Origin of the sequence: Aeromonas sp. ASNIH8, from assembly GCF_002919855.1 — a bacterium.
In the GTDB taxonomy this organism is placed as follows: Bacteria; Pseudomonadota; Gammaproteobacteria; order Enterobacterales; family Aeromonadaceae; genus Aeromonas; species Aeromonas caviae.
Genome location: NZ_PQLN01000029.1, coordinates 1 through 45,792 on the forward strand (window position 1 = coordinate 1; position 45,792 = coordinate 45,792).

63 protein-coding genes and 1 pseudogene are annotated in these 45,792 nt (G+C 60.1%); 40 read left to right on the forward strand and 24 right to left on the reverse strand.

Annotation, left to right across the window (positions count from 1 at the left end; translation table 11 throughout):
• Positions 1-220 (reverse strand): IS5/IS1182 family transposase (locus C3418_RS09675; RefSeq protein WP_024176516.1); only part of this gene is annotated, 220 nt, incomplete at its 3' end.
• Between the two features lie 582 nt (positions 221-802).
• Here C3418_RS09675 and C3418_RS09685 point away from each other — a divergent pair.
• Complete coding sequence (locus tag C3418_RS09685) at positions 803-1,207, forward strand: H-NS family nucleoid-associated regulatory protein (RefSeq protein ID WP_010673971.1); 405 nt, start codon at positions 803-805, stop codon at positions 1,205-1,207.
• Positions 1,208-1,269: 62 nt separating this feature from the next.
• Here C3418_RS09685 and C3418_RS09690 read toward each other — a convergent pair whose 3' ends face one another.
• The 23 genes from C3418_RS09690 to C3418_RS09800 all read right to left on the reverse strand — a co-directional run bounded on the left by C3418_RS09690 (position 1,270) and on the right by C3418_RS09800 (position 16,641).
• On the reverse strand, positions 1,270-2,508 hold the full coding sequence (locus C3418_RS09690; RefSeq protein ID WP_010673972.1) for an integrase domain-containing protein: 1,239 nt from the start codon (positions 2,506-2,508) through the stop codon (positions 1,270-1,272).
• A gap of 230 nt (positions 2,509-2,738) precedes the next feature.
• A complete protein-coding gene (locus C3418_RS09695; protein WP_258039934.1) occupies positions 2,739-3,914 on the reverse strand; it encodes a site-specific integrase in 1,176 nt (391 codons plus the stop codon).
• Positions 3,881-4,084 (reverse strand): excisionase, encoded by a 204-nt coding sequence (locus C3418_RS09700; RefSeq protein WP_234917510.1) that lies wholly within the window; start codon positions 4,082-4,084, stop codon positions 3,881-3,883. The genes C3418_RS09695 and C3418_RS09700 overlap by 34 nt, the downstream gene beginning before the upstream one ends.
• Positions 4,071-4,508 (reverse strand): hypothetical protein, encoded by a 438-nt coding sequence (locus tag C3418_RS09705; RefSeq protein ID WP_103858364.1) that lies wholly within the window; start codon positions 4,506-4,508, stop codon positions 4,071-4,073. Before C3418_RS09705 ends, C3418_RS09700 begins: the two co-directional genes overlap by 14 nt.
• Before the next feature lie 65 nt (positions 4,509-4,573).
• On the reverse strand, positions 4,574-4,834 hold the full coding sequence (locus C3418_RS09710; protein WP_146054100.1) for a hypothetical protein: 261 nt from the start codon (positions 4,832-4,834) through the stop codon (positions 4,574-4,576).
• Positions 4,835-4,916: 82 nt separating this feature from the next.
• Entirely contained in the window at positions 4,917-5,222 is a 306-nt protein-coding gene (locus C3418_RS09715) for a DUF4406 domain-containing protein (protein WP_103858366.1), read from the reverse strand.
• A 47-nt stretch (positions 5,223-5,269) separates the two neighbouring features.
• Positions 5,270-5,617 (reverse strand): hypothetical protein, encoded by a 348-nt coding sequence (locus C3418_RS09720; protein WP_103858367.1) that lies wholly within the window; start codon positions 5,615-5,617, stop codon positions 5,270-5,272.
• A 28-nt stretch (positions 5,618-5,645) separates the two neighbouring features.
• Positions 5,646-5,864, reverse strand: coding sequence for a hypothetical protein (locus tag C3418_RS09725; protein WP_103858368.1), 219 nt, complete (start codon positions 5,862-5,864; stop codon positions 5,646-5,648).
• Entirely contained in the window at positions 5,828-6,181 is a 354-nt protein-coding gene (locus tag C3418_RS09730) for a hypothetical protein (RefSeq protein ID WP_103858369.1), read from the reverse strand. Before C3418_RS09730 ends, C3418_RS09725 begins: the two co-directional genes overlap by 37 nt.
• Entirely contained in the window at positions 6,178-6,522 is a 345-nt protein-coding gene (locus C3418_RS09735; RefSeq protein ID WP_103858370.1) for a hypothetical protein, read from the reverse strand. Before C3418_RS09735 ends, C3418_RS09730 begins: the two co-directional genes overlap by 4 nt.
• Positions 6,519-7,430, reverse strand: coding sequence for a recombination-associated protein RdgC (gene rdgC / locus C3418_RS09740; RefSeq protein ID WP_103858371.1), 912 nt, complete (start codon positions 7,428-7,430; stop codon positions 6,519-6,521). The genes C3418_RS09735 and rdgC overlap by 4 nt, the downstream gene beginning before the upstream one ends.
• A gap of 20 nt (positions 7,431-7,450) precedes the next feature.
• A complete protein-coding gene (locus C3418_RS09745) occupies positions 7,451-7,630 on the reverse strand; it encodes a hypothetical protein (protein WP_053288688.1) in 180 nt (59 codons plus the stop codon).
• Between the two features lie 58 nt (positions 7,631-7,688).
• On the reverse strand, positions 7,689-8,273 hold the full coding sequence (locus tag C3418_RS09750; protein ID WP_103858372.1) for an MT-A70 family methyltransferase: 585 nt from the start codon (positions 8,271-8,273) through the stop codon (positions 7,689-7,691).
• On the reverse strand, positions 8,270-9,487 hold the full coding sequence (locus C3418_RS09755) for a hypothetical protein (RefSeq protein ID WP_103858373.1): 1,218 nt from the start codon (positions 9,485-9,487) through the stop codon (positions 8,270-8,272). The genes C3418_RS09750 and C3418_RS09755 overlap by 4 nt, the downstream gene beginning before the upstream one ends.
• A gap of 49 nt (positions 9,488-9,536) precedes the next feature.
• Positions 9,537-10,625: a hypothetical protein gene (locus C3418_RS09760; RefSeq protein ID WP_103858374.1), complete on the reverse strand. Its 1,089-nt coding sequence runs from the start codon at positions 10,623-10,625 to the stop codon at positions 9,537-9,539.
• Positions 10,626-10,673: 48 nt separating this feature from the next.
• The gene (gene bet, locus C3418_RS09765; protein WP_103858375.1) at positions 10,674-11,651 is read right to left on the reverse strand and encodes a phage recombination protein Bet; all 978 of its coding nucleotides are present in this window, start codon (positions 11,649-11,651) and stop codon (positions 10,674-10,676) included.
• Positions 11,648-12,493: a PD-(D/E)XK nuclease-like domain-containing protein gene (locus C3418_RS09770; protein ID WP_103858376.1), complete on the reverse strand. Its 846-nt coding sequence runs from the start codon at positions 12,491-12,493 to the stop codon at positions 11,648-11,650. Before C3418_RS09770 ends, bet begins: the two co-directional genes overlap by 4 nt.
• Complete coding sequence (locus C3418_RS09775) at positions 12,490-12,855, reverse strand: hypothetical protein (protein ID WP_103858377.1); 366 nt, start codon at positions 12,853-12,855, stop codon at positions 12,490-12,492. The genes C3418_RS09770 and C3418_RS09775 overlap by 4 nt, the downstream gene beginning before the upstream one ends.
• A 2-nt stretch (positions 12,856-12,857) precedes the next feature.
• Positions 12,858-13,049 (reverse strand): PA3496 family putative envelope integrity protein, encoded by a 192-nt coding sequence (locus C3418_RS09780; protein ID WP_103858378.1) that lies wholly within the window; start codon positions 13,047-13,049, stop codon positions 12,858-12,860.
• A 75-nt stretch (positions 13,050-13,124) separates the two neighbouring features.
• On the reverse strand, positions 13,125-13,811 hold the full coding sequence (locus C3418_RS09785) for a Rha family transcriptional regulator (protein WP_103858379.1): 687 nt from the start codon (positions 13,809-13,811) through the stop codon (positions 13,125-13,127).
• 321 nt (positions 13,812-14,132) lie between these two features.
• Complete coding sequence (locus C3418_RS09790; protein ID WP_103858380.1) at positions 14,133-14,651, reverse strand: hypothetical protein; 519 nt, start codon at positions 14,649-14,651, stop codon at positions 14,133-14,135.
• A gap of 315 nt (positions 14,652-14,966) precedes the next feature.
• Entirely contained in the window at positions 14,967-15,212 is a 246-nt protein-coding gene (locus C3418_RS09795; RefSeq protein ID WP_103858381.1) for a hypothetical protein, read from the reverse strand.
• 730 nt (positions 15,213-15,942) lie between these two features.
• Complete coding sequence (locus C3418_RS09800) at positions 15,943-16,641, reverse strand: helix-turn-helix domain-containing protein (protein ID WP_235680071.1); 699 nt, start codon at positions 16,639-16,641, stop codon at positions 15,943-15,945.
• A gap of 53 nt (positions 16,642-16,694) precedes the next feature.
• On the opposite strand from C3418_RS09800, the gene C3418_RS09805 reads away from it, so the two are divergent.
• From C3418_RS09805 to C3418_RS24370, 39 genes and pseudogenes are all read left to right on the forward strand, one after another.
• Entirely contained in the window at positions 16,695-16,910 is a 216-nt protein-coding gene (locus C3418_RS09805; protein WP_005310214.1) for a Cro/CI family transcriptional regulator, read from the forward strand.
• A gap of 41 nt (positions 16,911-16,951) precedes the next feature.
• The gene (locus C3418_RS09810) at positions 16,952-17,341 is read left to right on the forward strand and encodes a hypothetical protein (RefSeq protein ID WP_103858382.1); all 390 of its coding nucleotides are present in this window, start codon (positions 16,952-16,954) and stop codon (positions 17,339-17,341) included.
• 4 nt (positions 17,342-17,345) lie between these two features.
• Entirely contained in the window at positions 17,346-17,564 is a 219-nt protein-coding gene (locus C3418_RS09815) for a hypothetical protein (RefSeq protein ID WP_005310218.1), read from the forward strand.
• 50 nt (positions 17,565-17,614) lie between these two features.
• Positions 17,615-17,770: a hypothetical protein gene (locus C3418_RS24360; protein WP_005310221.1), complete on the forward strand. Its 156-nt coding sequence runs from the start codon at positions 17,615-17,617 to the stop codon at positions 17,768-17,770.
• Positions 17,763-19,367, forward strand: coding sequence for a DNA cytosine methyltransferase (locus C3418_RS09820; RefSeq protein ID WP_103858383.1), 1,605 nt, complete (start codon positions 17,763-17,765; stop codon positions 19,365-19,367). Before C3418_RS24360 ends, C3418_RS09820 begins: the two co-directional genes overlap by 8 nt.
• Positions 19,364-20,398 (forward strand): conserved phage C-terminal domain-containing protein, encoded by a 1,035-nt coding sequence (locus C3418_RS09825; RefSeq protein WP_103858384.1) that lies wholly within the window; start codon positions 19,364-19,366, stop codon positions 20,396-20,398. Before C3418_RS09820 ends, C3418_RS09825 begins: the two co-directional genes overlap by 4 nt.
• Before the next feature lie 37 nt (positions 20,399-20,435).
• Positions 20,436-20,864, forward strand: a complete 429-nt coding sequence (locus C3418_RS09830) for a hypothetical protein (RefSeq protein WP_103858385.1) — start codon at positions 20,436-20,438, stop codon at positions 20,862-20,864.
• A gap of 2 nt (positions 20,865-20,866) precedes the next feature.
• Complete coding sequence (locus C3418_RS09835) at positions 20,867-21,169, forward strand: hypothetical protein (protein ID WP_103858386.1); 303 nt, start codon at positions 20,867-20,869, stop codon at positions 21,167-21,169.
• A gap of 75 nt (positions 21,170-21,244) precedes the next feature.
• Positions 21,245-21,538, forward strand: coding sequence for a hypothetical protein (locus tag C3418_RS09840; RefSeq protein WP_103858411.1), 294 nt, complete (start codon positions 21,245-21,247; stop codon positions 21,536-21,538).
• On the forward strand, positions 21,535-21,732 hold the full coding sequence (locus tag C3418_RS09845; protein ID WP_043163252.1) for a hypothetical protein: 198 nt from the start codon (positions 21,535-21,537) through the stop codon (positions 21,730-21,732). Before C3418_RS09840 ends, C3418_RS09845 begins: the two co-directional genes overlap by 4 nt.
• 2 nt (positions 21,733-21,734) lie before the next feature.
• On the forward strand, positions 21,735-22,175 hold the full coding sequence (locus C3418_RS09850) for a recombination protein NinB (protein ID WP_103858387.1): 441 nt from the start codon (positions 21,735-21,737) through the stop codon (positions 22,173-22,175).
• Positions 22,172-22,489, forward strand: coding sequence for a Ref family recombination enhancement nuclease (locus tag C3418_RS09855; RefSeq protein WP_103858388.1), 318 nt, complete (start codon positions 22,172-22,174; stop codon positions 22,487-22,489). Before C3418_RS09850 ends, C3418_RS09855 begins: the two co-directional genes overlap by 4 nt.
• On the forward strand, positions 22,486-22,908 hold the full coding sequence (locus C3418_RS09860) for a hypothetical protein (RefSeq protein ID WP_103858389.1): 423 nt from the start codon (positions 22,486-22,488) through the stop codon (positions 22,906-22,908). The genes C3418_RS09855 and C3418_RS09860 overlap by 4 nt, the downstream gene beginning before the upstream one ends.
• Positions 22,905-23,603 (forward strand): TIGR02642 family protein, encoded by a 699-nt coding sequence (locus tag C3418_RS09865; protein ID WP_103858390.1) that lies wholly within the window; start codon positions 22,905-22,907, stop codon positions 23,601-23,603. The genes C3418_RS09860 and C3418_RS09865 overlap by 4 nt, the downstream gene beginning before the upstream one ends.
• Positions 23,604-23,771: 168 nt before the next feature.
• Positions 23,772-24,086 carry a phage holin family protein gene (locus C3418_RS09870; RefSeq protein ID WP_103858391.1) on the forward strand — a complete coding sequence of 105 codons (315 nt, stop codon included), beginning with the start codon at positions 23,772-23,774 and terminating at the stop codon, positions 24,084-24,086.
• Positions 24,086-24,568, forward strand: coding sequence for a TIGR02594 family protein (locus C3418_RS09875; RefSeq protein WP_042880549.1), 483 nt, complete (start codon positions 24,086-24,088; stop codon positions 24,566-24,568). Before C3418_RS09870 ends, C3418_RS09875 begins: the two co-directional genes overlap by 1 nt.
• A 53-nt stretch (positions 24,569-24,621) precedes the next feature.
• A complete protein-coding gene (locus C3418_RS09880) occupies positions 24,622-24,846 on the forward strand; it encodes a hypothetical protein (protein ID WP_042880547.1) in 225 nt (74 codons plus the stop codon).
• A gap of 1 nt (position 24,847) precedes the next feature.
• Positions 24,848-25,078 carry a hypothetical protein gene (locus C3418_RS09885; RefSeq protein ID WP_103858392.1) on the forward strand — a complete coding sequence of 77 codons (231 nt, stop codon included), beginning with the start codon at positions 24,848-24,850 and terminating at the stop codon, positions 25,076-25,078.
• Positions 25,079-25,131: 53 nt separating this feature from the next.
• Entirely contained in the window at positions 25,132-25,311 is a 180-nt protein-coding gene (locus C3418_RS09890) for a hypothetical protein (RefSeq protein WP_223918042.1), read from the forward strand.
• Positions 25,312-26,181, forward strand: a complete 870-nt coding sequence (locus C3418_RS09895; RefSeq protein WP_103858393.1) for a terminase — start codon at positions 25,312-25,314, stop codon at positions 26,179-26,181. It begins immediately after the preceding gene.
• Positions 26,182-26,217: 36 nt separating this feature from the next.
• Complete coding sequence (locus C3418_RS24365; protein ID WP_143237287.1) at positions 26,218-26,511, forward strand: hypothetical protein; 294 nt, start codon at positions 26,218-26,220, stop codon at positions 26,509-26,511.
• A 68-nt stretch (positions 26,512-26,579) separates the two neighbouring features.
• Positions 26,580-28,277, forward strand: coding sequence for a terminase (locus C3418_RS09900; RefSeq protein WP_103858394.1), 1,698 nt, complete (start codon positions 26,580-26,582; stop codon positions 28,275-28,277).
• Positions 28,277-30,403, forward strand: coding sequence for a portal protein (locus C3418_RS09905; RefSeq protein ID WP_103858395.1), 2,127 nt, complete (start codon positions 28,277-28,279; stop codon positions 30,401-30,403). Before C3418_RS09900 ends, C3418_RS09905 begins: the two co-directional genes overlap by 1 nt.
• A 120-nt stretch (positions 30,404-30,523) precedes the next feature.
• Positions 30,524-30,859, forward strand: coding sequence for a Gp49 family protein (locus tag C3418_RS09910; protein WP_103858396.1), 336 nt, complete (start codon positions 30,524-30,526; stop codon positions 30,857-30,859).
• 131 nt (positions 30,860-30,990) lie between these two features.
• Positions 30,991-31,908, forward strand: a complete 918-nt coding sequence (locus tag C3418_RS09915; protein WP_103858397.1) for a hypothetical protein — start codon at positions 30,991-30,993, stop codon at positions 31,906-31,908.
• Between the two features lie 71 nt (positions 31,909-31,979).
• On the forward strand, positions 31,980-33,197 hold the full coding sequence (locus C3418_RS09920) for a DUF4043 family protein (protein ID WP_103858398.1): 1,218 nt from the start codon (positions 31,980-31,982) through the stop codon (positions 33,195-33,197).
• Between the two features lie 65 nt (positions 33,198-33,262).
• The gene (locus C3418_RS09925) at positions 33,263-33,652 is read left to right on the forward strand and encodes a hypothetical protein (protein ID WP_103858399.1); all 390 of its coding nucleotides are present in this window, start codon (positions 33,263-33,265) and stop codon (positions 33,650-33,652) included.
• A gap of 66 nt (positions 33,653-33,718) precedes the next feature.
• Complete coding sequence (locus C3418_RS09930; RefSeq protein WP_103858400.1) at positions 33,719-34,156, forward strand: hypothetical protein; 438 nt, start codon at positions 33,719-33,721, stop codon at positions 34,154-34,156.
• 1 nt (position 34,157) lies between these two features.
• A complete protein-coding gene (locus tag C3418_RS09935) occupies positions 34,158-34,739 on the forward strand; it encodes a hypothetical protein (protein ID WP_103858401.1) in 582 nt (193 codons plus the stop codon).
• Positions 34,740-34,751: 12 nt separating this feature from the next.
• Positions 34,752-35,429, forward strand: a complete 678-nt coding sequence (locus C3418_RS09940; protein WP_103858402.1) for a DUF6682 family protein — start codon at positions 34,752-34,754, stop codon at positions 35,427-35,429.
• A 9-nt stretch (positions 35,430-35,438) separates the two neighbouring features.
• A complete protein-coding gene (locus C3418_RS09945) occupies positions 35,439-37,004 on the forward strand; it encodes a hypothetical protein (RefSeq protein WP_103858403.1) in 1,566 nt (521 codons plus the stop codon).
• Positions 37,005-37,191: 187 nt separating this feature from the next.
• Positions 37,192-37,473 carry a hypothetical protein gene (locus C3418_RS09950; RefSeq protein ID WP_103858404.1) on the forward strand — a complete coding sequence of 94 codons (282 nt, stop codon included), beginning with the start codon at positions 37,192-37,194 and terminating at the stop codon, positions 37,471-37,473.
• Between the two features lie 103 nt (positions 37,474-37,576).
• Entirely contained in the window at positions 37,577-39,238 is a 1,662-nt protein-coding gene (locus tag C3418_RS09955; protein WP_103858405.1) for a hypothetical protein, read from the forward strand.
• Complete coding sequence (locus C3418_RS09960) at positions 39,238-43,227, forward strand: DUF1983 domain-containing protein (protein ID WP_103858406.1); 3,990 nt, start codon at positions 39,238-39,240, stop codon at positions 43,225-43,227. Before C3418_RS09955 ends, C3418_RS09960 begins: the two co-directional genes overlap by 1 nt.
• 80 nt (positions 43,228-43,307) lie before the next feature.
• The gene (locus C3418_RS09965; protein ID WP_258039951.1) at positions 43,308-43,583 is read left to right on the forward strand and encodes a hypothetical protein; all 276 of its coding nucleotides are present in this window, start codon (positions 43,308-43,310) and stop codon (positions 43,581-43,583) included.
• A 10-nt stretch (positions 43,584-43,593) separates the two neighbouring features.
• Positions 43,594-44,226: a hypothetical protein gene (locus C3418_RS09970; protein ID WP_103858408.1), complete on the forward strand. Its 633-nt coding sequence runs from the start codon at positions 43,594-43,596 to the stop codon at positions 44,224-44,226.
• Between the two features lie 9 nt (positions 44,227-44,235).
• Positions 44,236-44,616 (forward strand): hypothetical protein, encoded by a 381-nt coding sequence (locus C3418_RS09975; RefSeq protein ID WP_103858409.1) that lies wholly within the window; start codon positions 44,236-44,238, stop codon positions 44,614-44,616.
• Positions 44,616-44,873, forward strand: coding sequence for a hypothetical protein (locus tag C3418_RS09980; RefSeq protein ID WP_053288653.1), 258 nt, complete (start codon positions 44,616-44,618; stop codon positions 44,871-44,873). Before C3418_RS09975 ends, C3418_RS09980 begins: the two co-directional genes overlap by 1 nt.
• A 9-nt stretch (positions 44,874-44,882) precedes the next feature.
• Positions 44,883-45,792: pseudogene (locus C3418_RS24370) on the forward strand (hypothetical protein); the annotation flags it as partial.

Sequence of the window (45,792 nt, forward strand, 5' to 3'; positions counted from 1 at the left end):
CGCTCAGGTTGTACCAATGCTGCATGCAGTGAATGCGTAGCATGGTTTCCAGCGGATAAGGTCGCCGGCCATTACCAGCCTTGGGATAAAACGGCTCGATGACTTCCACCATGTTTTGCCATGGCAGAATCTGCTCCATGCGGGACAAGAAAATCTCTTTTCTGGTCTGACGGCGCTTACTGCTGAATTCACTGTCGGCGAAGGTGAGCTGATGACTCATGATGAACCCTTTTTCATGGCTCCAGATGACAAACATGATCTCATATCAGGGACTTGTTCGCACCTTCCCTAGGAAGGTGAGTGTTAATTAAATTAATAAAGAGATAGCTATGTTGAACCACTTACAACGTTCGGTATTCAAGATGAAGCAGTTTATTAGGGAAGGTGCGAATAAGTCATATGGCACGAGAGCATTTACTGGTAACCCATTGATATTAAATGACTAAAATTTTCATTTATTGTTCTTGGGATACTTGTTCGCACTTTCCCTAGTAGCATTTACGGAGATGACTAGTCTGTTAAGCACAGCGAGGGGACCAATCCCCTCGTTTTTATGTGTTGCGTATAAATACAACAAATTCAAATGGACACTGATGACGACAGAATGCTAAAACGATAATTAATGGCATTTGCATCGATGAGGTGTAATAGCGTAAAATTCAACACTGTTATTACTACCTGAATCGTGCTGTTCACTATTCAGACCAGTCACCAGAACGATCCAGATTGAAAGACCTATATCACCAGAGTCAGTAGCTATCCATGTGGCTGACGGTGTGCCCCTTATTGAGAGATCTTAATCATGACTGAATTTCTGAAAGTGTTGCTGAATATTCGTAGCTTGCGGGCTGCATTGCGTGAGCTCTCCTTTGAACAGTTGCAAGAAGCGAATGAGAAGTTCTCCTCGATTTATAACGAGCGGGTTGCTGAGATAGAAAAGACCCGCGCAGCCGATGCCGAGCGTTTGGCCAAGCTGGCCGAATTCCAAGCAATGCTGGCTGATGCTGGCATTGACCCTACTGAGCTCGTACAGGGCGTTCCAGCCGGGAAAGCTCAACGTGATGGCACGAAACGTGCTCCGCGTCCGCCGAAGTATCGTTATATGGCAAATGGTGAAGAGCGCACCTGGACCGGCCAGGGACGCACTCCTAAAGCGTTGGCCGCCATGCTGGAGCAAGGCAGGCAGTTGGAAGAATTCCTGATTTGATGTCAAAAGGACTGGCTAACCAGTCCTTTTTCTATTGCGTTGTTGAGTTATTGAAACTTAGCTCAGCTGACATTTGACGATGGCAACCACGTCAGTGCTGAACCGACTCTGGATGCTGCATCGATATATTCTGACCACCAGACCATCATTTCTCGGCGACGTTCCAGATAATCCGTGCGGTTGTATGCGCTACGGACTTCATCTTTGTCAGAGTGCGCCAAGGCAGCTTCTATAACGTCTCGATCAAATCCTCTCTCGTTCAGGGTGGTGCTGCCCAAGGCTCGCAGGCCGTGAGCGACCAAGGTCCCTTCATATCCCATTCTTTTCAAGGCCGCATTGGCTGTTTGCTCGTTGGTGTGCGTTTTAGGATTACGGATACCAGGGAAGATAAATTCACGATGGCCGCTGATCGGTCGCATGAGGTCCAGGTAGGCAAGTGTCTGCGGCGTCAAGGGCACGTCATGACCTCTGCGCTTCTTCATTCTCTCTGGTGGGATCCGCCAGAGTTTCTTTTCCATATCGATCTCTGCCCACCTTGCTCCGGCCGCCTCGCTGGGGCGAGCCAAGGTATGCAGGCTCCATTCGATGAGGCAGCGGGTCTGCAAATTGATGCTGGCCTTCGATAGCCTGTTCATCAGTTCTGGTAACTGGTTGGGGTTAATGCTGGGCATGTGCTGTTTGGCTGGCCGCTGAAACACCTTGCTGATCCCCGAGCAAGGGTTGGCGTCGATCAGACCAGAGTTAACAGCAAAGGTCATGATCTCGTTCACCCGTTGCGTGAGGCGACGCACGGTTTCGAGTTTTCCAGCAGCAGCGATGGGCTCGATGATCTTGATGGCTCGCTGTGCCTTTATTTCCATAACGGGCACTGTGCCTATCTCGGGGAACAGGTACATTTCGAGAGAACGCCAGAGATCCTCGGCATATGCCGGGGTGACGGAAGGGCGCTTAACATCAAACCAGCGCTTGGCGACGGCTTCAAAGGTGTGCTCGCTCTGTGATAACGCAGCGGATGCCTGCTCATCACGATGGTGTTGGGGATCGATGTTTTGTTGCAGCAACGTTTTGGCTTCGGAGCGTTTCTCTCTCGCTTCAGCCAACGACATCTCCGGCCAGGAGCCAAAGCTGATCATGTTTCTCTGTTTAGTTAGGGGGCGGTAGTAACGCAGGCGCCACAACTTGGAGCCATTGGGCTTGATGACGAGCTCCAGACCAGCCCCGTCGCAGAGGGTGTATTCCTTCTCTTTGGGCTTGGCTGCTTTGATCTCGGTTGGGGATAAGGGACGGGTGATACGAGGCATAGGCATACGCTCCGGAAGGCATACAAAACGATATGCCTAACGATATGCCTAAAAGGGCTGGATGGCAACGCACCCCATTGGACAGCATAAGACAACAAAAAACCCGCAAAGCCTTATGCTATGCGGGTTTCTTGGACTTCGTTGGTCACTGTTGGACCGGTATTTGGTGGAGCTGGGGGGATTTGAACCCCCGGACTGTGCAGCTTTACCAATTGAACTATAAGGGTTTTTTATTTTCCAGTTGGATTTTGGATCAGGATTGGCGCTTTTGCTGTCTGGCCGTCGTACTCGGCAAGGTAGGATCCGTAGTGCCGAAACAGCATTTCTGGCCCCTTGTGTCCCATCTGGGTGGAGAGCCAAAACAGGTTGCAGCCGCGGCTGATGTTGGCGGTGGCGAAGGTGTGACGGGTTTGGTAGAGGTGGCGGTAGCGAACGCCGGATCGTTTGAGGGTGTAGAGCCAGGCTTTCTTCCTAATGGCGTCGGCCCCGGCCCATGGCTGGTTGAGCTTGGGGTCGTCAAAAACATACTCCCCCCGCATGAAGGTGAAGCGCTTCTGGCTGGTCAGCGCCGCCAGCGCCTCGCCGGTCAGCTCGATGGTGCGAGTTCCGGCCCGGGTCTTGGTGGTCTTGATGACCCCGACCACTTTGGCGCGCGACACCTGCACGGTGTTACCGACCCAGTCGATCTCCTCCCAGCGCAGGGCGCACAGCTCTGACGGCCGCATCCCGGTTGCGAAAGCGAAGGAGAACAGGTTGGCCCACTGCTCATTGATGCCGTGGGCTGTCGAGATGATGGCGGCCACTTCCTCCGGGGTGAAGGGGTCCACGTCCTTGGCTCCCTGCTCGGGAACTGAATTCCCGTCCAAATATCGGGAAACGGTCACCAGCGAAACAGGGTTTGATGCCAGCAAACCATCCGTGACCGCCTCGTCGATGGCGCTGCGCAGGAACGACAGCCGATTGCGGGCCGTCTTCGCGGTAGTGCCTCCCCTGATCAGCCAGTTTTTCACCTGGGCTGGGGTCAGCTCCGAGACGGTGATCCCGTGCAGATCGGCCAGCGCCTTGTGGCATTTGCGGTACCCAACCATGGTGGATGGGCTCAGCCCCCGGCGCTCGCAGCGGTGCAGGTACTCGTCCAGGTAATCGGCCACCTTGGCGGCGATCGAGGCACCGCCGAACATCCGCAACTTCTTGGACTTCGGGAAGTAGTCGGCATAGGCGAATTGGCCCCGCTCTATCTTGCCCTGGATCTCCCCGAGCAGGCGGGAGGCGTAGCGCACGTTGGCGGTGGTGTTCGGCAAGTTGGACAGGGGCTCACGACAGCGAACCCCCTTGAAGGTAAAGGTGATGTTGATGGTCTCACCGCGCAGGCTCACGCCGCGTGGGAGCTGTTTTTCATTGCCCACTTGGTTACCTCCGCGATGTTGACCCAACGTTCCTTCACCCCGTCCACGTTGACGATGTGCACCCCCAGTTGCCAGATGCCACGCTGTATCCGCTTGTTGATGGTGTCCCGGTCGGTGAGCTCGATGGTGCTCAGGTAGGTGCTTAGCGGGATGGCGTCAGGCATTTTCATTATGATGAGCTGACCCTGAATTTGGCTTTGTGCCGGATCTGTTGCTGTTCCCATGTTGGTTGGTCCTCGTCAGTCTGGTTATTTCATCCCGGCCTGCTCGGTTGTAGAGGAAGCATTCCACCTGCTTCCTGCTGCTGACCGCCTGGTCAAGGCGGTACTCCCCGAACGCCGGGCGTTTGAGTTGGTGCTGGTTAGCCAGCCGGCCAATGGCCTGGGCACTTACCCCCAGCTCCCTGCCCAGTTCGGTGGCGCTCCAGAGCTGGCCAGCAACCCGGGGCGCTTCGATAGGCAGGTCGAAGTGCGCCAGGATACGGCCGATCTCGGCGAGCTTGGCCGATCGGGAAAGGGTGGGGGAGCGCACGGTGCTGACCAGCTCGTTGAGTAGCTGGCTGTCCTGGTCGATGGTCAATTGAAGCTGTTGCATTGGCGTGGCCCTCCTGTCCCAGAGGATGGGGCGCCGGGGGGATTGAAGGAAGGGCCGTTATTCGGTCACCCCTCCCACTCAGGCAGTTTGTCGAACTGGTCCTGGGTGAGCATCACGGTTTCAACCTGGCTCGGCCCGTCGATGTTCTCGAGCACCCCGTCCCGCTCATCTGCCGGCACGATAAAGCTGGCGTTGTCGAACTTGATGCTGGCAAATTCAAGCGGTTTGAAGTCCTCGCAGTTCGGCGCGTGGGTGCTTGGCGGGAAGCGCCCGCCCTGCGTTTCTGATAGGTCGCGCGCCATGGTCTGGCAGTTGCACATACTCATCCCTTCACAAATAGAACGGCCGCCACGATGACGGCCAGTACATTGAGAGCCAGGATTGCGATCCCGACCGCCCGTTGTTTGGTCATGCCGCCTCCTCGTGTTGGATTGAAGTGAGGATCACCGGCTTGCCGAGCTTGATGGCCAGGGCGTGCTCTGCCCGGGCGCCGGCACTGCGCTCCCAGCCCGGCAGCATGACCAACTGATCGGCCATCTTGACCATTTCGATGCAGATGGCCATGTACTCGTGTTGCTCCAGCCCATCCGGCAGGATCGCCGGGTTGAGCGCGACATGCCCGAGGGCATGCAGGCGTTCGGCCTCTAGGTTGAAGGCGTCGCGGTTGAAGTTCGGCAGGCCTGACATAGGCCCGGCGATGTAGATTTTCGCCATGGTGAGTCCTTAAATAGAAAGCCCCGGGCTGGCCGGGGCTTGATTGGTCAGCGGCGGTTGATGTCGCCGGACATTGTGGAAGCGGAGCCGCCAATGGTGCCGCATGTGACATCACCGGACATGGTGGATACTGATCCGGACACATCCTTGCAGTGCACATCACCGGACATGGTTTTGACGGCGCCCACTGAGCCGGTTACCGATACTGTGCCAGTTGGGTTATCCAGTACTTCGACATCGCCGTTGACGGTGACCGATACAGGGCCAACCAGCTGGCCGTCCTGTTCTTTGCCATCGACGATAACCTTGCCATTGACGATGGAGACGCTGCGCCCAGTGAATGTCCTGCCGTCGATAGTTACTTGCGTCCGGCTTCCCTTCAGGTTGATGTTCATGTTTTATTCGAATCCTTTGTGTGATTGATTAGCAACGCCAGCCCCGGTACCCGATAAAGCCGGGCTCCATGACTTGCCTGAACGGCAGGACGGGGAGGTGGGCTATCAGGGTCTTGAGCTGGGGGTTATCGGGTTGGCTGTCGATGGTGACCCGGGCGCCGGGGTTGATGCGGAGGTATCTGGCGCGGGTCTCTTCTGCTTCGGTGCGGGTCAGGCCGGGCTGAATGATAGGCTCGCGGAATCGCACGGCTCACCTCCTTGGTGCTTTGGTGCGGCTGCGAGCATGGCATCCCATTGTGCGCGGGTGCCAAACCCGGTAGTCGCCGCTGTTGCTGCACTGATCATTGCCATGGTCGCCTCCACCGGCACCAACTGCCAGCCTTCCGGCGCGACCATATTGCTGACGTCAGCAATATGGTCTGGCAGCTTGCCCGCCAACACAGCATCGATACGATCAAGCAGGTCGCAACCCCGGTAGTGTTCGGAAATGGTCTGCGGTATCGAGGCGCCGATGTATCCGTGTAGATCTCGCAGTAGCTCTGTTATGCGTTGTTGTTCGCTCATACATCCCCCAGCATTCTGATTTCGTCGTTCGTCAGGCCGGCGGCCCGGGCCTTGTCCATCACCCGCAGGCGCTCTGCATTGAGCGCATCAGCGCGGCGATCTGCATCGTTTGGCTCAATGATGTTCACCGGCGCCAGCCAACTTCCGCGCACCTTCACGGCGATCTCCTTGCTGACGTTGGCGTCGCTCCCCTGGACGCCCTTGCGTGTCGCCATGCGTGCGGCGGTGGATGCTGATCCGCAGACGTGGATCGGGTACTGATGCCCACGCCCCTCGGTGAGGTCGGAGTTGGTGTAAACCACCCAGACCTCTTTGGTGTCGGTAATGGTGATGTCGGTCATAGCGGCGCCTCCTCACCACCCAGGGCATTGAACAGGGCCGGGATGAACTGGGAGAGCTCGCCGGTCACTAGTGCAAAGTCGGCGTCCAGGCGGGCGGCCGGATCTTCGCTGGTAATGTCGTCGTTCTGCTCGCGCAGCTCCTCGCTGAACTTGAGGCGCTTGATGGAGAGGTCATCACCCAGCACGAAGCTGAGGCGCTCACCCCAGTTCAGGGCCAACTTGGTGACCAGCTTGTCGTTGGCGAGGTGGTTTTTCACCTCGTCGGTCATCAGGTCCTGCTGCTTGCAGCGGATGATCCCGCCGTGCTCCATGGCGCTGCGCAGCTCGGATTCATCCTCCAGGGTGAAAGCTGCTGGCAGATTTCCCTCTTGCAGCCATGCGGTCATGGTGATCTCGGGTGGGTTCTTGAGCGCCACCGGCACCACCGGCAGGCTGCCAATGGACTTGCGAAGCAGAGCCAGCACATCGTCCGCCTTCTTGGCGGAGGAGGCATCGACCATCAGCAGGCCGTCGGCCGGGTTGATCCAGGCGAAGGTGTTGGCGGTACGGCTGAACGCCCGGGGCAGCAGGGTGTGCAGCAGCTCCTCCTTGAGCGCTTCCTTCTCTTTCTTCTTGAGGGGGCGGCCCTGCTCGTACTCGATGGCCTCCACCTTCTCTGCCAGCGCCTCCTTGATGACGGTTGCCGGCAGGATCTTGTCCTCGCGGCGGGCACACAGCAGGATCTGGCCGGCGGCGGCATGGGTCAGGGTGCTGCCGAACTTGCCGAGTGGGCGGGTCCAGCCGAAGCGGGAAATATCCTGGCTGCCGCAGGGGGTGAAGGCGCACGCCTCCAGTTGGGTTTCCAGTTGTTCGGCGGTCAACTCGAACGGGCGGGTGAAGCGGTAAACTTGAAGGTTTTTAAACCACATGGTCTGGGTCCTTTGGTCGGTTAGTTGCGGGCTTTCTTGGCCTGCAGGTCGTGGATCTTCTTGGCTGCGGCCTCGGCGGTTTGCCGATCGCAGGTGATGCCGCCGGGCAGGATGAACTTGCCGGGCTGCTTGGGATGGGGCATGACGACGCCCAACCCGATGACTACTGCGCCGCAGTAGGGGTTTTCCGTGGCTTTCATGGGGGTCCTCGACATACCCACCGTTCCTGTGGGGATAGCGTTGGATGGGTTGGGGGTATCAGGCTGCGGACTGCTCTGGTAGTGATGGGGCTTCGTTGCCCCAGCAGTCCCAGCCTGGGGCGGCTGCTCTGGCAAAGAGCTCGATGCGTGGGACATCACCGCACAGTTTCTCGATCGCCTCTCGGCACTCGTGCGGCTTTTCGCTGTGGCGCCCCACCTTGGCTCGAATGACCGAGCGCACAGCCTTGTCTACTACCAGGTTGCTGACTTTGCCCTTGATGCCGATCAGGGCGCACTCCGCACCGGCCCGGGTTGCCCACCCCATACCGAAGTGGGGGTTGTCGTTTACGGTGCGCTTCTCCCACACCAAGCCGGTCATGGTCATGATCCGGAATCCCCAGGCTTGGCACAGGTCGATGGCCTCTTGTGGCATGCTGCCTACCCACCACATGACCAGCATGCAGTTGTCGTCTGCCAGCCTCGCCACTGGCAGCGCCTTCATGTCCTCTATCGATGTGACGCTGTACACCTGCGCAGCCCCGCTTTTCATTGAGCCGCCTGACTTCTTCGATTTGAATTGCCAGGCTGGGTCCGCGTAGATCACTCGGTACTTGTGGTTTGTGCTGTGGATGTCGATCTTCATGCAGCCTCCTTGTGCTGCTCAGCGTGCTGGCCAGCTGCGAACTTCTCCTCCCACAGCTTCACCTTGAGCTCGCAGGCATAGACGATCTGGCCGACCAGCTTCGCGCCGATCCCCTTCACCTTGTCCAGCTTGTTCCCCTGGTGGCTCATCACCTTGTAGAGGGTGTCGATCCCGGCCTCTTCCAGCGGCTTGATGGTGCGCGGCGGTAGGCCGCATTCATGGATGCTGACTGCCTTGGCCCATTCGGTGCGGGGTTGCAGGTGGGGGTGACTCTGCTCCAGTGCCTCCTGCATGAAGGCGAAGATGTCCTGCGTCATGGCATCAGGGGCCCCGGCACCATATGGCGTCGGGTAGATGGGGTTCATCCACTGGCTCAGCATGACCGAACAACCGGAGCCATCGGATTTCATGGCGTGCAGCTTCCAGTTGAGGTCATTGATGAGGTAGGGGAGGTTTGACTGCAGGCCGTGATCCACCAGGTAGACATTCCAGAGCGTGCCGTCCTCGCCCTTGTAGGTCTTGGCAAGGTGCTTGAACCAGACCAGCTTGGCATCACGGCAGCTCTCGAGCTCCATGATGACGCCGTGGCGGCTTTCCAGCTCACGATCCTGCTCGTTGATGACATCCAGCAGGTCTTTGATGCGGCGCTCGAGTTTCAGCACCTCGGCGCGGTAGGCGGCCTCATTGCTCTTGTGCTTGGCGATCGCGGTGCGCTGCAGCTCCAGCTGGTCGTTTTTCTCCTTGATGCGGCGCTTCATTCCTGCCGGGTCCATGGCCTTGAGGTCAGCCAGCTGGCGATCGGTCTGGCGGGAGGTGAATTGCAGGGCGCTGAATTTGGCCTCAATCTCGTTCAGGGCGCGCTGCGCCTTGTAGAGCTCGTCTGCCATGGCCTCCAGCTCGGCGGCGCCTTCTTGCCGTGCTGCTGCAATGCGCTGCTCGGCTTCGGCTACCTGCTGGCGCAGCTGGCTGACCAGGGCAGCCTGGGTGAGCAGCTCGCCATCCCGGCCTTCCAGCTCGCCGATCAGGGTGTTGAACTCGTCGATGTGGGCGTTGGCCGCCTCGCTGATCATGGTCAGGTTGGCGTTGAGCAGGGTTTCGAAGCTGCCGATGGCGGCCTTGGCCGGGGCGTCCGGCATCAGCAGGATGTTGCGGATCTGGCTGGTGAGGGTGTTCAGGGCGAGGCTGGTCGCCTCGCTGGGGTTCAGCGTGGTCATGGTTGGTCCTCTGGGATTGCAAAAGCCCCGTTGGCGGCGGGGCGGGTGATCAGTAGTTGATGGTCAGGTGGTCGATCTTGTTGCTGGCGATGTGCTTGATGAGGTTGATGGCTTTCCCCTCATCGATCCCCAAGCCCATCAGGTCCATCAGGATGGCGTTGTTGATGGTGCGGCGGTGCTCCATATCGGCGGCGCGCGCAGCATCCTCTGCGGCTTTCTGGCGCTGCTCGTCGGCGATGCGCTGACGCTCTTGTTCTGCGGCGCGGGCGGCAGCCTCTTCCGCCTGGTGTGCGGCGTTGGCTTCGGCCTGCTGGCGGGCCAGCTCGGCGGCTTCGGCATCGCGCCGGGCTTGTTCTTCACGTTCACGGGCGGCCTGGGCTTGGCGCTGTGCCTCCTGCTCGCGGTGCTGGGCGGCTTCACGCTCCAAGCGCTGGCGATTCTCTTCCTGAAGGCGGGCTTGCTCCGCCGCCTGCTCGGCTATCAGGCGCTCGCGGTCTATGCGATCCTGTTCGGCCTGCTTCTGGCGCAGCTGCTCCAGCTCTGCCTGCTCGGCTTCGTACTTCTGGCGGGCTGCCAGGGCCTCGCCGAGGCGCTTGGCGGCGAGCTCCTTGGCTACGGTCGCCTGGGGCAGCAGCTCTTGCCAGGTGTCGTCCAGGGGGTTCTGCTCGGCCTCCTGCAGCATGGCCTGCAGGTTGGCGGCGGCGATCTCGATGCTGGCAGAGGATCCCAGTTCATTGAGGCGGGCCAGTCGGGATTGCAGTGCTGCCACCCGGGCCTCCTCTGCCGCTTCGTACTGGGTGAGCGGGGCGCGCACCTCGTCTTTCAAGGTGTCCAGGGTGTCGCGCAGGGTTTTGCGGTTGGCGTCGATGCGCTTGGGGATCTCCTTGTACTGGTCGGTCAGCTCTTTGCCGAGCCCGTCCAGGTAGGTCTTGGTGCGGGCGACAGCATGGGCGACGCTGGCGATCTCCTTGCGGCCCTTGGCGGTGGTGATGTCGGGTACCAGGCTGGTTGCCTTCTGGCGAATGTCGGCCAGCAGTTCAGCCACGCCCTGGCCCTCGGTGAACAGGGCGACGGCGGTAGTGGGTTCGATGACAACCAGTTGGGCCTGGGTGTTGTCGGTCTTGGCTTGTTCGGTCATGACGGGTCCTTAGGATTGAAAAGGCCCGCAGTGAGCGGGCCTGATGAGTTATTGCTGGGCGCCGTTCCCGGCACTGAGTTGCTTCTTGCGCTCGCCGGCGATCTGCTTGATACCTGCGATGATGTTCTGGTCGCCGGTTTCGTTGGCCCAGGTCCAGGCGGTGGTGTAGGCCTGCTGCCACTCGGCGGCGTCGCCGGATCCCTCGATGGCGGCGCAGTGGTCGGCGTAGGCGTTGGCGTGGTCGGCCTGGGCGGGTTCGGCCACCTGCTCGTGCTCCAGGGTGACCGGTTCAGTGCTCTGGCCACGGATGGCATCCAGGGCGCGGCTCTTTGCGGGTACCCCCTGTTGCGGTTGGTTGCCGGGGATCTCGTTGATGATGATCTCCTTGCCCTCCATCTCCTCGGCGGTGGGCTCGCTACCGATCTCCGGCCAGGCCTTGCGCAGCGCCTGCGCCTCTGTGCACTTGGCGAGCTGGGCATAGGGCCGCTTGCGCCACATGGCGTTGGGGCACTCGGTCTTGCCGCTCTGGGTGGCGTAGTTCTCCTTCCAGCGCTCCAGGGCGTGGAAGGCAACCCGCTGGCCGTTGACCATCTTATAGACGGTGTACTTGCACCACTGCGGGTAGGTGACCTTGATCTTGGCGCTCTGGTTGTAGGGGTCTTGGAACTCTTCGGTGACATCCGGCCCGAACACGGGTTCATCGGCCCCCGCGTAGTTGCCGGAGCGATCGGCCTGGATCCGGTACATGCCGATCCCGGGCATAGGTACATCCCGCCAGACTTTCTCCTTGGAGCGGGCATCAGTCACCTGCATGGGGACGAGGTGGACCGGCTTGAGCAGAATGTCCAGGCCGCGAGCCTTGCAGTAGTCGATAGCCATGACCACCGAATCGGGGTTGGCTCCCGGGTAGATGGTGTTACACAGGGCGTTCCAGGTCGGTTCGTCGATGCCTCGCTGGACGAGAATGGGGAACTGGGCGGCGAAGTTATCGGCCGCCTGCTGCTTGATACTGGTGATGTTGCTCATGCTGCTTTCCTTGTCGCCCAGGCTGGGCGCTGGAGGGGTTTGAAGTCGTGCCAGTCGTTGTTGACCCGGCAGTCGTGGAAGCGATGGAGGTCGCGGCGGAACAGGTCCTTGCCTGCATCCTTCCAGTCATCCGTAAGGGGGCGCACCCGCACCGGGTAGCGGCCACAGTTCACGCTGGTGCTGACAGCCAGAAAGACGAATTCCGGCTCCTCGCCCATCACCCGGTGGAAGCCTTCGGAGTACATGGCATCCTGCACGTGGTAGCGGAAGTCCTCGACATGGCGCTCGAAGCGCCCCATATCGTCCACCGACTTCACGTCGATCATGATGGGGTGATTGCTCAGGTGGCGGTCGGGGCGGATCCGGCACAGCTCCTGGGTCTGGGGGTCAATCCAGTAGAAGGAGGCCTCGCTGTGCCCTTCCTGCTCCAGCAGCCAGCGTGCGTCCGGGTGGGCCATCACGCTGTCACGCATCAAGTAGAGCTTGCGGCCTTCTTCGGCATCCATCACCGTCTTGCCCAGCTCTGCGCAGCTTGCCAGGAACTCGGCCTCTTCTGCCTTGCCAGCGTTGGTGCGGCGGTTGAACGGTGGGGCGATGATGAAGCGGTCTTTGAACTCGTCGGGCTCCAGCAGCAGGCAGTGGATGGCGCTGCCCATGTCGAAGGCCTTGAGCTTCTCCTGGTCGAGCGGGGCATTCTTGGCCCAGATATAGGTGGCCGGGCTCTCGGCTATCTGGTCGAGCTGACTTTTGCTGACCCCGGGGCCGGCGTGGTACTCCTCGTTGGAGAGGCCGAACACCCTGCCAAGCGGGTGTGCGGCGGAGGTGTCGGCGATGGCATTCATGCTGCGCTCCTTTGCTGGTACTGCTCCCATTGCTGGTCGCTCATGGCGTCGTGCAGGGCGGCGAGGTGACTACGCCAGGCGGCCTGGGCGAGCTCTGCCAACCCGGCATCGACCACCTGGTCAATGAACTGCATCAGCGGTGCTTGCCGGCCTTCATGCATCAGCAGCCAGATGGCCTGGTTGTAGTGGCGGTACTGGTCGGCGTTGAGCTCGCCCAGCAGGGTGGCCGGGTCAGTTTCGAGCATGCCGGCCAGCAGCAAAGGGCGGTTTGTCGCGGTCCACTCGGCGATCCACTCAGCCTTGGCGTTGGCCTCGGCTTCGCGGCTCTCCAGCAGGGCGAGCAGGGTGGTTTCATTGGTCATGGCTACATCTCCATTTCCAGTCGCAGGGCGCGCTGCTCTTGATACACCTCGATGGCGCGGCGGGCAGAGGCTTTGTTGCGGGCCACCCGCGCCTGTTCGGCGGATGGGGCGGCGTCTACGTGGTACTTGCGGCGGGTGGGTGGCACCATCGCGCCGCGAAAGCCCATCAGCTGGGCCTCGGTCAGATTTTTCATGGTCTGGGTCCTGTGGTGGTTAAAAACAAAAACCCCAGCACGAGGGCTGGGGTTGTTGGTTGAAACTGGCGCTGGTTAGCGTGGCTGCATCAGCGATTTGGTGCGCCGAGTGACGGAAGCCAGGGTTAGCTTCATCAGATCGGCTAGGTCGTCATTGCTCATCAGGTCGAGCATGCGTTGCATGTCGCGCGGGTCGGTGGGGTCAATGACGTGGGCACAGTCGGCAACCGGCCAGAGGGTGAGGCTATCCCCGCCGTGGCGGCCGCTCATGCTGCCGCTGTCTGGCTCGATGCTGAGCATGTAGCGGGTGGCGCCCAGCTTGTGGCAGAGGGCCTTGGCCAGTTGCTGCCCGCTGCATTTGTGTAGTTCGCTGGCAACGGGCGGGAAGGGGATGTCGTCTACCAGTGTCGCCAACTCGCGGCGATGGATCTCATCGGCCATGCGGTTGAATTCGGCGATGTAGGCTTCTTTGATGGTGGCCGCTTTGGTGCCGGTGAAGCCCATGACCAGAAACATGAAGCCGTCTTTGGTCATGTTCCACGCCTTACGGGTTTCACCTTTCAGATCAAGATATTCAACCGCCTCAAAATTGAGGGCGTTGAATTCTGTCGAGCATCCGAGAGTTTCGATCTTGCGTAACAGGTTGTCGTGGCGCTTGCCGAAGGCATCGGCGACTTTGAGCGAGGTGGTCATCAGGGCGCCGCTTTCGACAACGGCGACGAGGTTCTGCATGATAGCGGGGGCAATGGCTTGAGTATTCATGGTCAATTCCTCTTGTAGAGTGAATCGCCACCAATGACGCCAATCATCTGGTGGCGAACTGAGCAGGGTTGGCGTACCGGCTACAAGAGACCCGGCGCCCCGAAGGGCCCCCGCCCAGCCCGCCATAACTGACAGGTACTGCTGGGCCGCGCATAAAAAAACACGCTAGCGCGTGTCGATGCGCTCTTGTAGGTTCAGGACGCCAATCCCGGCAACGGATTTTGCCGTTGCTTTTATAGTATCTAGAAACATTGGCATGGTTGTCAATCCATGAAAAAGCCCAGCAGTGGCTGGGCTTGGTATAAATGTTATGCGTTAAGGTTAAATCGGCGGCTTGCAGGAGGAGAGCTCATCGATCCCAGACTGGGGATTCGAAGGAAATTTGGCTTTCGCGCTGATCCCCTGAAATAAGATATCCATGTCTTTTGGCGACAAGCCTGCCCCACCATCTGGACCGTAAGCTGCATTCAGCAAAAAAGCCTGCCCTTTATCTGTGTCTGGCTTTACAAGCACAACCTTAATGCTCGGGGCGCTATAAACCACGGTAGATTTTAGCTTTACGCCATTTATCGTCACCGCAACGTCAGTAAAAGTTTCGCTTTTACTGCGAATTCCAGAATAAAACCTACTTGGCAGAGACAGAGCCATACTGCCTTGCCTGTTTATAACAAGCCCGATTATGTCATCCTCTGCCCTGGCTGACACGGTGCTTACCCCGGTAAGGTAATCGCAGTTATCGTCAACAATCCAGCCATTCCACTTGTTTTCTGGCTCTCCAGCCATAGCTTGTGCCGCGAGAAGCAATAGCATTGGCATTAAAATCTTCCCAGGTCGATTCATAACCCCTCCTTGTTTCGAAGGGGGTATTATGGATCTGTTTGGGGCGGCTGTCAGCCTGCAACCCCCTGATGCAAGGGGCTCCAGGCTGGCCACTGTTGCCAGTGGCTAGCTGTCACCTTCCAGCGCCATGTTCCGGTTTGACGGGTTAATGGCGATCTGCCGGGCCAGCAGATTGCGAGCGGTGACTGCCCAATCCGAATTGTTAAAGAGCGGTGCAATCCTGAATTCAGGCTGCAAGAAGCCAAGACACACTCGCGGTGTCTATTAAATGCGTCTTGGCTTGAGCCCTATGCGGGGGAGGGCTCGACCCTGTTATCAAACTGCGGCGCGGTGAAGCTCAGCGCGCCATTTGAGAAGGTTGTTACTCGTGGTGAGGCCGGTGGTGCGCTTCTGGGCTGCACGGGCGGCAACAATCTGGTGCCGCTCGGTGGCCATCATGGCAACCGCCAAGCGCTGCTTGATGGTTCGGCGGCGGGCGGCGTTGCCGTTCAGGCGGTCGGCGATGGCGGCAACGATCTGGTCGGCGCGTTTCGCGGCCCTGGAAAAAATGCGCTTGGTCATGGTACATTCACTCCTGTTGGCGAGTTGGTCCTCGCTAATACCCACCTGACTATTCATATTCATGCTGGGTCCTGTTGCTGGGGTTGGTCCCCCGGCGCAATGACTGGGGGTGGTTCCCTGGTCCGTCAAAGCCCCGCCCTGTGCGGGGCTTTGTCGTTCTTACGCGCTGGTGAGGCGCTTCACTGCTGCCCTGGCTGGGGCTGGGTCCTGTTGCCGGGTGTCTAAGTTCTGTGTGGTGGCCGGAGCTGATCCCGGCACATTCTGTTTTCGAGGAAGACCCTCATGGACTTGAACCGCACCGATGGGCGTAGCATCAGCCTGCACATTCACCACAACTGTCATTGGCACTGATTGAGAAGCAGGCTCCGATATTCATTCGGGCTTGGTGTCGTACGGCGTACCAACTCCACGAGAGCCTCGGTCACTTGAGCTTCCTTTCGCCTATACACTCCGTGCCAGTTTCGCGTCTGGTCGCGCAGTGCCAATGCAGTTGTGTTCTGGCCTTTTACTCCGCCAGAGCGGGAGTTTTCCCAAGACCTTCACCACGATTGGCCGCCTTCCACGCTGCCCCTTGTTGCTCCCGGCCTTGGTCGTTCTCTCAAGAGGACGATGTGCAAACTGTATTCTTTAGAGAACGATTGGTCAACACCGATCTCTAAAATAAACGATATTTTTTTTGAACAACAAAAAACCCGCCGAAGCGGGTTAAGGGGAGGGAGAGGAGAGGGGGTTACTTGATCTCGTTGCGCCTCAGTTCTGACAACTTGCCAAGCACGATAGCCTCACTGGATGTGACCGTGCCAAGCCTTGGATCGTCTACACCGTAAACCCATCCATCAATCCCCGACATTGCCCTTAGCAGCCGCGCTTGATCATTCTTTTCGAGCCTGATCAGCATTACAGCACCCTCCTCTGGAGTGCGGTCAGCCAAGCTGAAGATGCAGATGTCACCGGCCACAATGCCTGATTTTGATAGGTGATCGTTTGTGGCCTCGATGGCAATGCTGTGGCTTTGGTTCTCTGCCACCACATACCGCCCGCTATTCATGTTCGGCAGCATATCTGTTGCCAGGTTCCCCACGTCATCCAAGGTCCAGACCGGCACTTTATCCGAATTGAACTGAATGTCGTTCAGCAGATCACCACTGCTGCGGCCGGTGTATAGCCATATGGGATCAACCTTCAGCACCCTGGCAATGGAAATCAGGGATGACACTCGCATTTCACGATTCGGGTTATTGATGGTGTTGCTAATCACGCTCTTGGATAAGCCGGTACGGCGCGCAAGCTCAGACATGCTGATGCCCAACTCTTGCAGCTTTTCCTCAAGGCGTTGCCCGAAAGTTTTCATCAATAACCTCTTGTTCTCTTTAGAGACTAAATTGTAATTCCTTGACTGATCACTTTGGGAGACGTTGAAGATTGACATCGTTCTCTATAGAGGACATCATTTGCATGTCACCATGCACAGGACCCAGACCAATGAAGAAACATGAAGTAATCGGCTATTTCGGCAATATGGCCCGCGCCATGAAAGCGATCGGTATTTCCCGCAGTCTTGCCGTGAAGTGGGGGGAGGTGATCCCAGCCCAGCATGCAGTCAGCTTTGTCATCGCCAGCAATGGCGAGCTGCGGCTGGGACTGGAGGATTACCCCCTGATCAAGGAGCAAGACCACCCTACCCAGCAGGCTGCCTGACCAGCGGCCAACTCTACCACCCAACACAGAGGACCAACCCCATGGGAAGAGTATCGCTCCCCGATCATGAAAATATGAGCACCCGCTCCCCGCTGCGGGTGCGCGGTACCCCGGCCCAGCGCCAGGTATGGCAGGAAGTCGGCGCCGAGTGTGGCATGACCGAAACCGCATTTGCCCGCACCTCGCTGCTGATCCTGCTCAAGGCCATATCTCAGCATGAGCCGCAAATCCTGGCGAGAGCCGTCAAACGGGCCAATCGGAGCCTGCTCGAGCAGGGATTTCCGCCCGTCACCGTTGAGGAGATCCTGGATGGCTCCGGTCTGCCCGAGCGCGGCCTGCTCCAGTTCAGCCAGGAAGACGAGGCCGCCTACAACGAGGAGCGCCCACTGCGCCCCCTGCAAAAACTCATCAACTTCGTCCTCGGGAGGTAACCCCATGACTATGCAACTCCGTCCGCCGCGCCCTGCATCCCAACATGTCAGTGATCGGGACAACATCATCCTGAAATCGGTCATGCATGAGCTGGCCCTGGCCCTCGATGAGCCGCTGATTTCGACTGCCCACGCCGCCGGCACTGATCGTCAGGCCGTTCGTCTGGCACGCGAGCTCGAAGCCCGCACCCTTGAACGTGCCGAGGCACAACCCAGCGCATAGGCAGCACCTGCCCGGCTCACCACCGGGCAGCAATACAACAGGACCCAGCAATGACCAATTCAACCATGGCCCATGGGGGCCACCCCTTGCCCCATGACCTCAACCACTGCCCTCTGTGCGGCTGTGAGCTGCAATCTGGTACCAATGACCTCGCCTACGAGTGCCCCACCTGTGAGTACACCGAGCAGGAGGTGACCAATGCGTAAGTCTCCAGTCGCGGCGGTATGCCGCAACACCTTCAACCTGTTTGATGAAATCGTCGTGGACAACTTTGCCGGTGGCGGCGGCGCCTCTACAGGGATCGAAATGGCGCTAGGCCGTAGCCCCGAAATCGCCATCAATCACGACCCTGATGCGATAGCCATGCACACCGTCAACCACCCCAGCACTGAGCACTATTGCGAATCGGTGTGGGACATAGTGCCGCGTGACGTGGTAGCTGGTCGCCCTGTCGGGCTGGTCTGGCTGTCGCCTGACTGCAAGCACTTCTCCAAGGCCAAGGGCTCAACCCCGGTCAGCAAGAAGATCCGGGGCTTGGCATGGGTTGCCCTGCGCTGGGCTGCCCAGGTTCGCCCCCGGGTGATCATGCTGGAGAACGTCGAGGAGTTTCAGACATGGGGGCCGCTGATTATCGATAAGGAAGGCAATTCCCGCCCAGATCCAGCCAAGAAGGGGCGCACCTTCAACAGTTTCGTCAATGCCTTTCGCCGCCAAGGCTACAAGGTGGAATGGCGCGAGCTGCGCGCCTGTGACTACGGCACACCGACCATCCGCAAACGCCTGTTTCTTATTGCCCGCCGCGATGGCGCACCCATCGTTTGGCCAAAGCCAACCCATGGAGCACCAGATAGCGCTGAGGTGAAAGCTGGCAAGTTGCTGCCGTGGCCAACTGCTGCAGACATCATCGACTGGTCGATCCCTTGCCCGTCGATTTTCGAACGTAAGCGCCCACTGGCCGAGAATACCCTGCGCCGGATCGCCAAGGGGCTGGATCGCTTCGTTATCAACGCTGAACAGCCATTCATTGTGCCGATAGATGGCAAGTCGGCTTTTGCTCCATTCATCACAGAGCACGCCAACGCCAGCCATCAGCGCAACATGCCTGCAGATGAGCCACTGCGCACCATCTGCGCCCAAGTCAAGGGGGGGCATTTTGCGCTGGTGTCGCCTGTCATCGCCCGCCAGTTCGGTCGTTCTGTAGGCCAATCGGTGGAGGAGCCGCTGGGGACGGTGATGGCAAAGGCAGACAAGAGCCAGCTGGTAACCGCCTTTCTGGCCAAGCATTACACCGGAGTGGTAGGGGCTGAACTGACCAAGCCGCTGCCAACAGTGACCACCGTTGACCATAACGCACTGGTAACCAGTCATCTGGTAAAGCTACGGGGCACCTGCCAAGACGGCCAACCAGTAACCTACCCCATGCCTACCGTCACTGCTGGCGGGCTGCATGTTGGAGAGGTGCGAGCATTCCTGCTCAAGTATTACGGCAACGACTCAACCACCCCCTGCTCCGAGCCCCTGCATACAGTTACGACTCGGGACCGGTTCGGTCTGGTCACTGTACGCGGTGAGGATTATCAGATCGTCGATATCGGCATGCGGATGCTGGAACCCCATGAGCTGTTCGCTGCTCAGGGTTTCCCGGCTGACTACGTGTTCGCCAACGATGCCAACGGCAAGAAGTTCACCAAAACCGCGCAGGTGGCCCGCTGTGGCAATGCCGTATGCCCGCCGCTTGCTGCGGCTCTAGTGCGCGCCAACCTGCCTGAGATGTGCGCAGATGCGCAGGTGGAGGCAGCATGAACACCGTTATCAAATTCCCGGGGGCAGGCGCCCCCATTTCCAAACCTATCAGCAGAGGTAGCAACGTGAGCGAAAATGCCCGCAATGGCTTCCGCCTCGCTTACTCGTCGATGCTGAATGCCCCCTGGTACAAGGATGTTGCCAAGAAGTCCGTGTGGCTGCATTTGCTGCTGGATGCGGCCTACGAGAGCCGTGAAGTCACCTTCAATGGCAACCGCCTCACCATTCATCGTGGTCAGCTGGCTTGCTCTGCTCGTTCGCTCGGGAAAGCGTGTGGCGTATCTGAGGATCAGGCTCGCCGGGCGCTGGACTATTTCGAGGAGGAGGGAGCGATCAGCAGGACGACCAAGCAGGGCAAGAGTGGTTACACCATCATCAGCCTGCTGAATTTCGACGCTTATCAGCGCGGAGTTTCGCAACACTTTAGCGCGGAGTATGGTGCGGAGTTTGATGGCGCGCCAGATATGGGGTTAGAGGGTGATCGCCAACTCAGCGGCGCGGAGTTAGGTGCGGAGTATCATGCCGAAGATCTTATCATTAATAACAATATAAACTCTGAAGATAATAAACAGATCTCTTGTTCTGTTTCTGACGAAACAAAACCGGCTAAAAAAACGGCAGAGCCATCAGCGGATTCTCTGGCTGTGCTGAACCACCTCAACGCCGCATGCAATCGCCGCTATCAGGCCAAGCCAACCACCCTGCAGAACATCAACGCCAGACTGGCGGAGGGCTACTCCGTGGCCGATCTGCAACTGGTGATCGACTTCAAGCGCGAGCACTGGTCCGCAAACCTGAAAATGGCCGAATACCTGCGGCCAATGACCCTGTTTGCGCCGCAGAAGTTCGCCGGGTACCTGGCTGGCGCCCAACGCTGGGTTCAGATCGGTCGCCCGCGCTGTCTGAACGGCGAGTGGGAGGGCTTCGAGGGTAAGCGCAAGCCGATGTCCAACATTGCCGCCGCCCAGCAGCAGGCGCGCAGTCTCATCGAATCGGGAGCTGTCAGCTATGACGACGACACTCCCCTCTAACGTGACCGCACTGCCAGCCAACCAGGATGCACCCGCCATGAGCGCCCGCATGGCCGCATTCATCGCTGAGGAGCTGCTGCCGCTGATGGCCGGGAGTTGGCCTGCCAGCGCCAACCAGCTGGATGCCAATGCCCGCGGTGTGGCGTTGGCTTGGGGTGGCGTGCTGCGCGGGTTCACTCCAGCCCAGATCCGGGAGGTGGTGCAGGACATGGCGGCCGATGTGGAGCGCCAGTTCGCCCCGCGTCCGGCAGAAGTGCGGGCAGAGATACTGCGCCGGCAGCCAGCCACGGCCGCACCAACCAGGGCACCGCGGCTGGAGATGTCCATCAGGGCATGCGAGATGGAGGCGACCGTGATTGTGTTGCAGCGTGACGGCGACGTGACGAGCGAGGCGGTGCAGGTTGAGCTGGACAGGATACTCACCGAACGCCGCCAGCGCGGTTACACCATCACAGGGAGGATTTAGGGATGTTCAACCAAGACGTGATCGCCGCGGTCAAGGCCGCGAAATTCTGCCGGGTGGTGATCTATCCGCCCGTTCGGGGTTGGTGCGGGGAGCGTGTGCAGCTCGAGGTGGCCGACGAGATCGATGCGCTGGGATACACCGATCAGCAGCGTGGCGCAGGGCATTGGTTGGTGCAGAGCACGACGCCGGAGCGAGTGGCGGAGGAAGCCGCACGGCTGAGAGCCGCGCCAGTGCTGGCGTTGCGAGGCGGTGACTCATTTGGGGTTGTGGATAACTTCGAAGGGGAGGGCCTTGCCAACCAGTGACAATCGGTATATCGCGCCGTAACATGTTTCAGGCCGGACCTAGACCACCCGGCCGTTGACCAAAGGACCCAGACCATGACCAAACCGCATACCCGAGATCTATCCATCGCGACCCAGTTGGGGCGCGTGATATCCATCATGAGCGACGGCAAGGCCCGCACCCTGCGCGACATCGAGCGCGAGTGCTGGAGCCGCTACGGCCACGCCGACACCCAGGCCGCCATCAGCGCCAGACTGCGTGAAGTTTGCTGCTACGGCTGGGCGAAGCACTCCAGCAACCAGAATATCGACGGCAAGCAGGTGTGGCATTACCACCTGACCCCGCTCCCCACTACCGAGGCTGTTGCGGCCAAGGCGGTGGCAGCATGACAAACTTCCTCGGATTCAAACTATCCACCTCGGATGTTGTGCGCACCGTGAGCCTTGGTGATGAAATCCTATGCGATAACTTCCCGGTATTTCGCGCCGGTTACTCATTCTGCCACCCCAACCCGCGCAATGACAGGGCCGCCAAACGCCAGCGTGCCGCCGCCAAGCGCCGCAACAAAGCCAAGCGGGGGTGAGCATGAGCTACCCCAAGTATTTTCTGCGCAGCCCAGATATCCGGGTCCGCGCCAGCCAACTGGTCGCCAGCCTGCCGGTTGACCAGGACAAGCCGCTGGTTATCGAAATCAAGGAGCTGACCCGCTCCCTGGCCCAGAACTCAATGCTCTGGGCATGCCTCACCGACATCGCCGAGCAGGTGGTCTGGCACGGCCGCAAGCTCGCCAAGGAAGACTGGAAGCATGTGCTCAGCGCTGCACTGTACCAGCAGGACGTAGTGCCGAACATCGACGGCAACGGGTTCGTGGTGCTGGGCAAGTCCACCTCCAAGATGACCGTGCGCGAGATGCGCGATCTCATCGAGCTGGCCCAATCCTTCGGCGCCCAGCAGGGCGTGAAGTTCGGGGATGAATCCCGCCGCGGCTTCGACTGGGTGGCGGCATACGGGAGGGCGGCAGCATGAGCAAGACCAAGGCTGACAAGCAGCATCTCTCCGACGTCGCCTCCCTTGGTTGCATTGCCTGCCGCAATGCAGGGCATGGCACCACACCAGCGGAAATCCACCATGTGCGCTCTGGATCTGGCATGGCCCAGCGCGCCGAGCACACACGGGTGCTACCGCTTTGCCCGCGACATCATCGTGCCTGCTACCCCACAGGGTTCCACGCTGCCCCGCGTTCCTGGCAACAAGATCACGGCAGCGAGGAGACCCTGCTGGAGCAGGTGGCCAGAGAAGTCACCGAACTGCGCAAGAACACCATCGGGAGGGCGGCATGATCCACCTCACCGCCCTCGATGCGGCCCGGTTACTGGGTAGCAGCCCGAAGGTCAGGACCGCAGCCAACCAGGTGCGCAAGGCCCAGCAGGTCATGTCCCTGCACGACAAGGTGCTGACCCAGCTGGTCGGCCTACCTGACCCCGCCACCGAGCTGTTGTTTCACCCCAAGCGCAAATGGCGCTTCGACTACGCCTGGGAGGAGCAGAAGCTCGCCCTCGAAATCCATGGCGGGATCCACTCCGGCGGCCGGCACACCCGGGGGAGGGGGTTCGTAGAGGATCGGGCCAAGATGAACGAGGCCTCCCTGCTCGGGTGGACCGTGCTGGAAGTTACCCCGGAACACATCAAATCCGGCCAGTTGCGCGCTTGGCTGCTCGCCGCCTTCAATCAGGACCCAGACCAGAGGACCAAACCATGACCCACGCTATCGAAATGGCACTGCGCCTGTTCTCACCAAAGGGGGCGCTGCATGAGCCGACATCCAGCAACTTCAATGCCCTTGGGTGGGATGATTTTATCGGCGCCCTGCAGGTGGCCGCAAAGAACAACCCCCAGGGGCTACAGTTCCTGATGGCCGATCACCTGGGGGACGAGCAGGCCCTGGCGTCATTGCTGGCGTACTTCAGCACCACGCTGGACAGCGACGAGGCCGGTGGCATGGCCATGGCTATCCTGCTACGCCGCCCCCTGCCTGAGCAGCTGGAACACTTGGTGCTGTCTCACCCGCACTATGACAAGGAGCGCCGCCGTGCCGCCGTGGTGATGGAGAAGGCCAAACGAGCTCACCGCGCAGGCAATGACCTCGAGTACCAGCGTCTGCTGGCCGAGCGGAACGGGATCCTGCAGTTGGCTCGCGACCACTGTGTCGCCGAGATGCTTCGGTCAGGGCGTTGCCCTCACTGCAGGGGAACCGGATTGCGGCCACGCCGGGGGGACGAGTGCCCGAAGTGCCACGGTACCGGACGAGTAGTGCCCGATGCTGAGTTGGTGTCGCGCCGGTTCGGCCAAGAGATGCGGCAGGCCGTAGAGCGTGCTGTTGATGAGGTGATCCACCAGGCGTCAGATCTGGCCAAAGTCATGGGCCGACAAGTGAGGGAGATGCGGGCGGATTAGGCGCGGAGCGTTCGCCGCCGAGCAGGCGCAACCCCATGAATAGACGCAGTGATTGAATCTACCCATCCCCGGCGTTAGTATTGCTCAAAGATGGCCAGAGTCCCCGTGACCCTGGCCTTTTTCATTTCTGGCCCGCCTTGTGCGGGCTTTGTCGTTTCTGGAGGGGCGATGACGCCTGACAAGGATCCACAGAACTACAGCGTGCTCGCCTATCTGGCATTCGGCGGGCTGAGCGTATGGGGAGGGCTTGTGACCTACATACAGACGGTGAAACGCGAGGGAAGGCAGTTCCGATGGGTCGAGGCGCTGCTGCAGGTGGTGGTGTCAGGGTTCGCCGGGATGTTGACCATGCTGCTGAGCTGGTACATCGCAGCCCCGCTCCCGTTGTGCGGCTTCATGGCTGGCCTGGCTGGCTTGATGGGGTCGAAAGCACTGGAGCTGTACGAACGCCGGGCAACCGGCTGGATGGGAGGGAAGGAGTGATGGTGAAAATGCGCTGGGTAGATGAAGCCCGTAGGCATATCGGGTTGACGGAGATTAAGGGGCCCCAACACAACCCCGAGATCGTGGCGATGTGGAAGGCCATCAAGCGGGGTGGCATCCGTGATGATGAAACCCCGTGGTGTGCCGCCTTTGTTGGAGCGTGCCTAGAGCGGGTCGGTATTCAGTCCACCCGGTTCGAGGGTGCGCGTTCCTATGCCTCCTGGGGGGAGAAGCTGGAAAAGCCGGTGGCAGGCTGCGTAGTGGTGTTTTCCCGGGATGGTGGCGGACACGTTGGGTTCGTAGTGGGGCAGGACAAGGCTGGCAATCTGCTGGTATTGGGCGGCAACCAAGCGGACGCGGTGAACGTGAAGGCGTTTCCTCGCTCTCGGGTAACCGCATACCGCTGGCCCGCCGGTGAGCCGAAGCCTGTGGGGGAATTGCCTGTGATGGCTGCGGCAGAGTTCTCGAAGTCCGAGGCATAGGCGCAAGCCTTGCCAATATCGCCGGATAACCGGTAACAGCAGAGGAGAGTGCGATGGAACACATCGTTGAGGTGGTCATCAACTGGATTGTCATCCTGATGGCTGTAGTGGGCGGCGCGTCCATGGTGGTGCAGGGGCTGGCCAAGATCGCGGCCGTCACCCCTTCCACCCGGGACGATGAGGTGATCGGGAAGGTGCAGGCCTTCTTGGTTGGCCTGACCAAGGTGCTGGACAAGCTGGCTATGAACCTGCCGGCTGAGAAAGCCAGGAAGCAATAACATGAACAGCTTGCTCCAACTGCTCGACATTCTAACGGCCCTTCTGGGCCGCTGGCTTAAGCAGGAGAGGGCAAGGGAGGTGCAGGAACGCTATGACAAGAATCATGCGGACCCACAGGGGTGTTTTGCTGAGCGTTTCGGTGCTGCTTCTGGTCAGTTGCCAGACAGCTCCAAGCCAAACAGCGAACTGCCCGCCACCCACACCCAGGCTGACATGGAACCCCGCCGCTAATGGCGGGGTTTGTCTTTCTGGGGAATCCACAGCCGACCTACTGGACTATCTCGATGCACTGGAGCGATGCGGTGGTTAATGGCATTACCGTGACCGGGGTTGTTACTCAGGTGAGGGAGTATGACGGGAGTCAGGCCCTGGTCACCCTGAATACTGGCGTCTCCGTCGTGGTACCGGCTACCCATGAGCCTGTACCTGGTGATGCCATCGTAGAAGGCGAGCTATCCCTCTAAATGGCAAAGACCGACTGGGCACAGCTCAATGCAGAGTTCCTGCAGGAGCATGAAGCGACAGGCATCAGTGCGAAAGACTGGTGTGACAGCCGCGGCCTGAACTACAACTCGGCGCGTCGCTATTTGAAATCTCGGGGGCAATCCCCTGCGCAACCTGATAAATCTCGCGTAGCTGCGCAATCTGCGCATTCCGAAGTGCGCAAAACTGCGCAATCTGCGCAAAGTGCGCAAACCAAGGGGAATGAGGCCAAGGCCAAAGGGGGAGAGCGAAGAGGGGAGAAGTCCTCCGCATCCACTCACACCCCGGCAGACTCAGCCCAGAACCCGAAAACAAACGGCCGGGACAGCAGCGGCCGCTTCACCGAGGGCAACCCTGGCAACCCGAACCCGGTCACGAAGTGGAAGCCCGGCGACCGTCCGGCGCTGACCCATGGCGGCTATGCCAAGTTCCTCGATGCCGAGGAGCTGTTCGACCAGGCCCGCGAGCTGCAACTGCGCGACGAGCTGGACTTCACCCGGGCTCGCGTCATCTCCGTCACAAAGCTGCTCAAGGGGCTGCAGCAGGACCTGGTCACGGCCAGCGAGATGACCGACCGGATCGCGCTCTATGACAAGATCCTGAAAGCAGAGCAGGCCCTCGACCGCAACATCCAGCGGATTGAGTCCATCGAGCGGACCCTGAGCGCCCTTCGCATCGACGAGGTGAGCGTGCCCAAGATTGAGGAGGACACTCGCCGGATCCGGGCTGCGGCCCGCAAGCTGACCGCCGAAGCCGATCGGCTCGAGAAGGATGGCGGTAGCGAGGCCACCCCTGTCAGCGAGATGGTGACTGAGCTGCAGGGGATGGGGACTGGTGGGCTGATGTCGTGATAGTATTTACAAATGTCATTAGCGCGGGTTGGTGAGATGAAAATTTACAGCGTGGGAGAATCAGGAGCTTTGGTGAGCATTGGTGATGATAGCGTGCTGCCAAAGGATGTAAGTCACGCCCTACGCCGTGGTGAGAGGCTAACCTATTGTCTGACGGATGCGATGGATGGCTTTGATGGTGGCTCTGTTACGTTTGAGCCGACATTGATATATCAAGATGGCAAACTTCATGAGTGTGGGTCTGTAATCCGGGATGCCAGAGAAGCTCAGGCATTCGCAGAGTATTACGAGCGTTACACAGAGCTCACCCCATGCAGGAGCCAGCCATGAAACAAGTAGCCACAGCTTCAACAACACCAACCCGCCTCGGCGGGTTTTTTATTGCCTGAGATCCCACGATGACCGAACTCGACACCTCCGCCATGACTGAGCAGGAGCAGATGGCCTACATCCGCTCGAAGCTCAGCGATAAGTGGTGGCGGATGAACAACCTCTACATGATCGAGAACGAGCAGGGCCAACTGGTGCGCTTCCGGCTGCGCCCGGCGCAGGAGCTGCTGTTCCGGACCATGTGGTACCTGAACATCATCCTCAAGGCGCGTCAGCTCGGATTCTCCACGGCCATCGACATCTATCTGCTGGACGAGGCGCTGTTCAACAAGAACCTCAAGTGCGGGATCATCGCCCAGGACCTGACGGCCGCCGGCGAGATATACCGCACCAAGATTGAAGTGCCGTTCGATAACCTGCCTGGCTGGCTCAAGGCCCAGTTCAAGGTGGTGACCCGGCGGGGTGGGGCGAATGGCGGCCACATCCTGTTCCGGCACGGCTCCAGCATCCAGGTGGCCACCTCATTCCGCTCCGGTACCGTCCAGCGCCTGCATGTCTCCGAGCACGGGAAGATCTGCGCCAAGTATCCCGAGAAGGCCAAGGAGGTTCGAACCGGTACCCTCAACGCAATCCACCCAGGCGCTATCGCCTTTATCGAGAGCACTGCGGAAGGTGTTGGTGGTGACTTCCACGCCATGAGCATGAAGTCGCTGGAGCTGTCTCGCTCAACCGGCGAGCTGACCCAGCTGGATTGGAAGTTCCACTTCTTCGCCTGGTGGCAGGATCCGAAGTATCGCGCCGACGTCCCCGCTTCCGGTGTGGTGATGAGCAAGGCACAAGCGGAATACTTCGCCGCGGTGGAGAAGGCAATGAGCTGCACCATCAGCGACGAGCAGCGCCAGTGGTACGTGCTGAAAGAGGGCACGCAGCGTGGGGAGATGAAGCAGGAGTATCCCAGCACGCCGCTGGAGGCGTTCCTCACCTCCGGGCGCCGGGTGTTCGACCCCATCGCCACGATGGAAGCAGAGGGCGATTGCATGGCCCCGCTCATCGTTTATGACATCGACCCGGTCACCGGCAGGCGCGAAAAGGCCCGCAAACCGGAGAAGCTGGACGAGCAGGGACAGCGCTCGCTCGAGAACATGCTGCTGGTCTGGGAGCTGCCAGATCCCGACGAGGATTACGCCATCGGCGCTGACGTAGCGGAAGGGCTGGAGCACGGCGACCGTTCAAGCCTAGATGTCACGGCCAAGAGCGACGGCCGGCAGGTGGCCCACTGGTTTGGGCATCTGGACCCGGGGCTGTTTGCCCAACTGCTTGCCCACGTTGGCCGCTTCTATGGCACCGCAGAGCATGGCCCGGCCTACATCGGCCCAGAGCGCAACAACCACGGCCACGCTGTGCTGCTCAAGCTCCGTGAAATCTACCCGACCCGGCGCATCTACACCCAGGAGCACATCGACCGGGACCGCGACGACGAGACGCCGCGCCTCGGCTGGCTCACCACCCGGCAGTCCAAGCCGATCCTGGTTGATGGCCTCAAGGCCCTGCTGCGTGCCGGGCAGTCCGGGATCCGCTGGATCGGTACCATTTCCGAAGCCACCACCTACGTCTACGACAAGAGCGGCAGCATGAACGCCCAGGACGGCTGCTACGACGACCAGCTCATGAGCTACATGATTGCCCAAGAGATGCGTGCCCGGATGCCGGCCCGCATCGTCAAACCTGAATCCTTCCGCAAACCCAAGCACTGGATGGCCAACTGATGATCAACGCCCAACCCAAGGCCCCTGAAAAAGGCGGCCTCGATACCCCGCGCCTGCTCAAACTGATGAGCGATATCAACGGCCAGCCGGACTGGCGCTCTATCGCCAATCGGGCGTGTGCCTACTACGACGGCGATCAACTGCCGCCCGAGGTGGTGAGTGTGCTCAAGGCGCGGGGCCAGCCCATCACCATTCACAACCTGGTTGCGCCGACCATTGACGGTGTGCTGGGGATGGAGGCCAAGAGCCGCACCGATCTGATGGTGATCGCCGATGACCACGACGACGAGCTGGAGCAACTGGCCGAGGCCGTCAACGCCGAATACGCCGACATGTGCCGCCTTGGCGGACTGGACCGCGCCCGGGGCGAGGCCTATGGCGGCCAAATCAAGACTGGCCTGGGCTGGGTTGAGGTGTGTCGCCGCGACGACCCCTTCGGCCCGCGCTACAAGTTCAGCAACGTCCACCGCGACGAGGTGTACTGGGATTGGCATAGCCGGGAGCCAGACCTGAGCGACTGCCGCTGGGTGATGCGCCGCCGCTGGGTCGATCTGGATGAGGCCAAGACCATGTTTCCGAGCAAGGCCAAGGCGCTGGAGTGGGGCGTGAACGACTGGGAGGGCATCGTGAGCCTGACCGCCATCGAGGGGCTGGACCCCAACCTGGTCAGCGCCTATGACGAGTGGAGCCAGTTCAGCGGTAAGGAGGTGGAGTGGTGCAGCAGGGAGCGAGACCGGGTGCTGCTGCAGGTGGTCTACTACCGCACCTACACCATGCGTCAGGTGCTGATGCTGGACTCCGGTCGGGCACTGGAGTACGACAAGACCAATCAACTGCACCTGGCTGCTGTGGCCATGGGGCGCGCCAAGCTGGAGCGCTGCCCGGTGGCCGTGATCCGGGAATCCTGGTTCGTCGGCCCTCATCATCTGGTTGATCGACCCTGCTCTGCTCCCCACAACATGTACCCGCTGGTGCCGTTCTGGGGGTATCGCAAAGACCGCACCGGCGAACCCTATGGGTTGATTGTTCGCGCCATGCCGGCACAGGACGAGGTGAACCTGCGGCGCATCAAGCTGACGTTCCTGCTGCAGGCCAAGCGGGTCATCACGGACAAGGACGCCACCAACATGAGCCGGGATCAGGTGCTGGAGCAAGTCGAGCGCCCCGATGGCTATATCGAGCTCAACCCTGACCGAGCCAACAAGACCAGCGTGAGCGATGCCTTCAAGGTAGAGCAGGACTTCAACGTGGCGGCCCAGCAGTTTCAGGTGATGCAGGACTCGGTGAAGCTGATCCAGGACACCATGGGGGTTTATGCCGCCTTCCTGGGCCAGGGCTCCACCGGACAATCTGGTGTGGCCATCAGCAACCTGGTGGAGCAGGGGGCAACCACGCTTTCCGAGATCAACGACAACTACCGGATGGGCTGCCAGCAAGTGGGGCAGTTGGCACTGGCATACCTGCTGGAAGACATGGCCAGCAAGCGCAACTACAAGGTGACAGTGAACCGGGATGACCCCCGCCGCCGCAAGGCCGTGGTGGTCAATGTGGAGCAGGAGGATGGCAAGCTCACCAATGATGTGACCCGGCTGCGGGCCCATATCGCACTGGCGCCGATCCAGCAAACCGCCGCCTATAAGCAGCAGTTGGCTGAGCGGATGACCCAGGCCATGTCACAACTCCCGCCAGAGGCTGCGGGTGCCTGCTTTGACCTGCTGGTCGAGCTAATGGATGTGCCGCGCAAGGCCGAGTTCGTGGAGCGGATCCGCAACGCCCTGAACATCCCGAAAGACCCGGACGAGATGAGCGATGAGGAGCGCGCCGCCGCCGACCAGCAAGCCCAGGTTGCCCAGATGCAGCAGGAGCTGGCCATGCGCGAGATGCAGGCCAAGCTGGCTGAGTTGGAAGGCAAGGCCGCCAAGTGGCAGGCAGAGGCTCAGCGCATCGCCAAGCTGACCGACTCCATCCGGTTTGAGGATGCTCTCAAGCAGGCCCAGACCGGCAAGACGTTGCAGGAGATGGAGCAACTGGCAGCCCAGCAGCAGGCGATGCAGACCGAGCAGGCAGCCCTGCAGGCCCAGCTGTTGGACACCATTCAGCAGCAGATAGACGCGATCGCGCTCTGATAGTTGCTTTCCTGACCTGCCAGCGTTACGATTTCCCCAACATGGCCCAGTCTCTCGAGATTGGGCCTTTTTCATTTCCAGACCCGGCCATTGTGCCGGGTTTTTTATTTGGAACGGGCCATGACCGACCAGCAACACCTTGATGCCGAGATGGAACGAGATATTCAGGCGCTCGAACTGACCGCCCCGCGCGTTACCCCTGAACAGATCGATGCGCTGATGCGTGGCGTTCGCTATGAGGTTCAGGTTGTTCCCGGTACCACAACCACGCTGGCTACCGCCATTGCTGCCAACGGCTTCACCCTGGCCATCGGCATGACCGCCTGTGCGGACCCGGCCAACTTCAACGCCGAGTTTGGCGCCAAGTACGCCATCAAGGATGCCGAAGCCAAGGCCCGCCAAGAGCTGTGGAAGCTGGAAGGCTGGCGGCTCAAGTGCCATTTAGCGAATCTTTAGCGATAGACGGCAACCCTTGCCCGCGTTGTGCGGGCTTTTTTATGCCCAGCCCCAGCCGGGGAGCGCTTTTACCGAGAGCCTTCCCCCGCTTGGGCAGCGATACCACCCACTGAAAACCCACGAGGACAACCATGGATAAGAACATCGACAACCTGACCGGCACTGAGAGCCTGGACGAACTGGAAGCCATGCTGGAAGCGATCGAGCGTGAGCCCGATAGCGAGCTGGATGATGGCACTGGCACCGAGCAAACGGACGTACAACCCGCGCCGTCGGCGGGCGAGGTGGCAGCCGGTAACGAACAGGGCAGTACCGAGCAGGGCGGTGAAGGGGTCGCGGAGCCTGAGAAGGTGATCCTGGCCAAGAGCGGTCAACACACCATCCCGTATGAAGTGCTGGAGCAGGCACGCAATGAAGCCAAGCAACTGCGTGTGCAGCTGGCTCAGTCGCAGCAGGCCCAAGCCGAACGGGACAAGCTGGCCGCCGTGTTAGAGCAGAACGGCATTGAGCTGGACACCAGCGATCCCGATAGCATCGATGTCGCTGCTATTGAGGAACTGGCCCAGGACTACCCCGACCTTGGCAAACCGCTGGCGGCCATCGCCCGCAAGTTGCAGAAGTTGGAGCAGCCCGCCCAACCCGCTATCAACCCGGTACAGGCCGCACTGCAGGCGGTACCTGATCTGGTGAGCTGGCGGGAAAAGGACCAGGACCGTTTCGACTTCGCCATCATCGTCGATGAGAAGCTCCAGGCTGATCCCGCGTGGCAAGGCAAGTCGCTGGATGAGCGATTCGCAGAGGCGGCGCGCCGCACCAAGCTGGCCTTTGGTGATGAGGTTCAAGCGCCTCCCGCCAAGGTACCCGGCAAGGGTGCAGAGAAGCCCGCTGATTTCATCCCGTCCAGCCCTTCGGCGCTCGGCCAGACCCATCATGCAGCACCCACCGGAGTGGAGCGCTATGGCGCCATGTCTCAGGCCGAGCTTATCGGCGAGATGGGCGCCATGACGGACGCCCAGATGGAGGCGCTGCTGGAGCAGGCCGGGTACTAACCCACCACCCATTTCAATAAGCCAACCCCGACCACTGTGTCGGGGTTTTTGTTTTCATGTAGGAGAGGACCATGACCCAAGTCACCTCGGCGCAAGCCAACAAGATTTTGCAGGCCGCACTGTTCACGGCGGCCAACCGTTCTCATTCGCTGGTGAACATGCTGACCGAAGAGGCCCCCAAGGGCGCCAAGGTCAACGGCGGCAAACAGACCAGCGCCGGCGCCCCCGTGGTGCGCATCACCGACCTTGGCAAAGGCGCCGGGGATGAAGTGGACATGCAGCTGTTCCACCAACTGTCTGGCCGCCCGACCATGGGTGACAAGAAGCTGGCAGGGCGCCTCGAGAGCATGTCCTTCGCGGACTTCTCGCTCAAGATCAACCAGACCCGCCACGGTGTGGACGCGGGCGGCAAGATGAGCCAGAAGCGCACCAAGCACGACCTGATCAAGACGGCTCGCGTGCTGCTGGGTGATGGCTACTACGGCCGCCTTGTTGACCAGCGCGGCTTTGCTCAGCTGGCCGGTGCCCGCGGCGATTACTCGGCCACCGATATCATCCTGCCGCTGGCGGATGATCCCGAGTTTGCCGACATCATGATCAACAAGCTGACCGCGCCGACCTACGAGCGCCACTTCTTCGGTGGTGATGCGACCAACTTCGAAGCCCTCGATGCGGCGGATCGCTTCAACCTCGGCTGCGTTGATAACATGGCGCTCTACCTGTCCGAGATGGCTAACCCCATCCAGCCGATCCGCATGGTGGCTGACCCGTCCGGTGGTGAGCCTCTCTACGTGCTCTACGTGACCCCGCGCCAGTGGCACGACTTCTACACTTCCAGCTCCGGCAAGGACTGGCAGGCGATGCTGGCTTCCGCGATGGAGCGTAGCAAGGGCTGGAATCACCCCATCTTCCGCGGGGAGGGCGCCATGTGGCGCGGCATCCTGGTCAAGCCCTACAAGGGCATGCCGATCCGCTTCAACCAGGGCAGCATCGTCAAGGTGTGTGCGTCCAACTCCGCGACTGGGGCGGAAGTGGACAAGGTTGCCGGCACCCTGATCGATCGCGCCGTGCTGCTTGGCGGCCAGGCGCTGGCCAATGCCTTCGGCTCTGGCGAGCAGGGCGGCTCCTTCGGCATGCACCAAGAACCGACCGACCACGGCAACAGCACCGAGATCTCCATCAGCTGGGTCTCCGGCCTGCAGAAGATCCGCTTCAAGCAGCGCAACGGCAACATTCAGGACCATGGCTGCATGGTGCTGGATACCGCGGTGAGCGCCATCGCCCGCTAAGCCGCTGACCCATGGGGCTTCAGGGCCCCATCCAAACACTATCTGACAAGACAAGGAGCCATATCATGGCCAAGACTACTCTGCTCGCCCGAGCGTACCGCTGGTTTGTCGGCGCGTTCGGCAACCTCTCTATCTCCCCGACCCTGGTGGCCAAGCTGGCGGCTGTGCCGTCTGGCGATGTTGTCGCATACGGTGACAAGGTGGAGCCCAACCTGAAAGTGGTGGGTGTGACGATGTTCAGCACTGCGCTGGGCGCGAGTACCACCATCACCGCCAAGGTCGGCGACACCACCATCATCAACGCCGAGAGTACGGTGGGGACGGTGGCAAAGTATTACCCGGTCGATGACTTGCTGACCGAGCCTGACCAGGAGCTCACCCTCACGGTTGGCGGCGGCGCTGCGACGGGCACCGTCAAGCTCAAACTGCATTACGAGGTAGTCGGCAACCTGTAAGGCTGCCGATCACTGTCCGCCCGGCCCTGTGCCGGGCTTTTTCGTTTCTGAATAGGAGTCATCGCCATGAGCGACAAGATTGCCGTGGTTTACATCGGCGACAAGCCGAGCAAGAAAGACACGGTCACCGGCAGCCGCCTGGTCTTCCCGCGCCATACCGCAGTGGATGTGGAGAGTCACATCGCCATGCAATTGCTGGAGTTCCCGACCGTCTGGATCCGCCATGAGGCACTGGCTGGCGAGCTGGAGCGGCAGGAGACCACTGCCCAGGCTGCCGCCAAAGAGAAGGAGCGCCTCGCCGCCGAGCAGGCCCGCCTGGCGGAAGAGCAGAGCATGGTGGTTGGTGAGCGCGATCTGGCCAAGATGACCTCTGCCCAACTGGCCACCCTGGTGGAAGGGGAAGATCTGGATATCGAGCCGCAGGGCCCGCAAGAGAAAGTGCCCGATTACCGGGTGCGCGTGCGTGATGCCCTGAAGGCCAAGCTGGCAGAGCAGGGGGAATAGCATGCAGATGGTGTCGCGTGAGCAGTTCCTGCCCACTGTCAGGCTGCACATCACCGGCCCGCTCGAAGTCATGCTGAGTGAGGCCGTCACAGAGGCGGCCATCACGTTCTGCCGGGAGTCGGCCTTGCTGACCCTTGACCGACTGCTGCCCAGCGCGTCAGCCGGCAGCCTGGTGGAGGTCTGCAACATCAGCGGGATGACATCGTGCAATATGCTGCACCTGACTGGTGAAGGGGGCGCGCCATTTGTCAGTGGGCGTGACTACTTCGCCATGTCGGCCAATGAGCTGAGCATCCTGACTGATCTCAGCGATGCGCGGATCTGGTATGTGGCTGCTCCGGTCAAAGGCGCCACCGATCTCCCAGCCCAGCTCTACAACGATCACGCCGATGCCATTGCCCATGGCGTCGCAGCCTTGCTCTATGCCCAGCCAGACCGCCCTTGGTCTGACCCTAAGCGAGCAGGATACCACCGGGCTGAGTTTGTCGAGGGATGGCGCCGCGCCGGCCGGTTCCGCAAAGAGCACAGCGCCCCGACCCAAGTTGAATTCCACAACCCGCCCCGCAAACACTCTTTTTTCTAAAGGACTCCACACATGGCAACCGTTACCGTTGACTCGATCTTGAAGCGGGTAAATACCCTGCTCAACGATCGCACCTGGGTTCGCTGGCCCAAGCAGGAGCTGCTGGACTACTACAACGATGCTGCCAAAGCGATCGTGTTGATGCGTCCTGACGCCCACACCAAGAACGTGCAGTTCAACTGCGCAGCCGGCACCAAGCAGAGCCTGCCTGCAGATGCCCTGCGGCTGATCGAGGTGCTGCGCAATGCCGACGGCAAAGTGATCCGCTTCGTGCCGCGGCGCGCCCTCGATGACAGTTACCCGGACTGGCATGCTGGCAAGGATGGCACCAGCGTGGCCGCCTACACCTATGACGATCGGGACCCCAAGAACTTCTATCTCTACCCGGGCCCCGCCGCCGCAGTGAAGGTGGATGTGATCTACTCCGTAGCGCCGCAATCCAAGGTGCTGGCGGACGTGGAAAACGTGGGCACGCCGGCGCTGGCCGATCTGGATGACATCTACATCAACCCGCTTATCGACTTCATCATGTACCGGGCCTTCTCGAAGGACTCCGAATACAGCGCCAACTCCAATCGGGCTGTCGGCCACTACAACGCCTACCTGCAGCAGTTGGGTGAAAAGACCCAGGTTGATGCCAGCCTGGAGCAGCGCAAGACCGAAGGATTCTCCCGCGTGACCGGGCAGTAAGGGGGCAGCATGGCAGGAGTGTGGAAGCGTGACGGTACGGTGGCCGTCACCAATGGCAACAAGAAGGTGACCGGTACCGGGACAACCTTCGCAGACACCAAGAACGGGGTGGCCAAGGGCCACCTTTTTTGTATCACCAGTGGCACCTCGGTGGATTTCTACGAGGTGGACTACGTGGTGTCCAACACGGAGCTGTATCTGGTGCAGTCATACCGTGGCTCCACTGCCACGGGCAAAGCCTACGAGATCATCACGACTTTCTCGGATTCCGTCCCTGAGTTCGCCCGCCGCCTGACCGCCACACTGAGTGCCTATCAGCAGCAGAGCGATGCTTTTCAGGCGCTGCTGACGAGCACTGCCACCACTGTTGAGGTGACTGCACCGGATGGAACCAAGCAAACACTGATCCCGTGGAAGCGTGTGACCAGCGAGGGCGAGGGGCAGACGGCCCGCGCCAAGGTCGAAGCCGACCGAGCCAAGACAGAGGCGGATCGCGCCGCTGCGGCCGCCAATGCCACGGCCGAAGCCGGGACCGGCTCGCTGATGCGCGTGGGCGGCGCCACCATCCTCGATGCGGAGCGCTACGCCCTGGAGCGGGCAACCGGCGGCAGACAGACCATCATTCGCGACAGCGCTGGCAACGCCAATGCTATGTTCGTGCTGCCGCGCTTCAGCTACGCCGACCTGGGCATGACTGCCGATATGGGCACTGGCGATGTGACGGCGTTCGATTTTGGCAGCGGCAGCATCAAGAGCGAGATATTCATCGGCGCCTATCTTGCGTCCGGCTCCGGCGCTGTCAGCGCGCCGCGGCAAGATCCCCGCGCCTCGCTCGATCACACCGCCGCCCGCAACGCCTGTAGTGCAAAAGGCGCAGGCTGGCATCTGATGACGGCGCACGAATGGGCGGCAATCGCCCTGTGGTGCATGGCCAACGGCTACGAGCCGATTGGCAATACCAACCATGGGCGCAGTCACGCCAAGACTTGGCTGGTAGGAGATCGAGCTGACAATAGAGCGCCGGGTGATGCAGCCGGCACGGGGCGAACCCAGACCGGCTCGATGGGGTCCGATGCGACGCATACTCGCACGCTGGGCGGGATTGCGGATCTGGTCGGCAACGTCTGGGAGTGGCAGGACGGATTGCTGCTGCAAGATGGGCGCTTTAAGATTTCTGCCTACAACACCCAAGCCGAAGTTGACTGGGCGTTTGTCGATGCTTATCTAGATGCCTCCTCTCCGACCGGCGGCAGCTCGATCCTCTCTAACACCGTCATAAACCGGCTCGGCCCGCTGGGCGACAACGGCAATACTGGCAGCGTAGCTAACAGTGAGTGGCGCTCGACGGCCAAGGCCAGCGGTTACGTCAGCCTGCAGTCGCTCAGGAGACTGCTCATCGAGCCGGCCAGTGTGCTGCCGCAGGGGCGCATGTATGTACGCAATTTCGGCGAGCGGCTCCCGTATCGTGGCGGCGGTTTTGTCGGCGGGTCCGACGCTGGCCTGGCTGCGCTCTATCTGAGCTCTTCGCGCGTGCGCACGCTCACGGACGTCGGGTTTCGCCCCGCCTTTGCCTGAGCCTTGCGCCAGTTTCGGGGGTCCGATGTCGAACTGGCGGTGTTGCAAAATCAGATCAGGCTGACCAAAGACCTGGCCTGTCAACCCATCAACAAATATCAGCACTGGAGCGGTCTCAATCTCGAGACCGTCAGGGTGATCGGCGGCTGCGATGCAGTCTGTTTAACATTTCGAGCGGGGCAAATAGATGAGCTACTTATATGACGGCGAAACGCATGACAACTACGATCCCGCCTTTATGGCGGAGCTGGGCATGAGTGAGGAGGTCATAGCCTCCGTGCTCGCCCAGCACAACTATGAGCTGACAGAGGGGCAACTGGCGCGCCGCCAGCGCGCCTACGTGGCGGAGTCCGACCCCCTTTTCTTGGAGTGGCAATACGACAAGACAGCAGCGGCCGAGCAGACATGGCGCGACAAGGTGGCGGAGATCAAGCTGCGCTACCCGGTGGCCCGTGGGGCGGAAGAGTGATCGTCCGTCTCGAGCCCATCACGGCGAGCGTGGTCGCCGTGCTGCTGCAACCAGCCAAGTGAGCCTTGCCTCCTGGCGCTGTCAGCGTTAGGATTTACCCATCATGGCCCCGCTCTCCCGAGTGGGGCTTTTTCGTTTCTGCCTCTCCGAGATCCCCATGCCCGTACTCGATATCGTCACCATGCGAGGGACTATGCCGCGCGTGGAGCCACACCTCTTGTCTGATGAAGTCGCGGTGATTGCGCGTGACTGCCATTTTGACCATGGCGTTATCTCCCCGCTGGAGGATTACGCCAGTGCTGGTGTGGAATTGCCCATCGTGCCTACCACCCTTTTTCACTATGGCCAGCACTGGTTTGCCTGGAACAAGGTGGTGGAGGCTATTCGCTCCCCAATTGCCCAGGACCCATACGGCCGGGTTTACTACACGGACGGTGAATACCCCAAGGTGACTCATGCCCAGATCGCTACTGGCGGAGCCAACAAGCCGACAGCGTGGTACCGGCTTGGCATTCCCGCCCCAGGCGTTCCTGTTGGAGTGGGCGCAATTACGCCGCCATCCGGTGGTGTCGATGACGACCTCATTGATGACGAAACCCGCTTCTATGTGGACACCTTCGTGACTGCGATGGGAGAGGAGGGGCCACCCGGCCCAGCCAGCGGAAAAGTCACCATCACGATCCCTGGGTCGTCGGTTGCTTTGGTGCTGACTCAGCCGACATCCCAGAACAGCAATATCACCAAGCGTCGGGTCTACCGGTCTGTGTCCGGTGGTGGCATTGCCGACTACCTGTTGGTGGCCGAGCTGCCGATTGCTCAGACGTCGTTTGTCGATAACCAAGCGGATGGGGATTTGGGCGCCGTGCTGGAGACTTACGGCTACACCATGCCACCCGATGGCTTGCGTGGGCTTTGCCAAATGGCCAACGGCATGTGCGCCGGGTTTGCTGGCAACTCCCTCTACCTGTGCGAGCCTTACCTTCCCTATGCCTGGCCGGAGAAGTACCGGCTGACCACTGAGCACGACATTGTGGCGATCGCTGCCATCGACACCACCTTGGTGATCGGGACCAAGGGGTACCCCTATCTTGCCCAGGGTGTGAGCCCGGCATCGGTGACCACCCAGAAGCTGAGTCAACTGCCGCAGTCCTGTGTCAGTGGTCGCTCTATGGTCGCCATGGATGGCGTCGTGCTCTATGCCTCCCCGGACGGGCTGGTCGGCATCGGCGCCAACGGTGGGCAGGTGGTGACCGAGCAGGTCATCACCAGCAAGCAGTGGCGCGCCATGAAGCCCGAGACCATGCGGGCATGGCACCACGAGGGAAAATATGTGGCCATGACCGACACCCACGCATTCATCTTTGACCCGAAAAGTGGCGACTTGCGTGAGCTGACGAACCGGTGGGATGCAGCTGTCTCCGATATGGAGAGCGATTCCCTCTACATTGCTAAGGGGCGCAGCTTGCAGATTTGGCGCGGCGGGAGCCCCAGCAATGGTCAGTTCGTCTGGCGGTCCAAGCCATTTATGGAGCCAGAGGGTTCGTCTTTCAGCTGCTGCCGGGTGTTGGCTCAGGATGTTGGCTTGGTCGGGATCAAGTTGTTCGTTGACGGGGAGCAGGTGATGGAGCTGTCCCCTGGCAACCTGGTGCCCGGGGCGTTCAGGTTGCCGCCAGTGCGGGGCCGGTTCTGGCAGATAGAGGTCTTCGGTACCTCGGTGGTGAGCCGCATCACTCTGGCGAGCAGCATGGCGGAGATGGTGAACTGATGGCCAAGAAACCCGCATATCGCGCCGGCCGTGACCAGGCCGCAACAGCCGAGAACGTGGAGCTGCTCACCGGACAGCGTGGCGATCGCCTTGATAAGGCAGTCACTTTCCGGGAGCTGGCGGCATTGGGGCTGTCTACGTTGCGTCCTGGTGCTGGCGGTGTTTATGTCCCGGGCAAGAACCCAGACCTTTTCCCGCCGGGCCAGATGGAGTTCCCCCACGCTCCGGTCAATGTGATCGCCAATGGCGCATTTCACACGGTCCTTGTTGAGTGGGATCCGCCGCAGTACCGGGGGCATGCTCACGCCGAGATATGGCGAGCTGAGAGTGACAACCAAGCCGAGGCCACCCTGGTGGGGACCTCTTCGGCCAATCTCTTCTCTGACGCCATTGGCAAGGGCGCCGCGTTTTACTACTGGGTGCGCTTCGTCAACGGCAAGGATGACAAGGGTCCCTTTCAGGGTATGCAGGGCGTTAAGGCTGAAACCAGCCGGGATGTGCAGGACATTCTCGACGAACTGCAGGGGAAGATAGAGGAGAGCCACCTGGCCCAGGCGCTGCTGGGGCCCATAGAGCAAGTTCCCCAACTGCAGCTGGATATTACGATCCTGAAGCCAAAGGTTGATGAGATCGAGGTCATTCGTCCCAAGGTCGCCGCCATCGAGGACAAGATCCCCAGTATTGAGCAGGAGCTGGCCGGGCTGGATGAGCGCCAGAAGGTAGCGCAAGATCTGCTGGATGACGCCCAGCAGCAGCTGGGGATGTCGAGCATTGAGATCGGCCTGGTGCAGGATCGCCTGAATGCGAAGCTCGACAAGTACAAGGGGGATTTCGACTCGTTCCGCGATGCGGTGTTTGTCGTCGATCCAGAAAACGGCAGCATCACCATGGATGCCGTCAATGCGGTGCGAGATGAGCTTCACACTTCGATTACTGAAGTGCAGCAAGATCTTGATGCCGTCGCCGGCCAGATCAGCAGCAAGGCAGACAATGTCACCGTTGACGGCCAAGGCTCGCGGATTACAGAGGCAGAGCAGCGCATCAACGGCTTGGACGCCAGCCTGAGCCAAACCGTCACCCGGGGGGAGTTCACAGGCGAACAGCAGCGGGTCACCCAGATCGGTCAAGAGCTTGATGCGACAAAAGGGGTGCTGGCCCAGAAGGCGACACAGCAAGAGGTTGACGAGCAGGGCGAGCGGCTGGCCAACGCGGAAAGCAAGCTGACGGTACACACCGATGAGCTGAGTTCACAGGCGCAGCGCCTTGATGGGCTGGCGGCCCAGATCACCCAGGGTGACGAGACTCTTCGGGCCAGTATCACTGAGCTGGCGCGCGTTTCGGCGGAAAGCGATCAGGTGACCACGCAGCGGGTCAGCGGGCTCGAAGTGAGGGCGGGGGCATCAGAGGCCAAGATCCAGGCGCTCGAAGAAATCTTCGCGGATGACGGTGGTATTACTGCTGGCCGATTCGACGCCATCACGGCAGAACTCGAGCTGCAGCGAGGGAATGATGACGACAACGCATCTGCTGCGATCGATGGTGCCCTGGCCGTGGATGAGCGGGATCGGGAGACGCGGAAGGCGTTCGGGGCCATCCGTACAGAGCAGAGGGTAATCCTGACGGAGCAGCAGGCCCAGGCTCAGCGCACAGCAGACATGGAAGTGAAGTTTGAAGCGAAGGACGCTGCTACCCAAGCCAGGATCTCGTCGGTTGAGAAGGTGACCTCTGATGCAGACTCGGCGCTGGCACAGCGCATTGATAACGTCACGGCGGAGTTCCAGGCAGCTGACACCCAGGCGAATGCTGATATCAGGGCGCTGGAGCAATCGAGCGCATCGGCGGACGAGGCGCTATCTTTGCGCCAGGATGAGCTGGCAGCTGCGCTTTCGGATGCGACGACAGATATTGCGGCGAACATCACGCGGGAAGAATCAGCAAGGGTTACTGCCGATGAGGCCATCTCGAGGCGGGTGTCTGAGGTCGAGGCGCAGTTCAGCGGCGGCCTTGATGAGGTGAATGCGAGGGTTGCTGCCGAGGAGTCCGCTAGGGCGAACCAAGACGAGGCGCTTGCCCAGCAGATCCGCACTGTAGATGCTGCGTTCAAGGCCGCCGATACGGCGCTGTCTGCCTCCCTCTCCGAGTCGAGCAAGGCCCTCTCAGATGCCGACCGAGCGCTGGGGGAGCGGATCAGCACCCTTGATGTGACGGTCGGAGAGAACTCAGCCAGCATCACTGAGCTGCAGCAGGCCGTGGTGAGCAATGAGGCCTCGCTCAGTCAACGCCAGGACAAGATGGAGTCGGAGATCGTTGTCGGTGCCGTCAGTCAGGTTGAAGGTGCCTTGGCCGGGGATGAACGTGACCGAGAGAACCGAAAGGCTCGCGGTGTCATTCTCCAACAGCAGAGCACGCTGACGAATCAACAGGAGGCGCAGGCCAGGACCGTTGAGCAACTGACCGCAGAGTTTGATGCTGAGAATGCGGAGATCAGGGCGCAGATCACCAATGAGCAGTTGGTTAGATCAACGGCAGATGAAGCCCTGGCACAGAAGACATCTGTGCTTGAAGCGCAAATCGAGGGGGTGGATCAGTCCCTCTCAGCCAGTATTGCCGAGGTGGCCAGGGTCAGCGCTGATGCTGATGCCGTCATGACCGAGAAGCTGAATCAGCAACAGTCCACAATGCAAACGGCGGATGCTGAGCTTTCTAGTCGCATCAATGAAGAGGCAACCACCCGGGCTGATGCCGTCGAGTCGCTGGCCAGTCAGATCCAGCAGGTAACGGCAAACTATCAGCAGGGAGATCAGCAACTCCAAGGCCAGATCACGGCAGAGTCAGTCGCCCGTGCCGATGCGATGCAAGCCCTCGGCAGCCAGATTGATACGGTGTCTGCTGTTGCAGGTAGCAAGAATAAAACGTTCTTCCAAGCCACTGCCCCAGGGTCAGCGATGGGCACCGGTGATCTGTGGTTTGACACAGCCAACAACAACAGGCCGTACCGTTACAGTGGTACTGCTTGGGTTGCCACTGACGACCCGAGGATTGCAGCCAATGCCGCCGCCGTTCAACTCCAGAGCCAAGCTATTGCCGACTTGCAAAATGGTGCCCAGGCCATGTGGACAGCGAAAGCCAGCGCGGGCCAGATCACTGCCGGGATCGGCCTGGTTGCCAATTCGGACGGCACCAGCCAGGTGGCAATCTCTGCCAGTCAGGTTTTTGTATTCGACCCGAACAGCTCAACGCCCATGGCGCCGCTGTTTGCCATCGACAACGGGCAGGCCGTGATTGCCGAGGCCATCATCCGAAAGGCCACCATCCAGATCATCCAGTCAGAGAAGATCACCGCCGACTACATCAAAGCTGGGGTCAGCATCACAACCCCGTTGATTAACGGTGGCCAGATCGATATGGGCAATGCCTTCCTGTCTGGAGGCGCGGCGGGATTTGGCAAGGGCGGCCCTTATGGAGGCTGGGGATGGGGTTGGTACACGATGATCTATGCGGACGGCAGCATCTATACCAACCGACTTCGTGCAGAAGGCGGCTACGTCAGAAACATGACCATGAACAACTGCACGATTGCTGCCGATTGCGTGGTCCTGGGGACGTTGGAAGCGGATCGGATTGTGGGTGATATCACAAGGATGATCAGGGCGTCAGGTAACTTCTCTTTGGCAGGTTACAAGCGAGCCAGAAACATGGTCTGCATCAAACCACTCACAGGTCTAGCAGAGGTTTCCGGATCCGGCACGATAGGGCTCATATTGTTGTGCAAGCTCAACGGCACTGAAGTAGCCAGGGCTACGTCCACAGCCTCGTTCCCTGTGGGTACGAATAGAGCGCCAATGAGTGTGACCTTCCAAGATGCTTTCGTGATCCCCGCTGGGACTGAGACCGTCAACATCACCTTCGAAGTGGTGGCCTATCCTGGGTCATCTATCCAGAACCAGCGCCTTATCGGGGAGAGCCTATGGCTGATGGGTCTATGGTGAGGGCTGCTTTGAACCGCATAGTCAGGGATACCGGGAATCCTAATCTCCCTCTCAAACTGCAAGACGCCATCCGAAACCGGATGGCGTTTTTATTTGTGCGTGGCGATGACGGGTTTGTGCTCAAGCCGCTGGCCGAAGATGGCGTGATCGGCGTCCTGGTCTGGGTGGGGTGGGGAGATGGCAGGGCGCCTGAGCGGCACTTGCCGGAAGTGAAGCGCCTGGCGCGCCTGATAGGGGCACGCTGGTTGCGCTTCCACTCGGTGCGCAAGGGGTGGCTCAAGGTCGCACCAAGAATGGGATGGGTACGTCAGCCGGATGATGCTGATGGGCTCTATGTGTTTCAGATCAACCTATGAGGTGTAGGTGATGGGGAAGGGTGGCTCGAACGAAATTCAGGAGACCGAGGCTCAGAAGGCTGCGGCCAGTGTGGCCATGGAGCAGTGGGATCTCTACAAGAACGACCTGCAGCAGTATGAGGACCTCTTCATGGAGAAGGTGGATGACCTCAACAGTGAGGGGGAGTTCGACAAACTGGCAGGCACGGCAGCGCTTGGCACTGCTCAATCCTTTGGTGAGGCGCGCGCCGGGCTGGCTGACTCCATGGCGGCCAGTGGAGTAGATCCAACCAGCGGCAGGTACCAGGAGGCGATGGAAGGACTGGCAACGGACCAAGCCCTGAGTCAGACCGATACCACTAACCGCGCACAATCCAGCCAGCAGGACAAGTATGTTGCTGGGCTCAAGGATGTGGTGAGCATTGGCGCAGGGCAGAAGGCTGAATCGCTGGCTGGTATTGGCGATGTGGCCACAACCAGCTTGCGCAAGGCAACCAGTGATGCACAGAGCTCTTACCAAAGCCAGCAGGCGACGGCTGGTTTGGTGGGGACCATGGCAGGAGCTGCCACCTCGTATGGGCTGGCCAGCCTGAAAGCGCCGGCTGCAACGGAGATCAAGAAAATCAGCCCGACAGCATCCGTGCTGCAGGGTAAGGGTTACTAAGGGGGTTCCATGGGTTACGCCGCAGACACTTACGCCAAAATCACCCGAGAGCAGTACCAGGACTGGAAGACACGCTTCTACCCCAAGCAGCAGGAGTTGATGGAGTTGGCCACCAACGGTCAGCTTCTGCGGGAGCAACTTGGACGGGTGGATGAGAACAACGCCAACGCGCTCCGCTCTGCTCAGCAGGCTACGGCCAACCGCAATGCGCGAATGGGGCTGGGCACCAGCAGCAATGCCAACGATAACAGCCAGGGGCTGCGCATGGCGCTGATGACGGCAGGCACCGAGAACGGCCTTCGTGAACAGGAGCAGACCAGACAAATGGGGATCCTGACCGGCGCGGATGCGGGGCTGCGTGAGGCAATCAAAACCGGAGGAGGTGTGTGATGGGGTACGGCATTTTGGATATCGGCGGCCAGACACGCCAGCAAGGCCTGGCGGGGTTGCGCGATGCTGCCAACCGAGAGTCGGAGATGGAGGCTGCCAACAAGAGTCTCAAGACCGCTCGCAAGGGGCAAACCCTGAGCACCATCGGTACTGGCGCATCGATGGGCGCCATGTTGGGCATGGCGGGTTCACTCGGTGGCCCTCTGGGCGCACTGGCAGGTGCTGGGGTTGGTTTTCTGGCAGACAGCTTGTTTTAAGGAGGCATGATGAGCGTATCGGGATTGGCGGAAGGTTTTCTGGCTGGCTTCAACACCATGGACCGTTATCAACGTGGCCAGAAAGAAGATGAGCGGATGGATAAGGCCATGGGCCTGCGAGATGCCATGTGGCAGAACGAGCTGGATCAGCAGAAAAAGGCCGATGCTCGTTATGATGATGAGACCAAATATAACCGAGGTCGCCATAAGGTTGATGACGACAGATGGAACTTAGAATACGCAGGACGGCAAAAACAACTGGAGTTGGATAATAAGCGCGCCAACGCGATGCTGAGCCTTAACGTGGAGCAAAATAAAAGGGCCCAAGAGTCTCACGCACTGGCCGTGGCAAAGAACAAACGGGACCAGTGGTGGCTTGACAATGAGGTGCCGTTCAATATGGCGACAGCAGCGCTGGGGCGAGGGGAGCAAATAACACCAGAGCAAGATGCTTTGTTGAACCATGAATATGCCGCCGGGCGAAATCCATACCGCGTGTTTGGTGACCAGCAATGGCACCGGAGTTCTGACACTGTTTATCAAGGGATGAAAGCAATCATTAACAACCCTGACGCCAAGGTCTGGGATATGGGGAAAATGCATGATGCCATCAATACGCCCGAGTTGAAAAAGTCTCTGACCTATATGGTCAGGGGCAACCTCGAAAAGGGTATCGGAACAATGACACCTGATGGCGTTGTCAAATCTTATGGTGAGGTAGAAGTGGTGCCCACTGGGCGTGGCACCTTTTACATGCAAGCGCCGGTGACCTATGTCAACCCCAAAACCGGTCAGGGTGAGAGCGTGAACATTTTGTTAAATTTCACCCAGTTTTTTGAGACCCGCATTGAGTACCGTTTCCAGATATTCACTGCTCATTCCTGCGATTTTTTGCTTCCGTCTTACGCTCGCCTTGCGT

Excerpts from the sequence above, each read along its gene's own strand:
- C3418_RS09685 (WP_010673971.1), top strand. The coding sequence starts at position 803 with ATGACTGAATTTCTGAAAGTGTTGCTGAATATTCGTAGCTTGCGGGCT.
- C3418_RS09690 (WP_010673972.1), bottom strand. The coding sequence starts at position 2,508 with ATGCCTCGTATCACCCGTCCCTTATCCCCAACCGAGATCAAAGCAGCC.
- C3418_RS09700 (WP_234917510.1), bottom strand. The coding sequence starts at position 4,084 with ATGAAAATGCCTGACGCCATCCCGCTAAGCACCTACCTGAGCACCATC.
- C3418_RS09705 (WP_103858364.1), bottom strand. The coding sequence starts at position 4,508 with ATGCAACAGCTTCAATTGACCATCGACCAGGACAGCCAGCTACTCAAC.
- C3418_RS09710 (WP_146054100.1), bottom strand. The coding sequence starts at position 4,834 with ATGAGTATGTGCAACTGCCAGACCATGGCGCGCGACCTATCAGAAACG.
- C3418_RS09715 (WP_103858366.1), bottom strand. The coding sequence starts at position 5,222 with ATGGCGAAAATCTACATCGCCGGGCCTATGTCAGGCCTGCCGAACTTC.
- C3418_RS09720 (WP_103858367.1), bottom strand. The coding sequence starts at position 5,617 with ATGAACATCAACCTGAAGGGAAGCCGGACGCAAGTAACTATCGACGGC.
- C3418_RS09730 (WP_103858369.1), bottom strand. The coding sequence starts at position 6,181 with ATGAGCGAACAACAACGCATAACAGAGCTACTGCGAGATCTACACGGA.
- C3418_RS09735 (WP_103858370.1), bottom strand. The coding sequence starts at position 6,522 with ATGACCGACATCACCATTACCGACACCAAAGAGGTCTGGGTGGTTTAC.
- rdgC (WP_103858371.1), bottom strand. The coding sequence starts at position 7,430 with ATGTGGTTTAAAAACCTTCAAGTTTACCGCTTCACCCGCCCGTTCGAG.
- C3418_RS09745 (WP_053288688.1), bottom strand. The coding sequence starts at position 7,630 with ATGAAAGCCACGGAAAACCCCTACTGCGGCGCAGTAGTCATCGGGTTG.
- C3418_RS09750 (WP_103858372.1), bottom strand. The coding sequence starts at position 8,273 with ATGAAGATCGACATCCACAGCACAAACCACAAGTACCGAGTGATCTAC.
- C3418_RS09755 (WP_103858373.1), bottom strand. The coding sequence starts at position 9,487 with ATGACCACGCTGAACCCCAGCGAGGCGACCAGCCTCGCCCTGAACACC.
- C3418_RS09760 (WP_103858374.1), bottom strand. The coding sequence starts at position 10,625 with ATGACCGAACAAGCCAAGACCGACAACACCCAGGCCCAACTGGTTGTC.
- bet (WP_103858375.1), bottom strand. The coding sequence starts at position 11,651 with ATGAGCAACATCACCAGTATCAAGCAGCAGGCGGCCGATAACTTCGCC.
- C3418_RS09770 (WP_103858376.1), bottom strand. The coding sequence starts at position 12,493 with ATGAATGCCATCGCCGACACCTCCGCCGCACACCCGCTTGGCAGGGTG.
- C3418_RS09775 (WP_103858377.1), bottom strand. The coding sequence starts at position 12,855 with ATGACCAATGAAACCACCCTGCTCGCCCTGCTGGAGAGCCGCGAAGCC.
- C3418_RS09780 (WP_103858378.1), bottom strand. The coding sequence starts at position 13,049 with ATGAAAAATCTGACCGAGGCCCAGCTGATGGGCTTTCGCGGCGCGATG.
- C3418_RS09785 (WP_103858379.1), bottom strand. The coding sequence starts at position 13,811 with ATGAATACTCAAGCCATTGCCCCCGCTATCATGCAGAACCTCGTCGCC.
- C3418_RS09790 (WP_103858380.1), bottom strand. The coding sequence starts at position 14,651 with ATGAATCGACCTGGGAAGATTTTAATGCCAATGCTATTGCTTCTCGCG.
- C3418_RS09795 (WP_103858381.1), bottom strand. The coding sequence starts at position 15,212 with ATGACCAAGCGCATTTTTTCCAGGGCCGCGAAACGCGCCGACCAGATC.
- C3418_RS09800 (WP_235680071.1), bottom strand. The coding sequence starts at position 16,641 with ATGTCAATCTTCAACGTCTCCCAAAGTGATCAGTCAAGGAATTACAAT.
- C3418_RS09805 (WP_005310214.1), top strand. The coding sequence starts at position 16,695 with ATGAAGAAACATGAAGTAATCGGCTATTTCGGCAATATGGCCCGCGCC.
- C3418_RS09810 (WP_103858382.1), top strand. The coding sequence starts at position 16,952 with ATGGGAAGAGTATCGCTCCCCGATCATGAAAATATGAGCACCCGCTCC.
- C3418_RS09815 (WP_005310218.1), top strand. The coding sequence starts at position 17,346 with ATGACTATGCAACTCCGTCCGCCGCGCCCTGCATCCCAACATGTCAGT.
- C3418_RS24360 (WP_005310221.1), top strand. The coding sequence starts at position 17,615 with ATGACCAATTCAACCATGGCCCATGGGGGCCACCCCTTGCCCCATGAC.
- C3418_RS09820 (WP_103858383.1), top strand. The coding sequence starts at position 17,763 with ATGCGTAAGTCTCCAGTCGCGGCGGTATGCCGCAACACCTTCAACCTG.
- C3418_RS09825 (WP_103858384.1), top strand. The coding sequence starts at position 19,364 with ATGAACACCGTTATCAAATTCCCGGGGGCAGGCGCCCCCATTTCCAAA.
- C3418_RS09830 (WP_103858385.1), top strand. The coding sequence starts at position 20,436 with ATGAGCGCCCGCATGGCCGCATTCATCGCTGAGGAGCTGCTGCCGCTG.
- C3418_RS09835 (WP_103858386.1), top strand. The coding sequence starts at position 20,867 with ATGTTCAACCAAGACGTGATCGCCGCGGTCAAGGCCGCGAAATTCTGC.
- C3418_RS09840 (WP_103858411.1), top strand. The coding sequence starts at position 21,245 with ATGACCAAACCGCATACCCGAGATCTATCCATCGCGACCCAGTTGGGG.
- C3418_RS09845 (WP_043163252.1), top strand. The coding sequence starts at position 21,535 with ATGACAAACTTCCTCGGATTCAAACTATCCACCTCGGATGTTGTGCGC.
- C3418_RS09850 (WP_103858387.1), top strand. The coding sequence starts at position 21,735 with ATGAGCTACCCCAAGTATTTTCTGCGCAGCCCAGATATCCGGGTCCGC.
- C3418_RS09855 (WP_103858388.1), top strand. The coding sequence starts at position 22,172 with ATGAGCAAGACCAAGGCTGACAAGCAGCATCTCTCCGACGTCGCCTCC.
- C3418_RS09860 (WP_103858389.1), top strand. The coding sequence starts at position 22,486 with ATGATCCACCTCACCGCCCTCGATGCGGCCCGGTTACTGGGTAGCAGC.
- C3418_RS09865 (WP_103858390.1), top strand. The coding sequence starts at position 22,905 with ATGACCCACGCTATCGAAATGGCACTGCGCCTGTTCTCACCAAAGGGG.
- C3418_RS09870 (WP_103858391.1), top strand. The coding sequence starts at position 23,772 with ATGACGCCTGACAAGGATCCACAGAACTACAGCGTGCTCGCCTATCTG.
- C3418_RS09875 (WP_042880549.1), top strand. The coding sequence starts at position 24,086 with ATGGTGAAAATGCGCTGGGTAGATGAAGCCCGTAGGCATATCGGGTTG.
- C3418_RS09880 (WP_042880547.1), top strand. The coding sequence starts at position 24,622 with ATGGAACACATCGTTGAGGTGGTCATCAACTGGATTGTCATCCTGATG.
- C3418_RS09885 (WP_103858392.1), top strand. The coding sequence starts at position 24,848 with ATGAACAGCTTGCTCCAACTGCTCGACATTCTAACGGCCCTTCTGGGC.
- C3418_RS09890 (WP_223918042.1), top strand. The coding sequence starts at position 25,132 with ATGCACTGGAGCGATGCGGTGGTTAATGGCATTACCGTGACCGGGGTT.
- C3418_RS09895 (WP_103858393.1), top strand. The coding sequence starts at position 25,312 with ATGGCAAAGACCGACTGGGCACAGCTCAATGCAGAGTTCCTGCAGGAG.
- C3418_RS24365 (WP_143237287.1), top strand. The coding sequence starts at position 26,218 with ATGAAAATTTACAGCGTGGGAGAATCAGGAGCTTTGGTGAGCATTGGT.
- C3418_RS09900 (WP_103858394.1), top strand. The coding sequence starts at position 26,580 with ATGACCGAACTCGACACCTCCGCCATGACTGAGCAGGAGCAGATGGCC.
- C3418_RS09905 (WP_103858395.1), top strand. The coding sequence starts at position 28,277 with ATGATCAACGCCCAACCCAAGGCCCCTGAAAAAGGCGGCCTCGATACC.
- C3418_RS09910 (WP_103858396.1), top strand. The coding sequence starts at position 30,524 with ATGACCGACCAGCAACACCTTGATGCCGAGATGGAACGAGATATTCAG.
- C3418_RS09915 (WP_103858397.1), top strand. The coding sequence starts at position 30,991 with ATGGATAAGAACATCGACAACCTGACCGGCACTGAGAGCCTGGACGAA.
- C3418_RS09920 (WP_103858398.1), top strand. The coding sequence starts at position 31,980 with ATGACCCAAGTCACCTCGGCGCAAGCCAACAAGATTTTGCAGGCCGCA.
- C3418_RS09925 (WP_103858399.1), top strand. The coding sequence starts at position 33,263 with ATGGCCAAGACTACTCTGCTCGCCCGAGCGTACCGCTGGTTTGTCGGC.
- C3418_RS09930 (WP_103858400.1), top strand. The coding sequence starts at position 33,719 with ATGAGCGACAAGATTGCCGTGGTTTACATCGGCGACAAGCCGAGCAAG.
- C3418_RS09935 (WP_103858401.1), top strand. The coding sequence starts at position 34,158 with ATGCAGATGGTGTCGCGTGAGCAGTTCCTGCCCACTGTCAGGCTGCAC.
- C3418_RS09940 (WP_103858402.1), top strand. The coding sequence starts at position 34,752 with ATGGCAACCGTTACCGTTGACTCGATCTTGAAGCGGGTAAATACCCTG.
- C3418_RS09945 (WP_103858403.1), top strand. The coding sequence starts at position 35,439 with ATGGCAGGAGTGTGGAAGCGTGACGGTACGGTGGCCGTCACCAATGGC.
- C3418_RS09950 (WP_103858404.1), top strand. The coding sequence starts at position 37,192 with ATGAGCTACTTATATGACGGCGAAACGCATGACAACTACGATCCCGCC.
- C3418_RS09955 (WP_103858405.1), top strand. The coding sequence starts at position 37,577 with ATGGCCCCGCTCTCCCGAGTGGGGCTTTTTCGTTTCTGCCTCTCCGAG.
- C3418_RS09960 (WP_103858406.1), top strand. The coding sequence starts at position 39,238 with ATGGCCAAGAAACCCGCATATCGCGCCGGCCGTGACCAGGCCGCAACA.
- C3418_RS09965 (WP_258039951.1), top strand. The coding sequence starts at position 43,308 with ATGGCGTTTTTATTTGTGCGTGGCGATGACGGGTTTGTGCTCAAGCCG.
- C3418_RS09970 (WP_103858408.1), top strand. The coding sequence starts at position 43,594 with ATGGGGAAGGGTGGCTCGAACGAAATTCAGGAGACCGAGGCTCAGAAG.
- C3418_RS09975 (WP_103858409.1), top strand. The coding sequence starts at position 44,236 with ATGGGTTACGCCGCAGACACTTACGCCAAAATCACCCGAGAGCAGTAC.
- C3418_RS09980 (WP_053288653.1), top strand. The coding sequence starts at position 44,616 with ATGGGGTACGGCATTTTGGATATCGGCGGCCAGACACGCCAGCAAGGC.